Source organism: Streptomyces sp. NPDC101237, assembly GCF_044767465.1.
Taxonomy (GTDB): domain Bacteria; phylum Actinomycetota; class Actinomycetes; order Streptomycetales; family Streptomycetaceae; genus Streptomyces; species Streptomyces gramineus.
The window spans coordinates 1-51,818 of record NZ_JBIWNY010000044.1 but is presented as its reverse complement, the minus strand read 5'-3'; the positions used below and the strand labels follow the sequence as shown (position 1 = coordinate 51,818).

Sequence of the window (51,818 nt, the reverse complement as noted above, 5' to 3'; positions counted from 1 at the left end):
TTTTTGCCCGCGCGGGGGGGGGGGGGGGGCGGCGGCCGGCCGCGGTCCCCCCCGCCCCCCCGCCCCGCCTCCCCCCCGGGGGGGGGGGGGGGGGCCCCCCCCCCCCCTCCCGTTTCCCGATCTCCGGGGGTCACACCTTGGTCGGTTCCTCCGCGGGCAGGCTGTCCATGAAGGAGCTGACCGAGAAGACGGCGTTGCCGGGGCCGGGCGGGCCGTAGCCGGGGGGCGAGGCCAGGCCGAAGTCCTCCATCGTCTGCCGGTAGGCCTGGAGCAGACGGATGTGGTACTCCAGCGGGGCACCCTGCGGGTTGGCCTTGCCGAGCGGGGTCGTCGGCTCCGGGCACCAGGTGGTGAAGCGGGGCGTGATGCCCTGCGACATGAAGAAGCGCAGGCCTTCGGTGGTGGACGCGATCGCCTCGTCGACGGTCTTGAAGCCGAACGGCTCGGCCATCTCCACGCCCGCCACGAAGTTGGGGATCACGTTGCGGGGGCCGAAGATCTCGGCCGAGTCAAGGATCCGCTTGTGCCACTCGTCCCGGCCGACGTACCGCTCCTTGCCCGGGCAGTACATCTTGAACAGGTACTCGTCCCACACCTCGTAGTTGGGGTGGTAGATCTGGACGCCGTAGTCCTTGAAGCGCTGCACGTCGTCGCGCGGCAGGGCCTGGGCCACCACCTTGCCGATCCAGCGGCCGGGGAACCGCTCCTCGATGGCCTTGGCGTAGTGCCCGTAGAAGTCGGCCTCGTCGCGGCCGGAGACGGTCTTGGTGATCGCGCCGCCGGTCAGCGTGTAGGCGGTGGAGGTCTTCGCGGTGTCGTACCGGTCGATGATCTCCAGCGCCTCCAGGACCTCCTCCACGTCCTTGACGCCGGTGTACGGCCGCCCGGCCGCCTTGTGCTGGCGCCAGTTGTGGTTGATGTCGCAGTACTGGCACTCCTCCTTGGCGCCGAAGTACTGGCAGACCCGGAAGACGGTGAGGTAGATCAGGTAGCCCCACTGGATGGTCGGGGCGACCTCCATCACGGACTTCCCGTTGGCCAGCTTGTGCCGGTAGTACTCCGGCATCGGCGGCACGCCGACGTCGGCGATCCGCTTGCTGTCGAGGTAGAGGCCGAGCAGCCCGTCCTCGTCGGCGGCCACCCGGTACGGCGAGGCGGGGTTCACCCGCACGGACACCACGGTCCGGCGCAGGTCGTAGGGGCCGCCCGTGAGGATGATCTCCTCCGGGGGCCGGCGCAGCGCGGCCTCGCCCAGCTCCGGCAGGGTGCCGTGGTCGAAGGAGAAGATGAAGTACGACTTCGGCTTCACCTCGCCGTTCTCGTTGTCGCTCAGGGCCGACGGGTCGAAGGCGACACCGCCCCGGAGCAGGTCCTCCTTGAAGACGGCTTCCCTCGGTACGTGCGGGAACCTCTCCATCAGGTCCTCGACCAGCGCGGTACGGCTGCCCATCCCGTGTCTCCTTCCGACTCAGGCGTTCGACTCCTCACGGTATGCCCCCGCTCGTTCGCCGGCCGTGCCGGGTCCCCTCACGCGGTGCTGTTCGCACCGTTTCGGCCCGGTTCGACCACGTCTTCCGCCGCCGCGAGTGACACCGAGGGGCCTCCCGGACCACCCGAACGGCCTCCGGGCCACCGGGAGGGGCTTGCGGAACGGGCTTGCGGAAGCGACTTCCGGAACCGGCTCGCGGAGGGGGCTGCCGGACCGGCCGGCCGGGACGGCCTCCGGGCTACGGGCACGGTCGCGGGGGGCGGCGGGGGCCCGTCACGCGAGCCGTTCCAGCACCGAGGGGTCGACGGCGTGCCGCAGGCCCTCGCCGGCCGCCAGCCGCTCGGCCTCCGTGACCACGGTGAGCCCGAGCCGGGCCAGCTCGTTGCCCTGCGAGCCGGCCAGGTGCGGGGTCAGGAAGGCGTTGGGGAGGTCGAACAGCGGGGAGCCGGCCGGCAGCGGCTCGGGGTCGGTCACGTCGAGGATCGCGGTCAGGCGAGCGGCGCGCAGTTCCTCGACGAGGGCGTCGTGGTCCAGGAGCGAGCCGCGCGCGGTGTTGATCAGCACCGAGCCGTCCGGCATCAGGGCCAGCTCGCGGGCGCCGAGCAGACGGTGGGTCCGCGGGGTCTGCGGGGCGTGCACGGTCACGATGTCCGAGGTGCGCAGCAGCTCGTCCAGCGGAAGCAGCGGCACGCCGAGCCGGTCGGCCTCCGCCGCGTCCACGTACGGGTCGGCGAGGCTCACCAGCAGGTCGTGCGGGCGCAGCAGCTCGATGAGGCGGCGGCCGATCCGGGAGGCGCCGACGACGCCGACCCTGCGGTGGAAGTTGCCGACGCCGGGAACGAGGCCGTCGTCGGGGTGGGCGCGCCGGGCGCGCAGCCGGTCGCGGGAGGCGAAGACGTCCTTGCCGGCCAGCAGGATCATCGCGAGGGTGTACTCGGCGACGGGCAGCGCGTTGGCGGCCGCGGCCGAGGAGACCAGGATGCCGCGCTTCCAGACCTCGGGCGTGGTGAAGCCCTTGACGGAGCCGGCCGCGTGCAGGACCGCGCGCAGCGCGGGCATCGCGTCCAGGGCCGCGGTGTCCAGGACCGGGCAGCCCCAGCCGGTGACGAGGATCTCGGTGCGGGCGAGCGTCTCGCGGACCGCGGGATCGGTGAAGTCGTCGGCCACCGTGTCGGGATCGATCTCCACGCACGCGCGCAGCCGGGCGAGCACGTCCGGCGGGAAGACGTGCGGGACGTTCCGGGCTGTCATGGCGAACGCGGCCTTGGGACGGTCGGGCAAGGAAGGGGCCTTCCGGCTCGGTGACGCGCGGACAGCAACCGGTCTCCACCGTAGGTCCGGGCGAATGAGAGGGTCAACGCACACGCCCCCTCCGGCGGAGGAGGGGCGGGGCACGACAGGAATGGAACGACGGCGATGACGGATCCGGCGCAGACGGTCACCAACTGGGCGCGCAACATCACCTACACGGCCCGGGAGTTCCATCGCCCGGACTCGCTCGACGCGCTCCGGTCGCTGGTGGCGGACGCCGCTCGGGTGCGGGTGCTGGGCAGCGGCCACTCCTTCAACCGCGTCGCCGATCCGGGTCCGCGGGGCCTGCTGGTCTCGATCGCCGGGCTGCCGCCGGTGATCGAGGTGGACCCGGCGGCCCGCACGGTCCGGGTCGCGGGCGGAGTGCGGTACGCGGAACTGGCGCGCGCGGTCGACGCGTACGGACTGGCGCTGCCCAACATGGCCTCCCTGCCGCACATCTCGGTGGCCGGGTCGGTGGCCACCGGCACGCACGGCTCCGGCGTGGCCAACGGCTCGCTCGCGGCCCCCGTCCGGGAGGTGGAGCTGGTCCTCGCCGACGGTTCGACGACGACGATCGCCCGCGGCGACGCCCGTTTCGACGGCGCCGTGACCTCGCTGGGCGCGCTCGGCGTCGTCACCGCGCTCACCCTCGACCTGGAGCCGGCGTACGAGGTCGCGCAGACGGTGTACGTCGAACTTCCGCTCGCCGAACTGGACTTCGAGGCCGTGTCGGCGGCCGGGTACAGCGTGAGCCTGTTCACCGACTGGCGGGAGCCGGGCTTCCGGCAGGTGTGGGTGAAGCGGCGCACCGACCGGGACGCCGTGGACTTCGGCTGGGCCGCTCCGGCGACGCGGGCGATGCACCCGGTGCCGGGGATGCCGGCGGGCAACTGCACCGAGCAGTTCGGGGTGCCGGGGCCCTGGCACGAGCGGCTGCCGCACTTCCGGGCGGAGTTCACGCCGAGCAGCGGCGACGAGCTGCAGTCGGAGTACCTGCTGCCGAGGACGGCGGCGGCCGAGGCGCTGCACGCGGTCGACGCCGTCCGCGCGTCGGTCTCCCCTGCCCTGCTGACCTGCGAGGTGCGGACCATCGCGGCCGATCCGCAGTGGCTCGGCCCGGCCCACGGCCGGGACTCCGTCGCCCTGCACTTCACCTGGGTCGACGACCTGGCGGCCGTACTGCCGGCGGTGGGCCTGCTGGAGGAGGTGCTGGCGCCGTTCGCGCCGCGCCCGCACTGGGGCAAGGTGCACAGCGTCCCCGGCGAGGTGCTCTCCGAGCGGTACCCGCGGCTGGCCGACTTCCGGTCGCTGGCCCAAACCCTGGACCCTGGCGGGAAGTTCGCCAACGACTTCGTGCGCGAGGCGCTGGCGCTGTGACGGAACGCGACGTCACGGGCTTAATAAAGCCCTTTTCCTAATACCTTGTCGTAAGCGCGCGGCAGCCCATAGCCTTGCGCCGTGTGAAGCACACATCACGTGACATCCGCACCGCGAACCGCTACGAGGTGCTGCGGCACATCATCGCCGAGTCTCCCACCTCACGGCAGGAACTGGCGTCCGTCACCGGGCTGAGCCTGGCGACGGTCGCCACCCTCGTCGGTGAGCTGCTGGAGCTGCGGATGATCACCGAGGTGGGCTTCGAGGACTCGGCGGGCGGCCGGCCCCGCGGGCTCGTCGCCGTCCACGCCTCGGGCGGCGCGCTGATCGGCGTCGACATCGCGGAGACGTACGTCCACGTCGAGCTGTTCGATCTCGCGCTGAACGTGCTGGCCCGCGCCGAGGAGGAGATGCGCCCGGGCGAGCACCGGCCGGAGCAGGTGGTGAGCCATGTGGCCGCGGCCGTCGGCTCGGTGGTCGCCCGTGCCGGGGTGGCGGGCGAGCGGGTGCTCGGCGTCGGGGTGAGCGTGCCCGGACAGGTGGACCGGGACACCGGGATCGCCGAATACGCGCCCAACTGGGGCTGGCACGACGTGCCGTTGCTCGACCTGCTGTCCGCACACGTCACCCATCCCCTGCACCTGGACAATCCGCTGCGCGCCTGCGCGGTGGCCGAGCAGTGGTTCGGGGCGGCGCGCGGGCGCGGGGACACGGTGGTGGTGAACCTCGGCACCGGGGTGGGTGCCGGGCTCGCGCTCGGCGGCGGACTGCACCGCGGTGTCAGCAACAGCGCGGGCGAGTGGGGTCACACCACGCTCGTCCTGGACGGGCGGCCGTGCCACTGCGGCAACCGCGGCTGCGTGGAGACCTATGTCGGCGCGCCCGGCATCATGCTGAACCTGCGCGAGGCCTGCCCGGACAGCCCGCTGCTGCGTCCCGACGACCAGACCGCGACGATCGAGGCGCTGGCCCGGGGCGTGGCGGACGGCGACCCGGTCGCGGTCCGGGTGGTGCGGGACACGGCCCGATACATCGGCGCCGGGGTCGCCAACCTGGTCAACCTGCTCAACCCCGAACTGATCGTGCTCAGCAGCTGGGTGGCCCGCGGGCTCGGCGCGCCGCTGCTGGAGGAGGTCCGCGAGGCCGTCCGCCGGCACGCGCTCGGACGGCCGTTCGCCGCCACCGAGATCGTCCTCTCCCCGATCCCCAGCGACCCGGTCTGCCTGGGAGCGGCCACCTTCGCGCTGGAGGGGACGCTGCGGTCGGTGGGACAGCGCAACGGCGTCCGCACGGGCCGCGCCGCGTCGGGCTCGCGGTGACCGGCCGGTCCCGGCCCGGTCCGGTCGCGGGCATGCGACCGGCACCCCGCTCCTCACCTCGCGCGGTGGGCGGCCGGGCCGTCAGCCGAGCAGGCTCTCCCTGACCCGCTCCGCGAAGGCCGCCGGATGCTCCACCGGGCCGAGGTGTCCGTCGGGGAACTCGGTGAAGGCGCCGCCGGTGTGGCGGGCGACGGCCTCCGCGGTGGCGTGCAGGAGCCGGCCGCGGGAGTCCGTTCCCGCGGCCACCGTGAGGCGGGGCAGGCCGGTGCCCGGCCGGTAGGCGGTGAACGGGCGCAGGACGTGGTCGAGGAAGACGCCGAACGGCGTCGGTGGCCCGTCGGCCGGGCGGCCGCGCTCCACCTGCTCGATCAGCGCGGCCCGCTGTGCCGCGCCGTCGGGCAGCAGCGTCACGCACGGCGGTTCGTGGGCGATCACGCCGGCGAACCGTCCGGGGTGGCGGGCCAGCAGGTCGAGGGCGGCGATGCCGCCGGAGCTGGTCCCGAGGACGTACGCCGGCTCGTCCTCGCCCACCGCCTCGGCCAGCGCCCGGCGCGCGCCCTCGCTCCAGTCCGCCACCCGCTGGTCGGCGACCGGTTCGCCGAGGTGTCCGTGGGAGAGGCCCAACGGGTCGTACGTGACGACGGTGAAGTGCGCTGCCAGGTGCCCGGTCAGCGGTTCCAGACCCATGAGGTGGCCGGCGCCGCCGGGGAGGAGGAGCAGGACGGGTCCGCTGCCGGTGACGTCGTGGTGGGGTTCAGGCATGGCGGGCGGTCTCCTCGTGCGGCCCGTGTTCAAGGGCGATGTGCAGGGCGTCGACGGCCCGGTCCCAGGACGCGCGGACGTCCCTCGGGGCGTTGAAGCCGCCGGCCGCCTCCAGGGCGCAGTAGCCGTGGAAGGTGGCGCGCAGCAGGCGGACGGCGTCGGTGGCGTCGGGTTCGACGAGGCCGTAGCCGCGCAGCATGCCGTAGGTGATCTCGACGGTGCGGCGCATCGCCGGGTCGGCCGGGTCGGCCAGGGCGGGGTCGATGCGGATCTGGGTGCGGCACGGGCGGCCGGCCCACTCCCCCGCCCGCGCGCCGCGTCCCGCCGGTCGTGGCTCAGGCCCGCGCGGTGGGCTCCACCGTCACCGCGGACTCCTGCCAGCGGACCCGCAGTCCGGGACCGCCGCTCCACACGACCGTGATGTCCCGGTCCCCGTCCGCGGTCACGGTCACCGTCCGCGCGAGCGGTTCGGGGTCCGCCGTCCCGGTCAGCCGGCTCACCGCGACGAACAGGCCCGCCCGCTCCCCCGTGAGCCCGCTCGACTCGTCGTCGAGCCCGACGGCGGGCAGCAGTTCGGCCCGCAGCCCCTCTCCCGCGGCCCAGCCGGTCACCCGCACCGGTGTCCCCGGCGCCGCCCCTTCCACCAGGAAGGCCCGCACCTCCACGGCACCGCGCACCAGCACCGCACTCGTGACGCGGGCACCGGAGGCGGCGGTGTGCCGGGAGGCCGCCCAGCCCGCTCCGACGCCCAGCGGCACGATGTCCGTACGGCTCGGATCGCCGTCGACGAGCACGCTGTTGTCGTACGACGCGGAGGGCCGGGTCACGGTCGAGTAGCCGAGCCGGGTGTAGTACGGGTCCCAGCGGACGTCCTCGCTGCCGTGGTTGTGGAGGCGCACCACGCCGTCCGAACGCGTGGACTGCAACAGCCAGTTGGCGGGCACGATCGGCGTGACCGCGTCGGCGCGCTCGGCCGGGCCCGGTTCCTCCGTCGCCGTCCACACGTCGTGCTCCGCGGGAAGCAGCAGGCCGAGAAAGCCCTTGCTGGCCCAGTACGGGGACGCGGGCCCCGAGTAGCCCTGGAGGACGGCGGGATCGGGGCCGTGCCAGCCGAGGGTCAGCAGGCCTCGGTCGTCCAGGGCTCCCCGGTCAAGGAAGTACCGCAGCGCGCCGGAGGCCAGTCGCCGGGTCTCCCCCGGCGGCAGGGGCGTGCGCCCGATGAGCGCGCCCAGCCAGAGCGGAGCCGCGCTCGCGAACCGGTAGGTCAGCGAGCGGCCCTGGTGCAGCGGGGCGCCGTCCCCGCCGAACAGCCGGGCGTAGTCGGCGAGATGGCGTTCCAGTCGGCCGCCGTACAGGTCGAGCAGCTGCTCGTCGCCCGCCAGCCAGGCGTGCAGCACCGGGTAGAGGTGCATCGCCCAGCCGTTGTAGTAGTCGTACTTGCGGCCGTCGCCGTCGGTGTACCAGCCGTCTCCCTCGTACCACTCCTCGACGCGGGCCAGGCCGTGGTCGACCGCGCGGCGCGCGGCCTCCGGCTCATGGCCGACCTCGGCGAGGAACCCGCCGACCGTCACCGGGAACAACTCCCAGTTGGAGGGCCAGGGTTCGGCGGTGAGCGCGTCGGCGAGCCAGGCCGCGGCACGCTGCCGCACCCGGTCGTCCAGGCGGTCCCACAGGAGCGGGCGGGTCAGCCGCAGGGCGAGGGCGACGGACGCGGCCTCTACCAGCGGCTGGCTCCGGTCCTCGACGCGCGGCCACACTCCCGACACACCGGCCGCGAGTCCGTCCGCGTACCGCTGGAGCACCGTCTCGTCGCGGCGGAAGGCGGCGAGGAGCAGGGTGCGGGCGTAGCCCTCCAGTCCGTCGGAGAGCCGCCCCGACCAGCTCTGCCGGTCGCCGGGCAGGTGGTAGAGGGCACGGTCCGGGGTGGCGTGGGGCTCCACGGCGGCCAGCAGGGCGTCGGCCGCCGCCTCCCAGTGGGCGCGGGTGTATCCGGTGCGCGGACTGGCACCGCGGTCCTCGGGAGGCAGTCGCATCGGTGCCCTCTCTCGCTCGTACCGGACCCCGCACCGGACCGCACGCCGTACGGACCTGGGGCGCCCCGGTTCCGGTCGGGACGCCCCAGGGGCTCGATCCGCCCGCCACTGGCCGATCGGCGGAACGTCCGCGGCGGCGACGCCGAGCGGATCACCTCAGGATGAGTGACGCCGGGCCCGTTGGCCAGAAGCGCGATGAGGTTGCCGGGCGAGCCCGCCGGAATTGCACCAGCGACGCCCGACCCGTCCCCGGCCCCGTCCGACACGGCATCAGGGGCCGTGCCGTCAGAAGTGGTTCAGGCCGCCACCGCAGGTGGACGCGGTGGGGGGGCGGCCGGTACGGCGGCGGCGTGCGCCGTTCGGGTCCGGGCGCCCAGCGGACGCCCGGGCCTCGGCCACGCCGGGGGCGAGGGTCGGCCGCCGTTCGGTGGTGGCACCCGTGCGGTCGGGCCCGGTGCGGGGTCGGCCGCCGTTCGGTGGTGGCACCCGTGCGGTCGGGCCCGGTGCCACCGGTGGGCCGCCCGCTCCGCCGCGGGCGCCGGATCAGGCGCCCGCGGCGTGCCGGGCGTGGGCGTGGGCGTGCGTCCCGGTGGCCGCCGGGGCGGAAGGCCCGTCCCCGGCGGACGACGGCTGCCGGAGCGCCGCGGTGCCGGCGGCCGGTCCGCCGGGCCCCGCCGCCCCGCCCTCGCCGGGGACCGGGCGCCTGGCGAGGGGGTAGGTGTGGTGGCCGAACAGGACGGCCGTCAGCCCCAGCACGCTCCACAGGGCGAGGACGGCCACGTGGCCCGCGCTGCCGTTGCCGTCGAAGTAGGCCGTACCGCGCACGAGGCTCGCGCCGGCGCCCGGCGGCAGCCACTGGCCGATCTCGCGGACCGCCGTGGGCAGCAGTTCCGGTGCGGACGTACTGCCGGAGAACGGGTTGCCGACGAAGACCATGAGCGCCGCGCACGGCCCGAGCCCCCCGGAACCCACCAGCGTGATCGTCCCGGCGGTGGTGGCGCTGATCGCGAGAATGGTGAACGCCAGCGAGGCCCAGGTCGCCAGAGGGTCGTGCGGCAGCGCGCCGAGCCAGCCCTGGGCGACCAGGTAGACCCCGAGGGCCGCCGCCGCGCTGACCACGACCAGGGTCACGGCGCGCACCACGGGCCGCAGCCGCAGCGCCAGCGCGACCACCAGGGCGATGACGATGCTGCAGATGGTCATCGGCAGGAGCGACGAGCTGAAGACGGCGCCGCGCGGGTCGTCCGCCGAGATCCGGACGACGTCCACGGTCCGCACCCTGACCGGCGCCGGCCTCCCCGCGCCGCCCTTGCCGTCCTTGCCGTCCTTGCCGTCCTTGCCGTCCTTGCCGTCCTTGCCGTCCTTGCCGTCCTTGCCGCTTCCGGCCGAAGCGGACCGCGCACGGGGGGACTTGGCGTGGGTCGGCTCGGTCGCGTGCGCCGCCGATTCCCGCGCCGCCCCTTCGCGGGCCGACGCCGCACGTGCCGCCGCCTCGGACGCCCGGGCGGCCAGCCGCGCGCCCGTGGCGTCCAGCAGCTGGGCGACGGTCGGGCTCGCGGCGGTGGACTCCAGCACGGTGAGGCTGCCGGAGGTGACGGCGAAGGCGCCGTAGACGTCCCGCTCCCGGATGGCCGCGCGCGCCGAGGCGACGTCGGGGTAGAGACGGAAGTCGAAGGCGCCCGGCCTGCCGTGCGCCAGCCCCTCGACCGCGCCCTGGCTCGCCGCACTCGTGCCGACGATCCCCACCGGCAGATCACGCGGGGCCACGCGCGCCGCGGGCCACGCGTAGGCCAGCACGGCCACTGAGATCACCAGGGGCAGCGCCACTGCCATGATGGCCACCCGACGCCATGACTGGTGACCCGCGAACGGGGACTTCACGATCCCGCCTCCAAAAACGAATGATCATTCTTTGGGGGTCAGTCTGCTAGGGTCGCGGGACCTGGTCAAGATGAACATTCGTTTTTCTTTGGAGGATGCCCCCATGCCGAAGGTGTCCCAGGAGTACATGGACGCCCGCCGTGCCCAGATCCTGGACGCGGCCCGACGGTGCTTCCTGCGCGACGGATTCCACTCGACGTCGATGCAGGACCTGTTCGCGGAGTCCGGGCTCTCGGCGGGCGCCGTCTACCGGCACTTCGCGAGCAAGGACGACATGATCCTCGCCATCGCCGAGGAGAACATGCGCGACGTCCTGGCGCTGGTCCACACCGTCGCCACGACCAGGCCCGGCAGCTCCGTCGGGGCCGTCCTCGCCGAGGTCCTCGACCTCGTGACCGCCCGGCCGGCGGCGCAGGAGACCTCTCGGCTCGCCGTGCTGGCCTGGTCGGAGGCGCTGCGGAACCCCGCACTGGCCCAGCAGTTCAGCACCCTGCTGACCCAGATGCGCTCCGACCTCGCGGAGGTCGTGCGCGAGCACCAGGAGACCGGCGCGCTGCCCGGCGAGGTGACCGCCGACAAGATCGCCGGTGCGCTGGTCTGCCTGCTGCCCGGCTACCTCCTCCAGGTGGCCGTGCTCGACCCCGCCCTGGTGGCCGGGGTGAGCGAGGCGGTGCGGGCCCTGTGGCCGGACCCCGCCACTCCCCGACCCTGAAGATGAACATTCGTTTTTCTTGCTCGGGTCACCCCGTCCGGCCTTGTAAAAAATAACTGTTCGTTTTATTTTCGAGGGGCAGGCGTCAAGGGACGGCCGCCTGCGGCCCGCCCGGCGGAACGACGAGGGCGGGCGGCCCCGCCCTGCGAGCGGTCCTAGCGGACACCGCCGCAGGCGGGGCCCTTCCGCGTCGGCCCGCCCCCGCCATCCCCTCGCCGCCACGCATCTCCGCATACGACCTCACCGGACTTTCTGTCACATACGGGAGATCCGGTCTGTCTAGTCACCGAACACCGCAAACGGCACCAGAACGGCGTCCGCTTCTGCGTCCGATCCGGGGCCGGAGACCAGGCACGGAGTGCGTCTCCGCCCCCTTCACCTAGGGACTAGAGCTCGATGCGCAGCACTCACCACACCCACGAGACATCCGACTCGGCCATCGCGATGGTCGACGAGCAGGGCACGGTGCTCGGCTGGACGCAGGCCGCCGAGCGGCTCGTCGGCTACCCCGCCGGGGACGTGGTGGGCCGGTCCGCGGCACTGGTGGTGCCGTCCTTCGCGAAGGCGCCGACGATCTCCGCGTTCGTCGAGCGCTGCCGCGCCCGCAAGGGCTGGTCGGGCACCACGGCGGTACGCCACCGGGACGGCCGGCTGCTCACCGTCAGCCTGCGGATCTCGATGCTGTCGGGTCGCGACGAGACCGTCCGGTGGCTGGTGTCCGTGACCGACGTCCGCACCCTCTCCCGGGAGACGACGAACGGATCGGTGCGGGAGTCGCTCCTGACCCGCGCGCCGATCGGCATCGTCGTCCGCGACCCGCAGCTGCGCTGCACCTGGGTGAACGACACGATGGAGAGCCACGACGGCATCCCGCGTGACCAGCGGCTCGGCCGCCGGTCCGCCGAGTCGCTGCCCGCCACCAAGGCCGAGGCGTTCGAGGCGGCGCTGCGCCAGACCCTGCGCACCGGCACGCCCACCGTCCACGAGTTCCGCAGGCGGCTGCCGGCCGGTCCGCGCCGCGAACACATCCTCACGGCCTCCCTCTTCTGCCTCCAGGGTGCCGACGGCGAGGCGCTCGGGGTGTGCACCATCAGCGTCGACGTCACCGAGAGCCGCCGCGCCCAGGAGCGGCTCGCCATCCTCAGCGAGGCCGGAACGCGTCTGGGCGGCACCCTCGACGTGACGCGGACCGGCCAGGAACTGGCCGACCTCGCCGTGCCGCTGTTCGCCGACTACGCCGCCGTCGACCTGGAGCACTCGGTGACGACCGGGGAAGGCGCGGCGGTCCACATCGGCCCGACGGGCGAGCGGCTGCCCGTCTTCCGGCGGGCCGGGCTGGCCTCGATCAGGCGTGGAGCCCCGGAATCCCCGTGGCAGGTCGGTGAGCCGGTGCCGGTGCCGCCCGTCGCCCCCTTCATCGACGTCCTGCGCACCGGGAGGTCCCATCTGGAGCCGGTGCTGGACCTCACCGCGGACAGCTGGACCAACCGGGAACCGCTACGGACACGGAAGATCCGCGAGCACGGCATGCACTCGCTGATGGTCGTCCCCATCCGCGCGCGGGGCGTCCTGCTGGGCGTGGCGTTCTTCCTGCGCACCGAGGACCCGGCGCCCTTCCAGGAGGACGACCTGCTCCTCGCCGAGCAGCTCGTCAGCCGCGCCGCGCTCTCCCTGGACAACGCCCGCCTGTACGCCCGCGAACACGCCACAGCCCTCGCCCTCCAGTGCAACCTGCTCCCGCACCGCCTGCGGGGCGGCACGGCGGTCGACGCGGCCTCCCGCTATCTGCCCGCCGACCTGGACATCGGCGTGGGAGGCGACTGGTTCGACGTGATCCCGCTGTCCGGCGCCCGGGTGGCCCTCGTCGTCGGGGACGTCGTCGGGCACGGCATCAACGCCACCGCGGCCATGGGCCGGCTCCGCACCGCCGTGCACATGCTCGCCGAGATGGAGCTGCCGCCCGCCGAGCTGCTGGCCCGTCTCGACGCCACCCTGGAACGGCTGAGCGACGGGGTCGCCGACCGCCGGGACCAGCTGACCGCGGTGACCGGCGCGACCTGCCTGTACGCGGTCTACGACCCGGCCACCCGCAAGTGCACCATGGCCGGGGCCGGGCACCCGCCGCCCGCGATCGTGGACCCGCGGGGCCGGGTCACCTTCCCCGACCTGCCCACCGGGACCCCGCTCGGTGTCGGCCTGGGAACCCCCTTCGAGGCCGTGGAGCTGGAACTGCCCGAGGGAAGTCTGCTGGCCCTGTACACCGACGGCCTCGTCGAGACCCGCGACCACGACATCGAGGCGGGGATGGACCGCCTGGGCGCGGCCCTGACCGAGCCGGGGCGCTCGCTGGAGGACCTGTGCAGCCGCGTCATGGAGACCGTCCCGGGCCCGGCACCGTCCGACGACGTCACCCTGCTCCTGGTCCGCACCCGCTCGCTCGGTCCCGCCCAGGTCGCCTCCTGGACGCTGCCGGGCGACCGGAGCGCCGTCCGCAGCGCGCGCCGGCTGACCGCCGGCCGGCTGGCCGAGTGGGGTCTGGACGGTCTGGAGGACTCCACGGAACTGATCGTCAGCGAACTGGTCACCAACGCCGTCCGCCACAGCACCGGCCCGATCGGTCTGCGGCTGATCCGGCACCAGGTCCTGACCTGCGAGGTGTTCGACTCCAACGACTGCCTGCCGCGGGTGCACACCGCGCGCACCACCGACGAGAACGGCCGCGGCCTGTTCCTCGTCGAGCAGTTGTCGCGGCGCTGGGACGCCCGGCCGGAGGCCGGCGGCAAGGTCGTCTGGTCCGAACAGGACCTGGCGCCGTCCCCGGCCCGCGGTCCGGCGCCGGACCCTCCGCAGGCGCGCGGGGCCGCGGCGCGGGACACCGTGGGAGCCGCGCACCTGCCGGAGCGTCCGCCCGAACCGGCCGTCGCCTGTCCGTCCCTGCCGCGCTGACCAGGACCCGGACACGGCCCGTCGCGCGAAGCCGTTTCGACTAGCGTCGGGGACATGACCAGCGACAACTCCCCCGGCCTCGCCGGTGCCCTCGCCGCCGGGACGATCGTGCTCGACGGCGGCCTGTCCAACCAGCTGGCCGCCGCCGGACACGATCTGAGCGACGCGCTGTGGTCGGCCCGGCTGCTGGCCGACCGGCCCGACGCGATCGCCGACGCGCACTTCGCGTACTTCGAGGCGGGCGCGGACGTCGCGATCACCGCCAGCTACCAGGCCACGTTCGAGGGCTTCGCCGAGCGCGGGATCGACCGCGCGCGGGCCGCCCGGCTGCTGGCGCTCAGCGTGGAACTGGGCCGGGACGCGGTCCGGCGGGCGCGGGCGGCGGGCATCGGACGGCCGCTGTGGGTGGCCGCCTCGGCCGGGCCGTACGGGGCGATGCTCGCGGACGGCTCGGAGTACCGGGGACGGTACGGGCTGAGCGTCGCGGAGCTGGAACGGTTCCACCGGCCGCGCCTGGAGGTGCTGGCGGCGGCCGGTCCCGACGTGCTCGCGCTGGAGACGGTGCCGGACGCGGAGGAGGCGGCGGCGCTGCTGCGGGCCGTACGGGGCCTGGGCGTGCCGGCCTGGCTGTCGTACAGCGTGGCGGGCGGGCGGACGCGGGCCGGGCAGCCGCTGGCGGAGGCGTTCGCCCTGGCCGCCGACGTGGACGAGGTGATCGCGGTCGGCGTGAACTGCTGTGCCCCCGAGGACGCGGACTACGCGGTGGAGGTCGCGGCGCGGGTGACCGGGAAGCCGGTGGTCGTCTATCCCAACAGCGGGGAGGTGTGGGACGCGCGGGCGCGGACCTGGACGGGACGGCCGACGTTCACGCCGGAACAGGTGGCCCGCTGGCAGGCCGCCGGGGCCCGGCTGATCGGAGGCTGCTGCCGGGTCGGCCCGGAGGCCATCACCCGGATCGCCCGGACCGTCTGAAACCCGCCCGACCACGACGGACGACCACCCGAACGACAGGCGCTCCCCGCACGCTCATATCGCGCGGCCCACCACGGCCGGGCCTCCCGCCGGGCGGGGCCCGGGGCGATGGTGGGTGAGGAGCGGGTGGGGATCAGTGGCGGCGTACGGCGGCCACCGAGCGGCGTAGCCGGCGGACGGCCGTGGCCGGTTCGGCGGACGGCCCCGGCTGTGGCGCGGCCTGGTGTGTCCAGAGGGCGAACTCGCGGTCCCGGGGACCGGACACCGTGCGGGGTTCGCCGTCGCCGAGGACACGGACCGGGTGGGTGTCGTCCCAGGATCGCCAGCCGGGATCGCCGGTGGCGGCGAAGCGGACCCAGGCGCCGTGCATCTCGTCGGCCAGCGCCTGCGGGGCGCCCTCGCCGGCCAGCCGGGCCGCGTCGGGCCCGTCCCCGGTGTCGAAGACAAAGCCGAGTTCCAGGGCGTGGCAGGCGCCGAGCCGGGGCCGCCGGGAGGGCCAAGCGAACTCGTAGAGGTACGACGAACCCGGGCGGGACTCGGCCAGCCGCTGCAGCGGGCGGCGCAACAGGTGGTCGGTGACCATCTGGCCGACGATCTCGGCGGTACCGGCCTCGGGACGCAGGGCGCGGTAGCCGCGGGGCACCTCGTGACCGGCGTGGCAGCGGGCCCTGGCACCGGCGAGGGCGACCGGGCCGAGCCGGTCGACGTGGTCGAGCAGGCCGCCGGGGACGAGCCAGAGCCGGTACTCGTCCCGGGTCCAGCCCATGAGGAGGTCGACGCCGGTGGCCGCCTCGCCGTCGAGGAGAGCTTGCAGCGGGTCGCGCGGGACGAGGTCGCCGTCGACGACGATCCCGAAGGCGGGGCCGCCCAGGACCGGGCTGCTCAGCCGGCCGACCTCGGCCTGGGTGCGCAGCAGCAGCTCCCGGTCGACCTCGGCGAAGGCCTGGGCGGTGGCGGGGATCCGCAGCCGGTTGGCCATCCGGCGGACCATGCGCCGGACCTTGTCGCGGTCCGCGGCCTCCGGCGGGCCGCTCTGCAGCACGGCCCGGCGGACCAGCCCCTGGGCCTGGGGCGCGGCGAGCAGGGCACCGGCGCTGATGGCCCCGGCGGACTGGCCGCACAGGGTGATGCGGTCCGGGTCGCCGCCGAATCCGGCGACGGTCTCGTGCACCCAGCGCAGCGCGGCGAGCTGGTCGCGCAGGCCGGGGTTGTGCGGGGTGTCGGGGAACAGGCCGTACCCCTCCACGCCCAGGCGGTAGTTGACGGAGACGAAGACCACCCCGTCGCGGGCGAAGGCGTGTCCGTCGTACACCGGCACGGCGGACGATCCCCTGGTCAGGGCGCCGCCGTGCAGCCAGAGCAGGACCGGCAGCCGGGCGCCGGGGCCCGGTTCCGGGGTCCACACGTTGAGGTTGAGGCAGTCGTCGCCGGGGATCACCGGATCGGACAGGTACTCGGCGAAGGCCTCGCTGTAGGGCGGTTTGGGCGCGGTGGGCCCGAACGCGCCGGCGTCCCTGACGCCCTCCCAGGGTGCGGGCGGTACGGGCGGACGGAACCGGTGCGGTCCGAAGGGCGGTGCCGCGTAGGGGACGCCGCGAAACACCGCGACCCCGTGTTCCCACCTGCCGCGGACCGCCCCGTACGGGGTGTCGGCCACAGGGTCCGTCCGGTCCGCCGTCATCCGCCCACCAGCTCCTCCCGCCGCGCGCCGGTCCGCCGGTAGCAAAAGAGCACCGCATCCCACTCCCAGTATTCCGCCGCGTGCGGCGGCGGGCCGGTCACGCTCGCCTGCTCGGCGTACCCCCAGGCTGCCCGCCCCCTGCCGGCTTCACCCACGCGCACGGCGGCGGGCGGCCGGACGGGTGTCCGGCCGCCCGCTCGCACACGGAGGCTCAGTCGTCGGCCCGGACCGGCTCCCCGCGCATCGCCTGGATCGCGTCCACGGCGCTTCCGTCGTGGTCGCTGCCCGCCGTGCCCTTCCCGGCCTGGAGGTTCGCCGTGCGGTCCACCTCGAGGATGGAGTCGGCGTGCGAGTTGTCGATCACCGTGATCAGGCTGTCGGACGCGTACGCGGGGGCCACGGCCGCGCCGAGCAGCGCCGCCGCGACCGCCATCGCCTTCGGCAACCGCGTCACACGCCCACGCCTTCGGGCACGGACACGGGCGCGTCGAGCCGTTCCCGCGCGAGGTTGCGTTCCAGCAGGGAGGTGGAGGCCCGGACCCCGACGCCGCCGGCCGCGTCCACCTCGGGCAGCCGGCCGTCCGCGGCCCTGAGTTCGCCGAGCGCGTTCTCCATGGCCTCGTGCGCGGCGAACAGGCAGGGGGTGGAGTAGATGGCGACGTCGACCCCGAGCTCGGCCAGTTCGGTGAGCGAGAGCCGGGGCGACTTGCCGCCGCCGATCTGGTTGAAGAGCAGCGGCTTGTCGCCGACCACCGTGCGGATCCGGCGGATCCACTCCTCGCTGCGGACCCCGTCGACGAGGATCACGTCGGCGGCGGTGGCGGCCAGCCGCTCCGCGCGGTGCAGGATGTCGTTCTCGTCGGTGGCGTCCGTACGGGCCACGACGAGCAGGTCCTTGCGGGTCTCCAGGACCTTCTCCAGCTTGTCCAGGTACTCCTCCAGGGGAAGGACCTGCTTGCCGTCGGCGTGACCGCAGCGGCGCGGCCGCTTCTGGTCCTCCAGGATCACTCCGGAGGCACCGATCCGCTCCAGCCCCTCCACCACGTGGCAGGCGACCTCGGGGTCGACGTACCCGTCGTCGATGTCGACGAGGAGGTGGTGGTGCGGGAACGCGCCCCGCAGCCGCTGGACGAAGGCCACCATGTCGGGCCAGGCGATGAATCCGATGTCCGGCAGCCCGTAGTACGACGCGGCGAAGCCGAAGCCGGAGACGAACATCCCGTCGTAGTGCTTGGCCGCGATCGACGCCGAGTACATGTCGTACACGCCGATCAGCGGGGTCGTTCCCGGCCCGGCGATCTGCTCGCGCAGCTTCTTCCCGTAAGTCAAGGTCCGGCTCCTCCTGTGGGTGGGTGGCGCGGTGGTTCGGTGACCTCCGCGTCTCGACAGCCCTTTGCCAAGACAAAAGCATCTCTAGATACGCATGTGACCAACTACATGCGCGAGCTTTACTCACCCCAACGGCGGATCGGGTTCACCGGAGAAACGTCACTTGGCGAGCCGGGCGGCCCAGGCCAGACCCCCGTGCAGATGGGCCAGGAAGTCGGGATCACGGTAGGCCTCGGGGGCGTGGCCGAGTGCCGTGAAGAACACCCGTCCGGCCCCCTGCTCGCGGCACCAGGCCAGCGGATGGTCCTCCCCCATGGCCCCGCCCTCGTACGACGCCTCGTCGGCGCGCAGCAGCACCCGCACCCGGCCGCGCGGACCGTCCCGGAAGTCGTACCACTCGTCGGTGAAGTCCCACACGGACGGCAGCCGCCGGGTCGCCGGGTGGTCGTGGTCCTCGACGAGCACCCGGCCCGGCTGGTATTCGGGGTGGCGGTCGAAGCGGGCGCCGAGGAGTTCGCCGTAGTACGGCCAGTCGTCCTCGGTGCAGGCCGCCGCGTGCACGCCCGCGAAGCCGCCGCCGGCCTCGACGTGGGCGGCCAGCTGGGCGCGGCCCCGCGGGGTCAGGATCTCGCCGCTGGTGGAGAGGAAGACGACGGCCGCGTACCGGTCCAGCGGCTGTTCCAGCGCGGCCGGGTCCTCGGTGGCGTCGACGTCGAAATCGGTGAACTCCCGTACGGCGGCGACGGCGTCGGGGATCGAGTCGTGGCGGTAGCCGGTGGTCCGGGTGTGCAGGAGCAGTCGAGGGGCCATGGCCGCATGGTCGCCGATGGCCGTCGGCGGTTCAAAGGCCGGGCGTCGGCACGCTGTTGTCGGGGACGCCGTCGCCGGCGGGCGACAGGTCGCCGCGCTGCAGCGGCTTGCCGTCGGTGAAGGCCGGGTCGGGCGTGGGCAGCAGGGCGTCCAGTTCACCGGCGGTGGGGCGGTGGATCGCGCGGACCGCCTTGGCCAGCACGGCGCCGGAGACCCCGCCCTCGCCTTCGAGCCACACCACGCAGTCCTTCTCCTTCGCCTCGTAGGGGTGCTGCCCGGCGTAGCGCAGGTGGTCGGTGTAGAGGTGGATGACCGCGCCGGTCTCGTCCGCGTACGAGGCGGAGAAGCCGTCGTCGCCCTGCAGGCCCACGGACTGCTGGGCGAGCGTGAAGCCGGGCGCCTCGGTGACGTAGACCAGGTCCGGGTTCATGCCCAACGCCTTGGCCTTCGTGGCGAGTTCGGCCGGGTCCGCGGGCGAGGCGGCGGCTCCGGGAGCCGCCTTCTCGGTGCCGCAGCCGGTGAGCAGGGCGGCGGCGAGGAGCAGGGGCGGCAGGACGCGCGCGGCACGGATCATGCGCCCATCGTGCCGCACGGGTGTTCCACGGACATGGGGTTTTCCGGTCACCCGCGGCTTGCCCGCCCTCCGCCGCCCCGCCTAGCCTCATCAGGGTGAGCGCCGTCCCGCCCCTCCTCGACCATCTGGTGCTGGCGACCCCCGATCTCGCCGCGACCGTCGCCGACTTCGCCCGGCGGACCGGGGTGACGCCGGCGCCCGGCGGCGCCCACCCGGACCTCGGCACCCGCAACCACCTGGTGTCCCTGGGCGGTTCCGGCTACCTGGAGATCATCGGGCCGGACCCGGAGCAGTCCGTACCGCCCGGCGCCCGCCCGTTCGGCGTCGACGATCTCGCCGCCGCCCGCACGGTGACCTGGGCGATCAGCCCGCCGGACCTGGACGCGGCGGTCGCCGACGCGCGGTCCCTGGGCTACGACCCCGGCGCCCCGCACCCGATGAGCCGCAGGCGCCCCGACGGCACGCTCCTGTCGTGGCGGCTGACCGACAGCGCCGGCGCGCATCCCTCGGGCCTGGTGCCGTTCCTGATCGACTGGGGTTCCTCGCTCCACCCGACGGCCTCCGGACTGCCGGTCACCCCGCTGCTCGCGGTGTCCGCGACCGTCCCCGACCCGGCGGCGGTCCGCCCGCTGCTGAGGGCCCTAGGCACCGACCTTGACCTGGCCGAGGGGCCGGTGGGCCTCTCCTTCACCGTCGACACCCCGCGGGGTGCGGTCACCTTCCGCTGAGTGTCCGATTCCTTCAAGACCGGCACCCGGCCCGCTGCCTACGGTGCCGTCATGACCCCACGATTCGCCGTGATCGGCCTGGTCGTCTCCGACCTGACCGCGTCCCTCGCCTTCTACCGCCGCCTGGGCCTGGACTTCCCGTCCGGCGCCGAGGAACTGCCGCACGTCGAGGCCGAACTGCCCGGCGGGCTGGTCCTCGCCCTGGACACCGAGGCGACGGTCCGCTCCTTCCACCCGGCCTGGCGCGCGCCGGCAGGCGGCGGCCGGGTGGGGCTCGCCTTCCGCTGCGGCTCGCCCGCCGAGGTCGACGCCGTCCACGCGGACCTGACGGACGCCGGGTACCACGGCGAACTGAAACCGTGGGACGCCTTCTGGGGCCAGCGGTACGCCACCGTGCACGACCCCGACGGCAACGGCGTCGACCTGTTCGCGCCGCTACCCGCCGAGTAGTCCGGTCAGCGGCAGCCCGGCCAGCTCCCGCACCTCGCGGGAGAGGTGCGGCTGGTCCGCGTAGCCGGCCCGGACGGCCGTCTCGGCGAGCGGCACCCCGTTCCGGGCGAGCGCGAGGGCGCGCTGCATCCGGAGCACCCGGGCCAGCGTCTTGGGCCCGTAGCCGAACGCCGCACGGCTGCGCCGCAGCAACTGACGTGCCCCGAGTCCGAGTTCGTCGGCCACTCCGGCCACGGGCCGGCCGGCGTCGAGGGCTTCGACGAGCCGCCTGAGGGACGGGTCGGCCGGCGCCTCCCGTTCCAGGGCGATCCGCTCCAGCGCGGCGGCGGGATCGGCGGCGGCTCCGGTCCGGCCGCGCAGCCGTCGTACCACCGCGGGCGGCCAGAGGTCGGCCAGGTCCACGCGCCGGTCGAGCAGTTCGTGCGCCGGGACACCGAGGACGGCGGGCGCGGTACCCGGGTGGAAGCGAAGGCCCACCCACGTCCCTGGGTCGCCCGCGGTGACGTACGCGCGGGTGTCGGGCCCGGCGACCAGCAGCCGCCCCTCGTGCCACAGCAGGTCCATGCACCCGTCGGGCAGCACCCGCCCGGCTCCGTCCGCGCCGGTGGTCTTCACCCAGACGACGGCGCCAGGGACCCGGGACGCGCGTTCCTCGTACACGTGGGCCAGCCTAGACGGGGCCGCTCACGGGCCGTGCGGAAGCGGTTCGGGCCGGGCGCTCACGCCTCCGGCTTGCGCGGCGGATGGCTGCTCTTCACGTGCGTGCGCAGCCGTGCCGTGACGTCCTCCGGCGGCAGGAACCGGGACCAGCGCTCGGGGAACTCCGACGGCATGTCGGGATCGTCCGGGTCTGCCGGGTCCGCCTCGCGGGCCGCGGCGGCGCGGGCCACGTACTCGGCGACCTGCACCTCGCGCAGCCGCTCGTTGGCGGCGCGCGCCGCGGCCGTGGCGGCGGCCGGCCAGACGCGGTCGATGGCGGCGTTCACCGCCGCGCCGACCAGTACGGCGAACGCGGACACACCGATCCACAGGAGCACGGCGACGGACGCGGCGAGCGAGCCGTAGATCGTCGCGCCCTCGATGGTGCTGGTCAGGTAGATGCGCAGCAGGAAGCTGCCGAGGACCCACATGGCGAGGGCCACCAGGGCGCCCGGCACGTCCTCGATCCACGGCGAGCGGACCGGCACGGAGACGTGGTAGAGCGTGGTCAGGAAGACGATGGACAGGACGATCACGACCGGCCAGTACAGGACCTGGACGACCGTCTCCGACCACGGCACGATCCGGACCACCGCGTCGGGTCCCGCCACCATCAGCGGCAGCGCCACCGAGCCGATCAGCAGGCCCGCGATGAAGAGCAGGAAGGACACCACCCGCGTCTTCACGATGCCCCGGACGCCGTCGAGGCCGTACATCACGGTGATCGTGTCGATGAAGACGTTGACCGCGCGGGAGCCCGACCACAGGGCGAACAGGAAGCCGATGGAGATCACGTCGGGGCGTCCGCCGCGCATCACGTCGTGCAGGATCGGCTCGGCGATCTCCCTGACGCCCTTGTCGGACAGGACGGTCCGGGAGGCGTCCAGGAGATTGGCCTCCAGGCTCGCGATGGTGTCGGCGCCGGTCCAGTCGTCGACGTAGCCGAGCAGGCCGATGAGGCTGAGCAGCAGCGGCGGCACGGAGAGCAGGGTGAAGAAGGCGGCCTCGGCGGCGAGGCCGAGGATGCGGTACTCCATGCAGGAATTGACGGTGTCCTTGAGCAGCAGCCAAGCCGTCCGGCGCTTGGAGACGTTCCGGTACAGGGCCCTGGCCCGGTGGAGCCGGCCTGAGGGCCGCTCGGGGGTATCGCTTGCTGGCTGCACGCCCTAAAGGTATCCGCCGCCCGGGGCAGTACTCATCTTCCGGGGTCCCGAAGCGATCTTCCGGGTCCCGAAGCGATCTTCCGGGGTCCGGTGGGATCTTGCCCGGCGACCGGGGGTACCCCTGTGTCACGCTGGAGACCACCGACTCCGTCCCGGGCAGGTTCGCAGACATGGCAGGCACGACCACGCACACCGTGACCCATCAGCCGCCGCCGCTGGTCGGCCACGACCTCTTCGCCGCCGACCGGGCCCTCGTCGAGGCCGTCGAACGGCACACCGCCCCGGAGCTGCTGGAGGAGGTGCGGGCGGAGCTGTCGTCGATCGGCGTCTCGGCCGGTTCGGCGCAGGTGCAGGAGTGGGCGGCGCAGGCCGACGAGAACCCGCCGCGGCTGCGCACCCACGACCGCTACGGGCACCGGATCGACGAGGTGGAGTTCCACCCCGCCTGGCACCGGCTGCTCGGCAAGGGCGTCGGCGCGGGTCTGACCACCGGCTGGGTACGGCCCGGCGGGCACGTCCGGCGCGCGGCCGCCTTCCTGGTCTGGACCCAGGCCGAGGCCGGGACCTGCTGCCCGCTGTCGATGACGAACGCGGCGGTGCCCGCCCTGCGCACCGAGCCGGAGCTGGCCGCCGCGTGGGAGCCGCTGCTGACCTCCATGATCTACGACCGCGGGCTGCGGCCCGCCGCCGGGAAGGCCGGCGCCCTGTTCGGCGCGGCCATGACGGAGAAGCAGGGCGGCAGCGACGTCCGCGCCCACACGACCGCCGCCGTCCCGCTCGCCGAGTCCGGGACCTACACCCTCACCGGGCACAAGTGGTTCTGCTCGGCGCCCATGTCGGACGGCTTCCTGGTGCTGGCGCGGGCGCCGGGCGGGCCGACCTGCTTTCTGGTGCCGCGCGTCCTGCCGGACGGCACCCGCAACGTCTTCCTCCTCCAGCGCCTGAAGGACAAGCTCGGCAACCGCTCCAACGCGTCCGGCGAGGTGGAGTTCGACGGCACCTGGGCTCGGCGGGTGGGCGAGGAGGGCCGCGGGGTGCGGACCATCATCGCGATGGTCGCCTCGACCCGGCTCGACTGCGTGCTGGGCTCGGCGGGGCTGATGCGCCAGGCGGTCACGCAGGCGGTGCACCACTGCTCCCACCGCGAGGCGTTCGGCGGGAAGCTCGCCGACAAGCCGCTGATGCGCAACGTGCTGGCCGACCTGGCGATCGAGTCGGAGGCCGCGACGGCGCTCGCGCTCCGGCTGGCCGCCGCCCACGACGACGGCGGTGAGGCCGAACGGGCCCTGCTGCGGCTGGCGTTGCCCGCCGCCAAGTACTGGGTGACCAAGCGCTGCGCGCCGGTCGCCGTGGAGGCCGCCGAGTGCCTGGGCGGCAACGGCTACGTGACCGAGTCGGGGCTGCCCCGCCTGGTGCGCGAGTCGCCGCTGAACTCGCTCTGGGAGGGCGCGGGGAACATCCAGGCGCTGGACGCGCTGCGGGCGTTGCAGCGCGAGCCGGGAGCGCTGGACGCCTACCTCCAGGAGATCGGCCGCGCGCACGGCGCCGACCACCGCCTGGACCGCGCGGTCAAGGACCTCTTCTCCGAACTGGCCGACCTGGAGGGCATGGAGGCCCGGGCCAGACGCCTCGTGGAACGCCTGGCGACGGTCCTCCAGGGCTCCCTGCTGGTCCGCTTCGCGCCCGCGGAGGTGGCGGACGCCTTCTGCGCGTCCCGGCTCACCGACGACCGGGGCGCGTCCTTCGGCACCCTGCCGCGCGGCCTGGACCTCACGGCGGTGGTGGACCGGGCCCGGGTGCACCTCCCGGCCTGAGGTGCGCGAGGGCGCCGGGAACGTGCGGCTGGTGCCCGGGCGCGCGCCACGGCGGCGGCCGACGCGGGGGTGGTGCTGCGCCGACACGGCACCACCCCCGCTTCTTCGGCCCATGTCAGGCCTGCGACGCCGAGGCGCCGGCTCAATTTTCGGCCACTGCCGGTCCGTCCACCAGGGTTGCAAGGGGTTGCAACATCTCGGTGACTGTGTGCGGACTGTGGGCCTCCGACCCCGGAGAACGGCAGTATGAGACGCGCAGTCGGACCGGAAACCGCCGCCCGGACGGCTTGACAACGCACTTCCATGCCTTTTCCGAGGACTGCCCGGGAGGACGTCAGTGGGGAACCCGCCGATGGACGTGGCGCGACTGGCCGCGGTGGACGCGGCACAGGGGGCGCGGTTGCTGAGCGAACTGCGCGAGGCGCGACTGGCCGGCCGGCGTGGGCGGATCGCGCCGCGGCCGGTGATCGAGCAGTCCTGGGGACGCACGCTGCGCAGCGGCGTCGACCCCGACCACGACTTCGGTGCGGGGCTGCTGTCCCGCGACGAGGTGCGGCGCAGGCGCGAGCGGTCACCGCTGCGGGACGTACTGCCGGTGCTGCGCGAGGGGTTGCTTTCGGTCGCGGACGCGGCCCAGCACATCATGGTGGTGGCCGACGCCGACGGCCGGGTGCTGTGGCGCGAGGGTTCCCCACCGGTGCTGCGCAAGGCCGACGGCCTCGGCTTCGCACCCGGCGCCGACTGGCGCGAAGACGTCGTCGGCACCAACGGCGTCGGCACCCCCGCGGTGGTGCGCCACCCCGTGCAGGTCTTCGCCGCCGAGCACTTCGCCCGCTCGCTCACCTCCTGGACGTGTTCCGGCGCCCCCATCACCGACCCGCGGGACGGCACGCTGCTCGGCGTGGTCGACGTCAGCGGCCCGCTGGAGACCATGCATCCGGCGACCCTGGCCCTGGTCGACTCGGTGGCGAAGCTGGCCGAGGCCCGGCTGCGGGAACTGCACCTGGACGCGCTGGAGCGGCTGCGCGCGGTCGCGGCGCCGATGCTGGCCCGGCTGGGCGGCCGGGCGCTGGTGGTGGACGCCGACGGCTGGACGGCGGCGGTCGTCGGCATGCCGTACCCGCGGCGGCTCGCGCTGCCGGGGTCCCTGTCGCCGGGCCGCCACCGGCTGCCGGCGCTCGGGCTGTGCTCGGTGGAGCCGCTGACCGGCGGCTGGCTGCTGCGCGCGGTGGACGAGCCGACGCCGGCGGAGGGCGGACGGCTGGTGCTCGACCTGGCCCGGCCGCGCCGGCCCTCGGTGACGGTGGGCGGCGACTCCTGCTCCTGGTCCAGGGAACTGAGCCCGCGACACGCCGAGTTGCTGTACCTGCTGGCGGTCCGGCGCACCGGGCGCAGCGCGGCCGGCCTCGCCGAGGACGTGTTCGGGGACGCCTCGCGGACGGTCACCGTGCGCGCCGAGATGTCCCGGATCCGGCGCTATCTGGGGTCGCTGCTCGAACACCGGCCCTACCGGTTCCGGGAGGACGCGGAGATCGAGGTGCTGCTCCCGGCCGACCCGCTCGACCTGCTGCCGTGCTCGAACGCCCCGGCGGTGGCCGCGGACAGAGGTCCGGGCCCACGGTCCTGACGCCGGGCGCGCCAAGGCCGGCGGGGCCGGCGTCAGGACTGGCACACGGGCCCCGCAACCCGGCCCCCGTTACGCGCATCAGGGACATCGAGGGACGTATCTTCCGCATATTTGCTGCGTCTTCGCGGTACGGCGGCCCCGACTGCCGTAGCATCCCGGTGCGGGCACCCTCAACTGCTCCTCGGTCAACGTAACGACCATGGGGCGCAGTTGGTCCGCCTCGGGAGGAGACATGAAGCATCGCGGCAGACACCGGCGGCGCAGGCGGGGCGCGGCACTGCGCGCCGCCCTGGCCGGGGCCGCGCTGGCCCTCACCGCGACCGCCACGATCGTCAGCGCCTCGCAGGCCACGGTCGCCGAGGACCCGGGCGCGCTGAAGCCGCTGACCTCCGCCGCCGACACCGCGCGGCTCCAGCTCCAGGAGAACCTGGTGCCGCGCCGCTCGCTGGACCGGCTCGCCGAGGCGATGGGCGGCACGGTCGGCGTCGCCGACGTCCTGGCGGACACCGACCACGTCCTGCGTCCGGCGGCCGCCTGCGGCTCCGGGGACCGGGACTCGCTGCCGGTCGTCCCGGCGACCACCGAGGCCTACTGCTGGGACCCCACCGACACCCTCACCGACGACTGGCGGCCGGCCTCGGTGACGACCTCCTCCGACGCGGACGACGACGGCCTGTGGGGCGCCAACCGGGTCGTGCTGGCCGGCTGGACGCACAGCGCCGGCGGCCCGGCCGCCTCCCGGGGCCTGGCCAGGGTCGCCGTCGTGGACGACAACGACCCCGCGCACCCCTCGTACTCCTGGGTCCTGCTGACCGTGCCGAGCGTGGACGGCCGCACCTACCGGGGCCTGACCTCGCAGATCGCCGGCATGGCCTGGTACGAGAACAAGCTGCTGGTGACCACCGCGCCGGGCAGCGCCGAAGCGCTCTACGTGTACGACCTCAACCGCATCCAGCGCACGTCCGTGCTGTCCGCCCGGATCGGCCGGGTGCCCGGCGGCTGGTCCGCCGACGGCTTCCGCTACGTGATGCCCGCCGTGGGCTCCTACCGGTTCACGTCGGGGGCCTGCTCCGAGAGCGGCGCGCCCTGTCCGAGCGCGCTCGCCGTGGACCGCGGGACGGCCCCGGACAGCCTGGTCCTCGGCGAGTGGACACCCGCGGGCGGCGACCGGCGGGCCCGCCTGTGGCGGTACGCGTTCGACGAGGACCCGCGGCACGCCGGGGCGCTCGCCACCGACGCCGCCGGCCGGGCGGACGCGGTCGAGGCCTACCGGACGGAGGCCTCGGAGATCCGGGGCGTCCTGTCGTACCGCCCGCCGGGCGCGACCGCCTCCCAGTGGTACGTCGGACACCTGCCCGGCGCCATGGACGGGCACGGCAGCCTGTGGCGGCAGGACCGCAGGGGCGCGCGGGCGGCCCGCTGCGGCTCGGACGCCTCGCACCGCTGCTGGGCCGAGAACACCGGCTCGCTGTCCTACGCCCCCGACACCGGAGAGGTCTGGTCGGTCTCCGGCCGCATGCTGTTCTCGGTGCCGCTGCGCTCGATAGACGCCTCGCTCGGCTGACGGGCACCGGCGGACGGCCGTCGACACGGCCGGGGCCCGGATGATTGCCTGGTCCTCATGAGCAGCGTCGTCGTGACCACCTGGTCCCTTGAGCAGACCTCCCCGGCCGACCTCCTCCCGGCCGCCGCGCCGGAAGGCGGCGGCATCGAGGTCGTCCGCTCGCAGGTCCCCTCCCCCGAGTTCAGCCGGTTCCTGTACGCGTCCGTCGGCGGCGACATCCGCTGGACCGACCGGCTGGGCTGGACGTACGACCGGTGGCGGGAGCACCTGGAGCGGCCCGGTGTGGAGACCTGGGTCGGCTACGACAGAGGCACCCCGGCGGGCTACGTCGAGCTGGCGCCGCAGGACGACGGGGTCGTGGAGATCGTCTACTTCGGCCTGCTCCCGGCCTTCCGGGGCCGCCGGATCGGCGGTCACCTGCTGTCGTACGGCGCGGCGCGCGCCTGGGACCTGGCGGAGCGCTGGCCGGACCTGCCGCCGACGAAGCGGGTGTGGCTGCACACCTGCAGCCTGGACGGCGAGCACGCGATGGCCAACTACCAGCGGCGCGGTTTCCGGCTCTTCGACACCAAGGTCGAGGAGGAACCGGACGTCGCGAACCCGGGGCCCTGGCCGGGCGCCCGCACTCCGGCGCACCCCGGAGCCTGACCCTCCGCATCGCGTCTCACCATTCAGAATAGATCCGTCCGAATCGCGGACGATGGTGGACTGGCCCGAGATCCGCGTGACACGCTTCCGTCATGTCTGGAACTGGAATCGCCTTGGTGAGTCGGCGGCACGTCGACCTCGGCCGCATGTCCAGCGCCATCTGTCCGGCGGGCTGAGAGCACAGCACCACCGCCGTCTCCTGTCCAGACCTTCCCTCGCGCAGTGTCGCGCAGACACGCCCGCGTGCGCCCGTACGCGCAGGTAAGAGCCGCTTCCCCGCCTGTCCCGAAGGACGTATTCGCCATGGCCGCCACTCCGCAGAACCCTGCCTCCGCGCCCCGCCGCAAGGTGAGCCGTCACCGTGGTGAGGGTCAGTGGGCCATGGGGCACTTCACCCCGCTCAACGGCAACGAACAGTTCAAGAAGGACGACGACGGTCTCAATGTGCGGACACGCATTGAGACGATCTACTCCAAGCGCGGCTTCGACTCGATCGACCCCAACGACCTGCGCGGACGGATGCGCTGGTGGGGCCTGTACACGCAGCGCAAGCCGGGCATCGACGGCGGCAAGACGGCCATCCTCGAACCCGAGGAGCTGGACGACAAGTACTTCATGCTGCGGGTGCGGATCGACGGCGGCCGCCTCACCACCGCGCAGCTGCGGGTGATCGGCGAGATCTCGCAGGAGTTCGCGCGCGGCAGCGCGGACATCACCGACCGGCAGAACATCCAGCTGCACTGGATCCGCATCGAGGACGTGCCCGAGATCTGGAACCGGCTGGAGGCCGTCGGGCTGTCCACCACCGAGGCGTGCGGCGACACCCCGCGCGTGGTCATCGGCTCGCCGGTGGCCGGCATCGCCGAGGACGAGATCATCGACGGCAGCTGGGCGATCGACGAGATCAACAAGCGGTACATCGGCAGCAAGGAGTTCTCCAACCTGCCCCGCAAGTTCAAGTCCGCGATCTCCGGTTCGCCGCTGCTCGACGTGGTCCACGAGATCAACGACATCGCCTTCGTGGGTGTCGACCACCCCGAGCACGGCCCCGGCTTCGACCTGTGGGTGGGCGGTGGCCTGTCCACCAACCCGAAGATCGGCGTCCGGCTCGGCGCCTGGGTGCCGCTGGCGGAGGTCCCGGACGTGTGGGCCGGCGTCATCGGCATCTTCCGTGACTACGGCTACCGGCGGCTGCGCACCCGCGCCCGCCTGAAGTTCCTGGTCGCCGACTGGGGCGCCGAGAAGTTCCGGCGGATCCTGGAGGACGAGTACCTCGGGCGCGCGCTCGTCGACGGGCCGGCGCCCGCCGAGCCCGTCTCCCGCTGGCGCGACCACGTCGGCGTGCACCGGCAGCGGGACGGCAACTTCTACGTCGGGTTCGCCCCGCGCGTCGGACGCGTCGACGGCGCGACCCTGGCGAAGGTCGCCGACCTCGCGGAGGCGCACGGCTCGGGCCGGGTGCGGACCACCGTCGAGCAGAAGATGATCGTCCTGGACGTCACCGAGGACCAGGTCGACTCGCTGGTGGCCGCCCTCGAAGCGCTCGACCTGACCGCCCGGCCGTCCTCGTTCCGGCGCGGCACGATGGCCTGCACCGGCATCGAGTACTGCAAGCTCGCCATCGTCGAGACCAAGCAGCGCGGCTCCTCCCTGATCGACGAGCTGGAGCGGCGGCTGCCCGAGTTCGACGAGCCGATCACCATCAACCTCAACGGCTGCCCGAACGCCTGCGCCCGTATCCAGGTGGCGGACATCGGTCTCAAGGGCCAGCTGGTCCTGAACGACGCGGGCGAGCAGGTCGAGGGATTCCAGGTGCACCTGGGCGGCGCGCTCGGCCTGGAGGCCGGGTTCGGCCGCAAGGTCCGCGGGCTCAAGGTGACCTCCGAGGAACTGCCGGACTACGTCGAGCGGGTGCTCAGGCGGTTCCAGGCGGAGCGCGAGGACGGCGAGCGGTTCGCCACCTGGGCCTCCCGCGCCGGCGAGGAGGCGCTCTCATGAGCGAGCGGGCCGCGCCCTTCTACTGCCCCTACTGCGGTGACGAGGACCTGCGTCCCAGCGAGCAGGGCCACGGCGCCTGGGAATGCGCGTCCTGCAACCGCGCATTCCAGCTGAAGTTCCTCGGGCTGCTCGCCCGCGGACTGAAGCACTCCGAAGCCGGAGGGGAACAGATATGACCACAGCTCAGGAAGACCGCGGCACCGACGAGTTGAAGGACCTGGCCGAACGGGCCGGCCGCGACCTGGAGGACGCCACCGCCCTGGAGATCCTCCAGTGGGCGGTGGACACCTTCGGCAGGGGCTTCTGCGTGACCTCCTCCATGGAGGACGCGGTGGTGGCCCACCTCGCGTCCCGTGCCCAGAAGGGCGTGGACGTCGTCTTCCTCGACACCGGCTACCACTTCCCGGAGACCATCGGCACCCGGGACGCCGTCGAGGCCGTCATGGACGTCAACGTCATCACCCTCACCCCGCGCCGGACGGTGGCCGAGCAGGACGCGGAGCACGGGCCCCGGCTGCACGACCGCGACCCCGACCTGTGCTGCCGGCTCCGCAAGGTCGAGCCGCTGGAGCGGGGCCTCGCGAACTACACGGCCTGGGCGACCGGGCTGCGTCGCGACGAGTCCCCGACCCGGGCGAACACCCCGGTCGTCGGCTGGGACAAGAAGCGCCGGAAGGTCAAGATCTCCCCGATCGCCCGGTGGACCCAGGACGACGTGGACGCCTACGTCGCCGAACACGGCGTACTGACCAACCCGCTGCTGATGGACGGCTACGCCTCCGTCGGCTGCGCGCCCTGCACCCGGCGGGTGCTGGAGGGCGAGGACGCGCGGGCCGGCCGCTGGGCGGGACGCGCCAAGACCGAGTGCGGTCTGCACGGATGACGGCCACCACGCCTTCGACGAAGACGGCTTTCCCGCTTCCGACGAACCAGGAGAACAACGTGACGACCGGAGCCACCGTCTGGCTCACGGGTCTGCCGAGCGCCGGCAAGACCACTATCGCGTACGAGTTGGCGGAGCGGCTGCGCGACGAGGGCCACCGCGTCGAGGTGCTCGACGGGGACGAGATCCGCGAGTTCATCTCGGCGGGCCTCGGCTTCAGCCGCGAGGACCGGCACACCAACGTGCAGCGCATCGGCTTCGTCGCCGAACTGCTGGCCCGCAACGGCGTCACGGCGCTGGTCCCGGTGATCGCCCCGTACGCGGACAGCCGGGACGCGGTGCGCAAGCGCCACGAGGAGAACGGCACCGCCTACGTCGAGGTGCACGTGGCGACCCCGGTCGAGGTGTGTTCCGTACGCGACGTGAAGGGGCTGTACGCCAAGCAGGCCGCGGGCGAACTGTCCGGGCTGACCGGCGTCGACGACCCGTACGAGGAGCCCGAGGCGCCCGATCTGCGGATCGAGTCGCAGCACCAGACCGTGCAGGAGTCCGCGGCGTCCGTGTACGCCGTGCTCGCCGAGAGGGGACTGGCATGACGACCGTGGCGACCCACGGAGAGGGCACCGGCACGCCGTACGCCCTGTCGCATCTGGACGCGCTGGAGTCCGAGGCGGTGCACATCTTCCGCGAGGTGGCGGGCGAGTTCGAACGACCGGTGATCCTCTTCTCCGGCGGCAAGGACTCCATCGTCATGCTCCACCTCGCCCTCAAGGCCTTCGCCCCCGCGGCGATCCCCTTCTCCCTCCTCCACGTCGACACCGGCCACAACTTCCCCGAAGTCCTCGCCTACCGCGACCGCGTCGTCACCGCACACGGACTGCGCCTGCACGTCGCCTCCGTCCAGGACTACATCGACCGCGGAGTACTGCGCGAACGCCCCGACGGCACCCGCAACCCTCTCCAGACCCTCCCCCTCACCGAAAAGATCCAGCAGGAGAAGTTCGACGCCGTCTTCGGCGGCGGCCGCCGCGACGAGGAAAAGGCCCGCGCCAAAGAACGCGTCTTCTCCCTGCGCGACGAATTCTCCCAGTGGGACCCCCGCCGCCAGCGCCCCGAACTGTGGAACCTCTACAACGGACGCCACGCCCCCGGCGAACACGTCCGCGTCTTCCCCCTCTCCAACTGGACCGAACTCGACGTCTGGCAGTACATCGCCCGCGAAGCCATCGACCTCCCCCAGATCTACTTCGCCCACGAACGCGAAGTGTTCCGCCGCGGCGGCATGTGGCTGACCGCCGGCGACTGGGGCGGCCCCACGGACGACGAGACGGTGGAGAAGCGGCAGGTGCGCTACCGCACCGTCGGAGACATGTCCTGCACCGGCGCCGTCGACTCCGACGCCGGCACGCTGGACGCCGTCATCGCCGAGATCGCCGCGTCCCGGCTCACCGAGCGCGGCGCCACCCGCGCCGACGACAAGCTCTCCGAGGCCGCGATGGAAGACCGCAAGCGCGAGGGGTACTTCTAGAGATGAGCACCACCACCACGGAACTCGGCCTGACCGAGACCACCCTGCTGCGGTTCGCGACCGCCGGATCCGTCGACGACGGCAAGTCCACCCTCGTCGGACGCCTGCTCCACGACTCCAAATCCGTCCTCACCGACCAGCTCGAAGCCGTCGCACGCGCCTCCGCCTCCCGCGGACAGGACACCCCCGACCTCGCCCTCCTCACCGACGGACTCCGCGCCGAACGCGAACAGGGCATCACCATCGACGTCGCCTACCGCTACTTCGCCACCCCCAGACGCCGCTTCATCCTGGCCGACACACCCGGCCACGTGCAGTACACCCGCAACATGGTCACCGGCGCCTCCACCGCCGAGCTCACCGTCGTCCTCGTCGACGCCCGCAACGGCGTCGTCGAGCAGACCCGCCGCCACGCCGCCATCGCCGCCCTCCTCCGCGTCCCCCACGTCGTCCTCGCCGTCAACAAAATGGACCTGGTCGGATACGAGGAGCGGGTCTTCGCCGCGATCGCCGAGGAGTTCACGGCGTACGCGACCGAGCTGGGTGTCCCCGAGGTCACCGCGATCCCGATCTCCGCGCTGGTCGGCGACAACGTCGTGGAGCCGTCCGCCACGATGGACTGGTACGGCGGCCCGACCGTCCTGGAGCACCTGGAGACCGTCCCGGTCAGCCACGACCTGGCGCACTGCCACGCCCGGCTGCCCGTGCAGTACGTGATCCGCCCGCAGACCGCCGAGCACCCCGACTACCGCGGCTACGCCGGTCAGATCGCCGCCGGCACCTTCCACGTCGGCGAGCAGGTCACGGTCCTGCCGTCCGGCCGTACGACGACGATCTCGGGCATCGACCTGCTGGGCAGGCCGGTCGGATCGGCGTGGACCACCCAGTCGGTGACCCTGCTGCTCGCCGACGACATCGACGTCTCGCGCGGCGACCTGATCGTGCCGACCCAGGACGCGCCGGAGACCACCCAGGAGGTCGAGGCGACCGTCTGCCACGTCGCGGACCAGGCGCTGACCGTCGGGCACCGGGTGCTGCTCAAGCACGGCACCCGCACGGTCAAGGCGATCGTCAAGGACATCCCGTCCCGGCTCACCCTCGACGACCTGTCCCTGCACCCGCACCCCGGCCAGCTCGTCGCCAACGACATCGGCCGGGTGAAGATCCGTACCGCCGAGCCGCTGCCGGTCGACTCCTACGCCGACTCGCGCCGCACCGGCTCCTTCATCCTGATCGACCCCGCCGACGGCACCACGCTCACCGCCGGCATGGTCGGCGAGTCGTTCGCCTCCCCCGAGCCCGTCAACGACGAGGCCGAGGACGACGGGTGGGACTTCTGACGTGACCTCCACCGACATCTACTCCACGTTCGCCAAGGAGGGCGGCCGCGTCGGCAGCGGCACTCTCGGCAGCGGACAGGGCGGAGTGGCGCGATGTGTGCGTTGACGTACGCGCACTGCTCGCGCGCCCTCACCCCCCACCGCCGTGAACGAAGACCTGCCGACCTCCCGGCCACGACCTGAGAGACCGTGACCGCCGGGCCTCCGAGAGGAACACCTCCCGTGCCTGCTACAAATGCCTTCCGCCGCCGCAGTCTCGCGGTGATAGCCGCGCTTCCCCTGCTCGCCCTCGCCGCCTGCGGTTACGGGTCGGACTCCGACAAGACCGACACGGCCAAGGTCGCCGCCGGGGCCAAGAAGATCGACGGCCTCGACACCGTCAAGATCGGCTACTTCGGCAACCTGACCCACGCGACGGCGCTGGTGGGCAACCAGAAGGGCTTCTTCCAGAAGGAGCTCGGCGCCACCCAGGCCAAGTACGCGATCTTCAACGCGGGTCCCTCGGAGATCGAGGCGCTCAACTCCGGCTCCATCGACATCGGCTGGATCGGCCCCTCGCCGGCCATCAACGGCTACACCAAGTCCGGCGGCACCGACCTGAAGATCATCGGCGGTTCCGCGTCGGGCGGCGTCAAGCTGGTCGTGAACCCGAAGAAGATCACGTCCCTGAAGGACGTCAAGGGCAAGAAGATCGCGACGCCGCAGCTCGGCAACACGCAGGACGTGGCGTTCCTCAACTGGGCCGCCGACCAGGGCTGGAAGGTCGACGCGCAGAGCGGCAAGGGCGACGTCACGGTCGTCCGCACGGACAACAAGATCACCCCGGACGCCTTCAAGGCCGGTTCCATCGACGGCGCCTGGGTGCCGGAGCCGACCGCGTCCAAGCTGGTCGCCGAAGGCGGCAAGGTGCTCCTCGACGAGTCCACGCTGTGGCCCGACAAGAAGTTCGTGATCACGAACATCATCGTGTCGCAGAAGTTCCTCAAGGCGCACCCGAAGGTCGTCGAGGCCGTGCTGAAGGGCTCGGTCGCCACCAACAAGTGGATCAACGCCAACCCGGACCAGGCGAAGGCCGCCGCGAACAAGCAGCTGGAGGTCGACTCCGGCAAGGCGCTGCCCGACGGCGTCCTGGACCCGGCCTGGAAGTCGATCCAGTTCACCGACGACCCGCTGGCCTCCACCCTCAACACCGAGGCCGAGCACGCCGTCAAGGCCGGTCTGCTCTCCGACCCGCTCCTGAAGAACATCTACGACCTGTCGATCCTCAACAAGGTCCTCAAGGCCGAGGGCGCGAGCACGGTCGACGCCGCCGGTCTCGGCAGCAGCTGACCGGTCCCGACGCGTTCCCAGGAGGTGACGACCATGGCCACGACCACGACACTCGCCAAGGCCGGCGAGTCGGTGGAGCACGCGGCACGCCTTGAGCACGTCTCGAAGTCCTTCGCGACTCCCGGCGGACAGCAGCTCGTCCTGGACGACATCACGCTCGATGTCGCGCCGGGCGAGTTCGTCACCCTCCTGGGCGCGTCGGGGTGCGGCAAGTCCACGCTGCTGAACCTGGTGGCGGGCCTGGACCGGCCCACCGCGGGCTCCATCGCGACGGACGGGCGGCCCGCCCTGATGTTCCAGGAGCACGCCCTGTTCCCGTGGCTGACCGCGGGCAAGAACATCGAACTCGCCCTGAAGCTCGGCGGGGTCCCGAAGAACGACCGCCGCGACCGCGCCGAGCGGCTGCTCGAACTGGTCCGGCTGAAGGGCGCGTACGGCAAGCGCGTCCACGAGCTGTCGGGCGGCATGCGCCAGCGTGCGGCGCTGGCCCGCGCGCTCGCCCAGGAGAGCAACCTGCTGCTGATGGACGAGCCGTTCTCGGCCCTGGACGCCATCACCCGGGACGTCCTGCACGACGAGCTGACCCGGATCTGGGAGGAGACCGGCGTCTCCGTCCTGTTCGTCACGCACAACGTGCGCGAGGCGGTGCGGCTCGCCCAGCGGGTGGTCCTGCTGTCCTCGCGGCCGGGCCGGATAGCGCGCGAGTGGACGGTCGGCATCCCGCAGCCGCGCCGGATCGAGGACGCGCCGGTGGCCGAACTGTCCCTAGAGATCACCGATGTACTGCGTGGGGAGATCCGCCGTCATGGCCAGCACTGAGACGACCGCGGCCAAGGACGCCGGAAGCGTCGAGGCGGGCCTCGACGCGCTGGAGACGTCGACGGCCGGCCGCCCGACCTTCCGGCAGGTCTTCACCGCCAAGATCCTGCCGCCGGTCATCGCGCTCGCCGTGGTCCTGGTGGCCTGGACGCTCCTCGTCCCGGTCGTCGACGACCCGTCCAAGCTGCCCTCGCCGTCGGCGGTGGGCTCCGCGTTCAAGGACGCCTGGATCAAGGGCGACCTGCTCGGGTACATCTGGACCAGTGTCAGCCGCGGCCTGCTCGGGTTCCTCTTCGCCCTGGTGCTCGGGACCCCGCTGGGGCTCCTGGTGGCCCGGGTGAAATTCGTGCGCGCCGCCATCGGCCCGATCCTGTCCGGCCTCCAGTCCCTGCCGTCGGTGGCGTGGGTGCCGCCGGCCGTGATCTGGCTGGGCCTGAACAACTCGATGATGTACGCGGTGATCCTGCTCGGCGCGGTCCCGTCCATCGCCAACGGGCTGGTCTCCGGCGTCGACCAGGTGCCGCCGCTGTTCCTGCGCGCCGGACGGACCATGGGCGCGACGGGTGTGAGGGGCATCTGGCACGTGGTGCTCCCGGCGGCGCTGCCCGGCTACGTGGCGGGCCTGAAGCAGGGCTGGGCGTTCTCCTGGCGGTCGCTGATGGCCGCCGAGATCATCGCGAGCTTCCCGGACCTCGGCGTGGGCCTGGGCCAGCTGCTGGAGAACGCGCGCACCGCGAGCGACATGGCCATGGTGTTCGAGGCCATCATCCTGATCCTGTTCGTCGGCATCGCGATCGACCTGCTGATCTTCAGTCCGCTGGAGCGGTGGGTGCTGCGCAGCCGAGGTCTGCTGGTGAAGAGCTGAGGTCCATGCGTACGAAGCCCGTTCTCCTCGTCATCGCCCACGGCAGCCGTGATGCGCGGCACGCGGCGACCGTGCACGCCCTGGTGCGGCGGGTACGGTCGCTGCGGCCCGGGCTGCGCGTGGAGACCGGCTTCCTCGACTTCAACGTCCCCTCGGCACACGGGGTGCTGGAGTCCCTGGCGGCGGAGGGCGTCCGTGACGTCGTGGCCCTGCCGCTGCTGCTGACCCGCGCCTTCCACGCGAAGGCGGACATCCCCGCCGTCCTGCGGGACGCGCCCGCCCGGCTGCGGATCCGGCAGGCGGAGGTGCTCGGACCGTCCCCGCTGCTCCTGGCGGCCCTGGAACGGCGGCTGCACGAGGCGGGGCTCACCCCCGCCGACAAGCCCTCGACCGGGGTCGTCCTGGCCTCGGCGGGGTCCAGCGACCCGGAGGCGATCGCGGTGATCGCGGACATCGCGCGGAAGTGGCGGAGCACCGGCTGGTGCGCCGTGCGGCCCGCGTTCGCCTCCGCTTCGCTCCCGCGCACCGAGGACGCGGTGCGGGAGCTGCGCGAACTGGGCTGCGCCCGGGTGGCGGTGGCCCCCTACGTCCTCGCACCCGGCTTCCTGCCCGACCGGATCGCGCGGGGCGCGGCCCAGGCGGACGTGCTGGCCGACGTCCTCGGTCCGGCGCCGGAGGTGGCCCGGGTCCTGCTGGAGCGGTACGACGCGGCCCGCACCCCGGCCCTGACGGCCCTGGGGGCCTGAGCCGGGCGGCCCTGGCCGTGGGCGCCCGGCGGCGGCGCTTTCGGGGTTCGCGGTCCGGCGCTCCCCTGTGACGTCGGACCGCGAACGGCCGGCCGGCGTGCGCTCCTGCGAGCGGCGGCGCCGGGCCGGCTCTTACTTCTGCGCCGTGACGCGCGAACGTGTCACACCTGCGCCTTTACCGTTCAGCCGTCAACCACTTGTCCGCGCGGGGCAGTTGGCCGGCCGGTCCCGGCGGCCGCGGGTCCTCAGGGCGCCGGGGCGGTGAGCTGGACCAGTTTGACGACCGTGTTCCAGTTGCGGGTGGTGGCGATCAGCCCCTTGTTGGTGCGCGGCCGGGACAGCGCCTCCGCCAGTTTGGAGCGGCCGAGGCCGTCCGGCGCGTACAGGTACAGCGCGCGGTCGCCCAGGCGGAACTCCTCGGGGAGGTGGGCGGCGGCGTCCAGGTCCGCGAACCGCTCGGGCGCGACCGGCGCGGAGAAGTAGGTGACGTGCAGCTGCCTGGCCTCCAGCTCGGCGGCCGGGAACGGGCAGGCCTCGGCGATCGCCCTGAGATAGGCGTGGTCGCGGACGAGCACGTCGACCGGGAATCCGAACCGCTCCTGGATCGCGGCGGACAGCTCCGCGGCCAGCGACCCGCCGTCCCCGTGGTCGGTGGCGAAGACGGCCTGCCCGCTCTGCAGGTAGGTCTGCACGGATCCGTACCCGAGGCCGGTCATGAGCGTCCGCAGCTCGGCCATCGGGAGCTTCTTCCTGCCGCCCACGTTGATCCCGCGCAGCAGTGCCGCATACATCGTCATTCGAACACCTTAGAACGGCCGTCGTGCCCCGTGGGGGTGGGCACGACGGCCGTGCCGGGCATGCCGGGCTGCCCGAAACTCTGGCCGATCGGACCGCTCCGGATCAACTCCTACACGCACCTGTGACTTGTTCAACAAGGTTTTGTCATCACACAGCGGATCCCCGTCGCCGGAACGGACAGCCCTGATCATCACCCCCGAGACGGGTCGATAGATGTAAGGGCCCGACATACTCCCAGGCGACGAGAGCCGTCCGCCCCACTTCACCAGAGAGCACGAGGAGTCGGTCTTGTCCGGCCCCTAGCTTCGAATGGAACGCAGGAAGTCGTGAAGAGACCGTGGCGGCCGAGGCCGTCACCGCACACGAGGGGGGCGATCCCGTCATGGATCCCGTCAGAGGAAGCGGAGAGACGCGGGTGCGGGGCCTGGCCGCCCGGGCCGGCGGCTGGAGCGCCCGGCACCGCTGGGCCGCCGTCGGCATATGGGTGCTGTTCGTCGTCCTGGCCATGGGGCTCGGCTCGGCGGCCGGCCGGGTCGACGTCGACGAGAGCGACCAGCTCAAGGGCGAGACCCACACCGCGGCGCGGATCATCGACGACGCGGGCATCAAGGAACCGGCGAGCGAGACGGTGCTGATCCAGTCCGACGACCCGTCGGTCAGGGCCACGGACGCCGGGTTCAGGTCCGCCGTCCAGGACGTCGTCAAGGCGGTCCGCGGCACCGGCGAGGCCACCGGCATCACCTCGCCGTACACCTCCGGAACCGTCTCGAAGGACGGCCGCAGCGCCCTGGTCCGGTTCGACATGCGGGGCGACGCGGAGACCGCCGCCGACCGGGTCGGGCCGGTGCTGGACGCGGTGGCGGGGGTGCAGAAGGCGCACGGCTCGCTGCGGATCGCGGAGATCGGCGGCGCCAGCATGAACAAGCAGTACGACGACGCCTTCGGCAAGGACTTCCAGCGGGCCGAGTACTCCGCCGTGCCGGTGGCCTTCGGTATCCTGCTGATCGCCTTCGGCGCCCTGGTGGCCGCGCTGCTGCCGGTGGGCCTGGCGGTCACCGCGATCATGGCGACCATGGGCCTGATGGGCCTGGTGAGCCATCTGCAGCCGATGAGCGACACCGCCAACTCCGTGATGCTGCTGGTCGGCATGGCCGTCGGCGTCGACTACTGCCTGTTCTACCTGCGCCGGGAGCGCGAGGAGCGGCAGGCGGGCCGGGACGCGGGCGCGGCACTGCGGATCGCCGCCGCCACCAGCGGCCGGGCGATCATCGTCTCCGGGGTCACGGTCTGCGTGGCGATGGCGGGCATGCTGTTCACCGGGCTCGCCGAGTTCGAGGCGATGGGCCTGGCGTCCCTGATGGTCGTGGCGGTCGCCATGGTCGGTTCGGTGACCGTCCTGCCCGCGCTGCTGTCGCTGCTGGGCGAACGGGTGGAGAAGGGCCGGATCCCGTTCCTGCGCCGCCGGACGCGGACGGGCGGGCCGTCCGAGAGCCGCTTCTGGACGGCCGTGCTGCGCGGCGTGCTGGCCAGGCCGCTGGTCTCCGCGCTCGTCGCGGCCGGGGCCCTGCTAGCGGTCGCCGCGCCCGCCCTCGGCATGAAGACCTCCCAGCTCACCCTGGACCAGGAGTTCGGCGGCTCGCTGCCGATCGTGCAGACCTACGACCGCGTCAACCAGGCCTTCCCCGGCGGCTCGGAGCCCGCCGAGGTGGTCGTCGGGGCGAAGGACATCAACGCCCCCGAGGTCCGCCGGGCGCTCACCGACTTCCGCGAGCGTGCGATCAGTTCGGGTGCCTCGCGCGGACCGGTCGACATCAGGGTGCACGACGCCCAGAACGTCGCCCTGATCTCCGTCCCGCTGGTCGGCGGCTCGGACATGGACAAGGCCGGACAGAGCCTGGAGAAGCTGCGCGACGAGGTACGCCCCGCCACCCTCGGCAAGGTCGCCGGAGTGCGGGCGCCGGTGACCGGGAACGTCGCCGGCAACGAGGACTTCAACGACCAGCTGATGGGTTCGGTCGTCCCGGTCTTCGCCTTCGTGGTCGTCTTCGCCTTCCTCCTCATGCTGCTGTCGTTCCGCTCGCTGACGGTGGCGATCACCTCGATCCTGCTCAACCTGCTCTCGGTCGGCGCCGCCTACGGCATCCTCGTCGCCGTCTTCCAGCACGGCTGGGGTGCCTCGCTGGTGGGCGCTCAGGGCGTCGGGGCGATCGTCAGCTGGCTGCCGCTGTTCCTCTTCGTGATCCTGTTCGGCCTGTCGATGGACTACCACGTGTTCGTGGTCTCCCGGATCCGCGAGGCGCGGCTGCGCGGCCGGTCCACCAGGGACGCGATCCGGCACGGCGTGGTCACCACGGCCGGGGTCGTCACCAGCGCGGCCGTGATCATGGTGGCGGTGTTCGCGATCTTCGGCACGCTGTCCATGCAGTCCATGAAGCAGATGGGTGTCGGCCTGGCGGCCGCGGTCCTCATCGACGCGACGGTCATCCGGGGCGTGCTGCTCCCGGCGGTGATGGCGCTGCTCGGCGAGCGCAACTGGTACCTGCCCCGCTGGCTGCACCGGCTGCCCGACCTGACCCACGACGAGTCCCCGCAGCCGCCGGGCCGCCCGGTGACCCGGGACGAGCCGGACCGGCTGCCGGTCTGACCCGGGGGCACGCGCCGCGGCACGGGGCCAGCCGCTCTCCGCGGGGAGCCGGCGGGCCCCGTGCCGCGGTGCGTGCTCAGCGCTGATAGCGGGCCAGGACCAGGTTGCCGTCCCGCTCAAGGCGACGGCGCAGCTCCCCGAGGCCGATGGCGCCGCTGTAGTACGACTGGAGGGCGGGGGTGGCCACCTTGTCCTTCCACTCCGGGTAGCCGCGCACCGTCTGGGCGGGGGCCGGGTTGAGCCCGGCGGCCAGGGCGGTGCCGGTGGCCCAGCCGTACCGGGCGGTGTGCAGGGCCGGGTCCTTCAGGGCCTGGGTGCCGGTGGGCAGCATCCAGTCGCCGAGGGCGAGGCGGACCATGTTCTTCGGCCGCAGCAGGAAGTCGATGAACGCGGCCGCCTCCTTCTTGTGGTGGCTGTCCTCGGCGACGGAGAGCGTCTGCGGGCTGACGCCCTGGGCCGTTCCGTCGGCGCCGGCCGGGGCCGGCAGCACCTCCCAGTCGAAGCCCTTCGGCGCCTGCTGGACGATCTGCTGGCGGTAGGAGAAGCCGAGCGGGACCATCGCGTACCTGCCGCCGAAGAAGCCCGGCAGGGTGTCCGAGCCACCGCTGCCCAGGGTGGAGCCGGGTGCGCTGTGGTCGACGACGACCTGGTCGTGGACGGTGCGCGGCACGACCTGGTCGGCGGCGTCGAAGCGCACCGTCACCCTGCCGTCCGCGCCCCGGTGGAAGAGCTGCCCGCCCGTCGACAGCGAGAGGTTGAGGGTGGCGGAGACGGGCTCCTTGAGCGGCCAGGCGACGCCGTACCTGCCCTCGCCGCTCAGCTCCTTGGTGACCGTCCTGAACTCCGCCCAGCTCCACGGGTGTCCGGGGGTCGGGCGGCGCACGCCCGCCGTCGCGAGCCAGGCGGTGTTGGCGATCAGCACCCGCGGTTCCTGGAGGAAGGGCACCCCGTAGACGCCGTCGCCGAAGGCCGCCGTCCGCCAGCTCCTCGGGGGTATGTCGCGTGTGAGCCGGTCGGACAGCAGCCCGGTCAGGTCGGCGAGGTAGCCGCCGTAGGCGAAGTCGGCGAGGTCGTCGGAGGCGTCGTGGATGATGTCCGGCGCCTCACCGCCCTCGAAGGAGGTGAGCAGCTGGTCGTGGACGCTGTCCCAGCTGCCCTGCACGTACTCGACCTTGACGTCCGGATGGGTGGCGTTCCACTCCTTCACCAGTTCCCTGTTGGCGGCGACCGAGTCCTCCTGCCAGGCCAGGGACTGGAAGCGGAGGGTGACCTGACCGTCCTTCCGGGCGGCTGACCCGCATCCCGCGAGCAGCAGGAACGCGGCGACGACCGCCGTGCCGGCTCTGGTCCGCATCAGCTCTTCACCGCCCCGGTGAGCATTCCGCCGGTGATCCGGCGCTGGACGAGTGCGAAGACCACCAGCGAGGGCAGGGTGGCCAGGAAGGCGGCCGCGGCGAGCGGACCCAGGTCGGCCACGCCCTCCGCGCCGATGAAGTGGGTGAGGACGACCGGCAGGGTCTGCTTCTGCGGGGTCTTCAGCAGCACCAGCGCGAAGAAGAACTCGTTCCACGCGGTGACGAAGGCGAACAGCCCGGTCGCCACGATCCCCGGTGCCAGCAGCGGTGCCGTCACCGACACCAGCGTCCGCAGCCGCCCGGCCCCGTCCACGGCCGCGGCCTCCTCCAACTCGACCGGAACCGCACGGACATGGCCGACCAGCATCCACAGCGCGAACGGCAGCGCCCACACCACGTACACCAGCACCAGCCCGGACAGGGAGTCGATGAGCCGCAGGTGTTTCAGGACCAGGAACAGCGGGATGATCACCAGCACGAACGGGAAGGCCTGGCTGACCACCACCCAGCCGCTGACCGCCCGGGACAGCGCGCCGCGCCGCCGGGCCATGACGTAGGCCATCGGGGTCGCGAGGAGGACGGCGACCAGGGCGGCGCCGAGCGCGGCGACCAGCGAGTTGAGGCCCGCGCGCAGCAGCGGCTGTTCGTCGAAGGCCTGCCGGAAGTTGGCCGGTGTCGGGTGCCGGGGGATCCAGGTCGGATGCGGACTGCCCAGCTCGGCCGGTGACTTGAAGGCCGTGGAGAGCAGCCACAGCAACGGGAAGGCCAGGAAGACCAGGTAGCACAGGAGGGCCGCGTACTGGGCGGCGCGGGCGCCGGGTCGGGTCCTCACGCGTCCTCGCCTCCCCGCAGCCGGCCGGCCAGGAAGACGGCCAGCAGGACGGCGATCACCGCGACCATCACGCAGCCCATCGCCGCCGCGTAGCCGAACTGGCCGTAGCGGAAGGCCTCCTCGTAGGCGAACAGCATCGGCAGCCGGGTCTTGCCGCCGGGTCCCCCGCTGGTCAGGACGTAGACCAGGGCGAAGGAATTGAAGTTCCAGACGAGGTTGAGCGCGGTGACGGCCAGCGCGACGGGTCTGAGGGCCGGCCAGGTGACCGTGCGGAAGCGGCGCCAGGCGCCCGCGCCGTCCACGGCCGCCGCCTCGTGCAGCTCGCGCGGGGTGTTCTGCATCCCGGCGAGCAGGGCGACCGTGGTCTGCGGCAGGCCGGCCCAGACGCCGACGACGACCACGGCGGGCAGGGCGGTGCCGAGGCCGCTGAGCCAGTCCCGGCCGTCGCCGAGGCCGAGGCCGCGCAGGGTCTCGTTGAGGATCCCCGCGTCCGGGTTGTAGACCAGCCGCCACATGATGCCGACGACGACCTCGGGCATCGCCCAGGGCACGATGGCCAGGGCACGGGCGAACCGGCGCAGCCGCAACTCCTGGTTGAGGAGGAGCGCGAGGCCGAGGGCGAGCAGGAACTGCGGCACGGTCACCCCGGCGGCCCACACCAGCCCGATCCGGAACGACTCCCAGAAGAGCGTGTCGTGCAGGAGGTCCTGGAAGTTGAGGCCGCCGGTCCACCGGGTGGCCGCCGTGCGGCCGGACTGGGCGTCGGTGAAGGCCAGCAGGATCCCGTAGAGCAGCGGGCCGACGCTCAGGACCAGGATCGGAACGAGCGCGGGCAGCACCAGGAACCAGGCGCCGTGCCCGGTCAGGCGTGCGGCGGCCGGCCGCCGCACGGTGGCCGTGTTCGTCGCCAGTGCCACGTCGTCCCCCTTCGCGCGGCCCGCTCGGGCCCCGTCATGGTCGTGAAGGCAGCGTGTCCCGTCAAGGCACCGCGTACCCGCCACGACCTTCACGGATGCGAGACTGGCCGGCGGACGGCCGGCGGACCGTGCCGTGTGCATCCGCACAGCGGCGGGTGCGAGGGCCACGGGAACGGACACGGAGGCGGACGATGGACGAGGCAAGGGCGCGGGACGTACTGGCCGCGGCGGGTGTGCTGCCCGGTGCGGCGGCGGACGCCTCGCTCCTGGCCCTCGGCGAGAACGCGGTGTTCGCCGCCGGGGACCTGGTGGTGAAGGTCGGCCGCGACGCCGAACTCCTCGGCCGGGCCCGGCGTGAGCTGGAGATCGCGGGATGGCTCGCCGAGGCGGGCGTCCCGGCCGTGCGGGCCGCCGAGCCGGAGGCGCGGCTCGTGGAGGGCCATCCGGTGACCGTGTGGCACCGGCTGGCGGAGCCGGTGCGGCCGGCCGGGCCGCGCGATCTGGCGGCACTCCTGCGGATCGTGCACGCGCTGCCCTCTCCTGCCGTCGCGCTGCCGCCCCGCGAGCTGCTCGGCGGTGTGGAGCGCTGGCTGCGGCTCGCCGGGGAGGCGATCGACCCGGCGGACGCGGCCTATCTGCGGGAGCGCCGGGACGGCTTCGCCGCGGCCGCCGCCGCGCTGACGCCACGGCTGGCTCCGGGACCGATCCACGGCGACGCGCTGCCCCGCAACGTGCACGTCGGCCCGGACGGCCCGGTCCTGGTCGACCTGGAGACCTTCTCGTCCGACCTGCGCGAGCACGACCTGGTGGTCATGGCGCTGTCCCGGGACCGGTACGGCCTGCCGGCCGAGGCCTACGACGCGTTCGTCGAGGCCTACGGGTGGGACGTGCGGGAGTGGGAGGGGTGCTCGGTGCTCCGGGGCGCGCGGGAGACGGCGAGTTGCGCGTGGGTGGCGCAGCACGCGCCGAGCAGTCCGAAGGCGCTGGCGGAGTTCGGCCGGCGGGTGGCGTCGCTCCGGGACGGCGACGAGTCGGTGCGCTGGTACCCCTTCTGAACCTGTGCCGCCGGCGTGGTGTCAGACGGCTTCGGCGAGCTCCCGCAGCGGCCACGTGCCGTCCACCACGGCGTCGGCCTCTCCCTTGCGCCGCAGGAACTCCTGGAAGTCCGCGGCCCATTCCGCGTACCACTCCACCTGGCACCGGTGGAGTTCGGCCGGGCCCAGCGCGGCGATCTTCGGGTGGCGGCCGGCTATGGCCCCGGCCAGCCGGGCCGCGGCCAGGGCGTCCGCCGACGCGTTGTGGGCGGCGGTGAGGGTGATGCCGTACTCGGCGCAGACCGCTTCGAGGTTGCGTTTGCCGCGGCGGTAGCGGTCGACCCGGCGGTCGATGGTGTACGGGTCGATGACCGGCGCGGGTTCGAGGCCGCCGAGGCGGTCGGCGAGGGACGGCAGGCCGTGCCGGCGCAGCTCCGCGGAGAGCAGGGTGAGGTCGAACGCCGCGTTGTAGGCGACGACCGGGACGCCCGTCTTCCAGTACCCGGTGAGGACGTCCGCGAGGGCGTCGGCGACCTGGTCGGCGGGGCGGCCCTCGGCCGCCGCCCGCTCGCTGCTGATGCCGTGCACGGCGACGGCGTCGGCCGGGATCTCCACGCCCGGGTCCGCCAGCCACTCGCGGCGGCCCAGCTCCTGCCCGGCCCTGACCTCGATCACGGCGCCCGTGACGATCCGCGCCTCGCGCGGATCCGTACCCGTAGTCTCCAGATCGAAGCCGATCAGGAGTTCCTGGTGCCAGCCCATGGCCGGTCCCCCTTCTTGGTGGTGCTTTCCCCCAGTGGTCTCCACCCTCGCATGCGCCACTGACAATCGGGGGACCGCGTTCCGCTTGCCGTCACGCCCGTCTCAGGACACAGGGCGCGAATCCACCCAAGCCGTTTCGAACTCCTCACGGTAGGTCGGGAAGAGCCCCGACTCCATGACGTCGTCGGACTTGACCACCTTGTCGCCGTTGCGCAGGACCAGCACCGGCGACTCCATGCCCCGCGCCCCGCGCAGGTAGGACTGGACGATCGCGACACCGTCGGCGCCGTCGCCGTCCACCAGGTAGGCGGAGAAGCGCGGGGTGTCGTCGTACACCTGGATCTCGAAGGCACCCGGGTCGCGCAGCCGGGAGCGGACCCGGCGCATGTGCAGGATGTTCATCTCGACCGAGCGGGAGAGTTCGCCGCGCTTCATCCCCAGCTCGCGCTCGCGGCGCTTGATCGCGCTGGAGGCGGGGTTGAGGAAGAGCAGCCGGATCCGGCAGCCGGTCTCGGCGAGCCGGACCAGGCGGCGGCCGGAGAAGTTCTGCACGAGCAGGTTCAGCCCGATGCCGATGGCGTCCAGCCGGCGGGCGCCGCCGAAGAGGTCCTCGGCCGGGAACTGGCGCATGAGCCGCACCCGGTCGGGATGGACCGCGACGACGTCCGCGTAGCGGTCGCCCACCAGATCCTCCACCGCGTCCACCGGCAGCCGGCGCGCGGAGGGCACGTCACCGCCCGCGCCGAGCATCTCGAGGAGCCGGGCCGAGGCCCGTTCGGCCTGGCCGAGGACGGCTTCGGAGAGCGCCCGGTTGCGGGAGACGACGTTGCGGGTCACCTCCAGCTCGTCGAGGGCGAGTTCGACGTCCCGGCGTTCGTCGAAGTACGGCTCGAAGCACGGCCAGTGCTGCACCATCAGCTCACGCAGCTGCGGCAGCGTCAGGAAGCTGATCACGTTGTCGTCGGCCGGATCCAGCAGGTAGCCCTTGCGGCGGCTGACCTCGCGGACCGCGACCGCGCGCTGCACCCACTCCTGGCCGGCCGGTCCGGCCGCGGCCACCACCCACTCGTCGCCGTGGACGGGTTCGTAGATGGGCCTCAGCACGGCGGCCACGACGGTCCGCAGCCGCTGCTCGACCAGGTTCAGCCAGATGTAGGCGCGGCCCGCCCGCTGGGCGCGCGTACGCACCTCCAGCCAGGCGTCGGCGTCCCAGTCCAGCTCCGGACCGATGGAGCCCGAGGCATCCATCGGCCGGGCCAGGGACACCGCGCCGGGCGGGACGTCTGTGGAGTTCCCCTCGTGACCCTCGTCACCAGGGGGCAGCTCCAGGCCTCCCGAGCCCACCCGTGCACCGCCTTCCGCTCCCCCGCACCTTCCCCGTGCCAACGATCAAGGAAGGGTACTCCGGGAGCGGTCGGCGGTGCAGCAGGATGGACAGGTCGTTTCTCAACTACCGTTTCCGGGCTGACCGTTCTGATCGGCGAGAGCGGCCGGAGTGAGCGGATTCATAGCGGTGACATCGCGCGGCGCGATGGAGAAGCCCTGCCAGTGGACCGGCATCGGCTGCTGGTCCTCGTCGCGCGCGATGTGGTGGAAACCGACGTTCACCCAGACCACGGGGTTGGTGAGGGTCTGGCCGTTCACCCACTGGTCGACCGACTTCGGATGGCCGTTCGCACAGCCCGGGTTGTGGCTGGCGAACAGCTCGCACTTGTCGTACTGGGTGAAGTAGACGTCGTGCTTGGTGAAACCGTGACCCAGGTACTTGTTGCTGGCGCCCGGCACGATCTCGTACGAACGGGCGTGCCCGTCCTTGTTCTTGCCGGCCGTGCTGACCACCCGCCACCACCGCATGTTCTGGTAGTCACCGGCGAGTTCCTTGGTGACGTTGGTGCGGGTGGTCTTGTTGCTGGGTGCCTCCTGGCCGTGCGCGGGCGCGCTGACCTTCGAGTCGTACTGCTCGATGCGGCTCTTGGAGGAGCCGTCGAGGTCGAAGTCCAGCTTCCAGAAGACGTTGTGGCTGTGGCTGGTGGCGTACGCGTGGGCACCCTTGCCGATGGGCCAGCCGCGGCCGTCCCCGGCGTCGTAGTCGCCCGGCGAAAGACTGCCGGTGGCACCGATGTTCATGTTGACCGTGCCGTCGTCCTGGAACCGCCACTCGGTCATGTACTCGTACCAGCCGACCTTGTTGACGGTGTAGACGAGCAGATCCTTGCCCTGCGCCTGGTACACCCTGTTGCCGGTGTCGGCCTGCATGCGGTACGCGTGTCCGCGCGAACGGGTCGTGGTGCACAGGCCGTTGACGTTCGGGTGCGCCGGGTCCCAGGCGTCGGGGACCTTGACGGTCTTGATGGTGCCGCCGGGGCACTCGGCCGAGGCGAGCGGCACCAGGCCCTGGGCGAAGCCGAAGCCGGTGAGGTCGTCGTACTCCACGCTGCCGTCGTCGTAGGGGACGTCGATCTGGCCGAGGCGGGCGCTGGAGAGGACCTTGATCGGGGCCGCCTCGCCCTTGGGCTGGTAGGAGATGTGCTCCAGGACCAGCCCGGCCTTGCTGTCGTAGCGCCAGCACATCCGCCAGGTGGTACCGGTGGAGAGCTTCTGCTCGATCCGGTAGGCGGCGGAGCAGTCGGCGGCGGGCGCGGCGGCCTGCCTGGGCTGTGCGGCGGCGGGTCCGGCCGCGGTGGTGGCACCGGCGGCCAGCGCCGCCACGGACAGGCCCACGGCGGCCGTCCGGCGGGCGCGGCGGATTCTGTTCGGATGCATGACGAAGTGACTCCTCGTACGGGAGATGCTCGGAAGGGAGCTGGGAGGTGCGGACGGGACCGGCTCAGCGGCCGAGCTTCACGACCTTGCGCGCGCTGAGGTCGACGATCAGCGAACGGGCGTCGATCCAGGGCCCGTTCTTGACCTTCGGGAAGAGCCGCACGCAGCGGTGTTCGCCGCACTTGTCGAGCGCGGACGGCTGGGCGCCCGGCGTCGCGCGGTAGACCGCGCTGTTGAGCAGCAGCTGCTGCTCCGGGGAGGTGAGGTCCTCGCCGGTGGCGTCCTTGAAGTCCGCCTTCAGGCCCGCGCCGAGCGGGTCGGCGACGAGCAGCCGGAGCGCCTCGACGTTCTCGTCGTGGCTGAGCGGCGGTTGGACGCCCTGCCGGGTGGTGGTCTGCTCGACCTTGCCGGTGTCGAGGTTGACGGTCCGGGTGACGAGGCTGTCGTCCCGGTAGTCGTAGAACGTCACGTCCGCGCGCCGCGGCGCGTTCGTGGCGTCCAGCTCGTCCGCGTTCGGTTCGGCCAGGTCGACGCTGATCCGCTGCGGGCCGCGCCGCCCCTCGACGTTCTCCCCGGCGCTGAACATCTGCTTGGTCAGAGCGAGTTGTTCGACGCGCTTGGTCTCGTCGTCGGTCAGCGGGTCGCTGCCCTTGCCCTTCTTCCCCTCGGCCGGCGCCTGTTCCACCACGCCCGGCCGGACGGTGCCGGAGTCCTGCCCCGCCTGCCCCGCCTGCTGCGCGGCGACTGCGCCGGTCGCGTCACCGCCTCCCGAGTCGTCCGCCCCCGCCGTACCCGGCAGGGTGATCCCGACCATCACGGCGGTTCCCGCCACCGCCAGGCCCGCACCGGCCACCACTTTGCCCAGATGGCGGTGCACTATCCTGCGCACATCTTCCCCCTACTCCCCCTTGGTCACAGGGAGTACGTGTCTGCCCCACTGGTTCGGCACACGGCGCCACTTGAGGCGCTGTGTGCACTGGTCGCCGGGTAAGAGGGGCGTAAGTCAGATGGGGTTCCATTACTTTCGGGCAGACTCATGACCAAGGCGCCTCCGCGCGCGATGCACACCTGGAAGAGTCGACTTCATGCAGGTCTGGCCTGGAGAGGCATATCCGCTCGGCGCCACGTACGACGGCGCCGGGACCAACTTCGCGGTGTTCACGGAAACCGCGGACCGAGTCGAGCTGTGTCTGCTGCACGACGACGGCTCCGAGACGGCGGTGGAACTGCGCGAGAGCGATGCTTTCGTGCGGCACGCGTACCTGCCGGGGGTGATGCCCGGACAGCGCTACGGCTTCCGTGTGCACGGCCCCTACGACCCCGGACGCGGGCTGCGCTGCAACTCGGCGAAGCTGCTGCTCGACCCCTACGCGAAGGCCGTCAGCGGGTCGGTGCGCTGGGGCGAGGAGGTGTACGGCTACCACTTCGGCGATCCCGACAAGCGCAACGACCTCGACTCCGCCCCGCACACCATGACATCGGTGGTGGTCAACCCCTACTTCGACTGGGGCGACGACCGGCGGCCGCGCACCGAGTACCACCACACGGTGATCTACGAGGCCCACGTCAAGGGCATGACCATGCGCCATCCGGGCCTGCCCGACGAACTGCGCGGCACCTACGCGGGCCTGGCGCACCCGGCCGTCATCGAGCACCTGACGGAGCTGGGCGTCACGGCGCTGGAGCTGATGCCGGTCCACCAGTTCGTCAACGACCACCGCCTGGTCGACATGGGCCTGAACAACTACTGGGGCTACAACACGATCGGCTTCTTCGCCCCGCACAACGCGTACGCCTCCTGGGGCGACCGCGGGCAGCAGGTCCTGGAGTTCAAGTCGGCGGTCCGGGCGCTGCACGAGGCCGGGATCGAGGTGATCCTCGACGTGGTCTACAACCACACCGCCGAGGGCAACCACCTGGGCCCGACGCTGTCCTTCCGGGGCCTGGACAACCCGTCGTACTACCGGCTGACCGACGATCCCCGCTACTACATGGACACGACCGGCACCGGGAACTCGCTGCTGATGCGGTCCCCGCACGTCCTCCAGATGATCATGGACTCGCTGCGGTACTGGGTCACCGAGATGCATGTCGACGGCTTCCGCTTCGACCTCGCGGCGACCCTGGCCCGGCAGTTCCACGAGGTGGACCGGCTGTCGTCGTTCTTCGACCTGGTGCAGCAGGACCCGGTGGTCTCCCAGGTGAAGCTGATCGCCGAGCCGTGGGACGTGGGCGAGGGCGGCTACCAGGTGGGCAACTTCCCCCCGCTGTGGACCGAGTGGAACGGCAAGTACCGGGACACCGTGCGCGACCTGTGGCGCGGCGAGCCGCGCGCGCTCGCGGAGTTCGCCTCCCGGCTGACCGGCTCCTCCGACCTGTACCAGGACGACGGCCGCCGCCCGCTCGCCTCCATCAACTTCGTGACCTGCCACGACGGTTTCACGCTGCACGACCTCGTCGCGTACAACGACAAGCACAACGACGCCAACGGCGAGGACAACCGGGACGGCGAGAGCCACAACCGGTCGTGGAACTGCGGGGTCGAGGGACACACCGACGACCCGGCGGTCCTCGAACTGCGCGAGCGGCAGATGCGCAACTTCGTCGCCACCCTGATGCTGTCCCAGGGCGTGCCGATGATCGGCCACGGCGACGAGTTCGCGCGCACCCAGCAGGGCAACAACAACGCCTACTGCCAGGACAACGAGCTCTCCTGGGTGGAGTGGCCGGACACCGAGGAGGACAGCGGCCTGCTGGCCTTCACGCGGGCCATGGCACGGCTGCGCAAGGAGCACCCGGTGTTCCGGCGCCGGCGCTTCTTCCACGGCCGGCCGGTGGAGGGCACCCACGACGAGCTGTCCGACATCGCCTGGTTCACCCCGGAGGGCCACGAGATGGCCCCGCAGGACTGGGGGTCGGCGCAGGCCTCGGCGCTGACGGTGTTCCTCAACGGCAACGCGATCTCGGAACCGGGCACCCGCGGGGAGCGGATCGCCGACGACTCCTTCCTGCTGATGTTCAACGCGTCACCGGAGCCGCTGGAGTTCCTGGTGCCGGTCAACCACGGCCGGCAGTGGGAGGTGGTGGTGGACACGGCACGGGCCGACGGGGTGTCGCCGGGGCCGAAGGTGGACGGCGGGTCGCGCCTGACCCTGGTCGGCCGGAGCATGACGGTCCTGAAGCGGCCGGCTTAGGGCGGGCGCGCCCGGACGGACCGCCGTACGGGCGCGCCCGCCGGGGTGGCCGCGGCGGGGGGGGGGGGGCCCCCCCGCCCCCCCCCCCCCCCCCCCCCCCCGGCCCCCCACGGGACACAATAAACCCCCCGGGCGGGTAC

Annotated in this window: 45 protein-coding genes and 3 pseudogenes; 27 read left to right on the top strand and 21 right to left on the bottom strand. The window is 72.8% G+C overall.

Going from position 1 to position 51,818, the window contains the following annotated elements; all coding sequences use genetic code 11:
* Positions 1 to 130: 130 nt before the first annotated feature.
* Positions 131 to 1,450, bottom strand: coding sequence for a radical SAM protein (locus tag ACIRQ9_RS38390; RefSeq protein WP_404184811.1), 1,320 nt, complete (start codon positions 1,448 to 1,450; stop codon positions 131 to 133).
* Positions 1,451 to 1,762: 312 nt separating this feature from the next.
* Entirely contained in the window at positions 1,763 to 2,770 is a 1,008-nt protein-coding gene (locus ACIRQ9_RS38385; protein ID WP_404184808.1) for a hydroxyacid dehydrogenase, read from the bottom strand.
* A 135-nt stretch (positions 2,771 to 2,905) separates the two neighbouring features.
* On the opposite strand from ACIRQ9_RS38385, the gene ACIRQ9_RS38380 reads away from it, so the two are divergent.
* A complete protein-coding gene (locus ACIRQ9_RS38380) occupies positions 2,906 to 4,159 on the top strand; it encodes an FAD-binding protein (protein ID WP_404184805.1) in 1,254 nt (417 codons plus the stop codon).
* 83 nt (positions 4,160 to 4,242) lie between these two features.
* Positions 4,243 to 5,478 carry an ROK family transcriptional regulator gene (locus ACIRQ9_RS38375; protein WP_404184802.1) on the top strand — a complete coding sequence of 412 codons (1,236 nt, stop codon included), beginning with the start codon at positions 4,243 to 4,245 and terminating at the stop codon, positions 5,476 to 5,478.
* Between the two features lie 81 nt (positions 5,479 to 5,559).
* On the opposite strand, the gene ACIRQ9_RS38370 is transcribed toward ACIRQ9_RS38375, so the two are convergent.
* The 4 genes and pseudogenes from ACIRQ9_RS38370 to ACIRQ9_RS38355 all read right to left on the bottom strand — a co-directional run bounded on the left by ACIRQ9_RS38370 (position 5,560) and on the right by ACIRQ9_RS38355 (position 10,106).
* On the bottom strand, positions 5,560 to 6,240 hold the full coding sequence (locus tag ACIRQ9_RS38370) for an alpha/beta fold hydrolase (RefSeq protein ID WP_404184799.1): 681 nt from the start codon (positions 6,238 to 6,240) through the stop codon (positions 5,560 to 5,562).
* Positions 6,233 to 6,532 (bottom strand): annotated as a pseudogene (locus ACIRQ9_RS38365) (TetR-like C-terminal domain-containing protein); the annotation flags it as partial. The pseudogene ACIRQ9_RS38365 and the gene ACIRQ9_RS38370, both read right to left, overlap by 8 nt.
* Positions 6,533 to 6,575: 43 nt before the next feature.
* Positions 6,576 to 8,273 (bottom strand): DUF2264 domain-containing protein, encoded by a 1,698-nt coding sequence (locus ACIRQ9_RS38360; protein ID WP_404184796.1) that lies wholly within the window; start codon positions 8,271 to 8,273, stop codon positions 6,576 to 6,578.
* A 543-nt stretch (positions 8,274 to 8,816) separates the two neighbouring features.
* Entirely contained in the window at positions 8,817 to 10,106 is a 1,290-nt protein-coding gene (locus ACIRQ9_RS38355; RefSeq protein ID WP_404184793.1) for a hypothetical protein, read from the bottom strand.
* Between the two features lie 151 nt (positions 10,107 to 10,257).
* Between ACIRQ9_RS38355 and ACIRQ9_RS38350 the strand changes: the two genes are divergently transcribed.
* From ACIRQ9_RS38350 to mmuM, 5 genes and pseudogenes are all read left to right on the top strand, one after another.
* Complete coding sequence (locus ACIRQ9_RS38350) at positions 10,258 to 10,866, top strand: TetR/AcrR family transcriptional regulator (protein ID WP_404184790.1); 609 nt, start codon at positions 10,258 to 10,260, stop codon at positions 10,864 to 10,866.
* A 396-nt stretch (positions 10,867 to 11,262) separates the two neighbouring features.
* Positions 11,263 to 12,528 (top strand): annotated as a pseudogene (locus ACIRQ9_RS38345) (PAS domain-containing protein); the annotation flags it as partial.
* Positions 12,529 to 12,675: 147 nt separating this feature from the next.
* Positions 12,676 to 13,284: pseudogene (locus ACIRQ9_RS38340) on the top strand (PP2C family protein-serine/threonine phosphatase); the annotation flags it as partial.
* Complete coding sequence (locus ACIRQ9_RS38335; protein WP_404184817.1) at positions 13,279 to 13,812, top strand: ATP-binding protein; 534 nt, start codon at positions 13,279 to 13,281, stop codon at positions 13,810 to 13,812. The pseudogene ACIRQ9_RS38340 and the gene ACIRQ9_RS38335, both read left to right, overlap by 6 nt.
* A gap of 54 nt (positions 13,813 to 13,866) precedes the next feature.
* Complete coding sequence (gene mmuM, locus ACIRQ9_RS38330; RefSeq protein WP_404184787.1) at positions 13,867 to 14,784, top strand: homocysteine S-methyltransferase; 918 nt, start codon at positions 13,867 to 13,869, stop codon at positions 14,782 to 14,784.
* 133 nt (positions 14,785 to 14,917) lie between these two features.
* On the opposite strand, the gene ACIRQ9_RS38325 is transcribed toward mmuM, so the two are convergent.
* From ACIRQ9_RS38325 to ACIRQ9_RS38305, 5 genes are all read right to left on the bottom strand, one after another.
* Positions 14,918 to 16,465 carry a carboxylesterase/lipase family protein gene (locus tag ACIRQ9_RS38325; protein ID WP_404184784.1) on the bottom strand — a complete coding sequence of 516 codons (1,548 nt, stop codon included), beginning with the start codon at positions 16,463 to 16,465 and terminating at the stop codon, positions 14,918 to 14,920.
* 211 nt (positions 16,466 to 16,676) lie between these two features.
* A complete protein-coding gene (locus ACIRQ9_RS38320) occupies positions 16,677 to 16,919 on the bottom strand; it encodes a hypothetical protein (protein ID WP_351328626.1) in 243 nt (80 codons plus the stop codon).
* Positions 16,916 to 17,794, bottom strand: a complete 879-nt coding sequence (locus tag ACIRQ9_RS38315; RefSeq protein WP_404184780.1) for an oxaloacetate decarboxylase — start codon at positions 17,792 to 17,794, stop codon at positions 16,916 to 16,918. Before ACIRQ9_RS38315 ends, ACIRQ9_RS38320 begins: the two co-directional genes overlap by 4 nt.
* A gap of 159 nt (positions 17,795 to 17,953) precedes the next feature.
* Entirely contained in the window at positions 17,954 to 18,604 is a 651-nt protein-coding gene (locus ACIRQ9_RS38310; protein ID WP_404184777.1) for a ThuA domain-containing protein, read from the bottom strand.
* A gap of 31 nt (positions 18,605 to 18,635) precedes the next feature.
* Complete coding sequence (locus tag ACIRQ9_RS38305) at positions 18,636 to 19,178, bottom strand: membrane lipoprotein (protein ID WP_404184774.1); 543 nt, start codon at positions 19,176 to 19,178, stop codon at positions 18,636 to 18,638.
* A gap of 95 nt (positions 19,179 to 19,273) precedes the next feature.
* Here ACIRQ9_RS38305 and ACIRQ9_RS38300 point away from each other — a divergent pair, with 95 nt between their 5' ends.
* Entirely contained in the window at positions 19,274 to 19,906 is a 633-nt protein-coding gene (locus ACIRQ9_RS38300; protein WP_404184771.1) for a VOC family protein, read from the top strand.
* 51 nt (positions 19,907 to 19,957) lie between these two features.
* On the top strand, positions 19,958 to 20,356 hold the full coding sequence (locus ACIRQ9_RS38295; RefSeq protein ID WP_404184768.1) for a VOC family protein: 399 nt from the start codon (positions 19,958 to 19,960) through the stop codon (positions 20,354 to 20,356).
* Here ACIRQ9_RS38295 and ACIRQ9_RS38290 read toward each other — a convergent pair.
* Both ACIRQ9_RS38290 and ACIRQ9_RS38285 read right to left on the bottom strand, forming a co-directional pair.
* Positions 20,342 to 21,016 carry a helix-turn-helix domain-containing protein gene (locus ACIRQ9_RS38290; RefSeq protein WP_404184765.1) on the bottom strand — a complete coding sequence of 225 codons (675 nt, stop codon included), beginning with the start codon at positions 21,014 to 21,016 and terminating at the stop codon, positions 20,342 to 20,344. The genes ACIRQ9_RS38295 and ACIRQ9_RS38290 overlap by 15 nt on opposite strands.
* Positions 21,017 to 21,075: 59 nt before the next feature.
* Entirely contained in the window at positions 21,076 to 22,218 is a 1,143-nt protein-coding gene (locus tag ACIRQ9_RS38285; protein WP_404184763.1) for a YihY/virulence factor BrkB family protein, read from the bottom strand.
* Positions 22,219 to 22,388: 170 nt separating this feature from the next.
* Here ACIRQ9_RS38285 and ACIRQ9_RS38280 point away from each other — a divergent pair, with 170 nt between their 5' ends.
* The 15 genes from ACIRQ9_RS38280 (at position 22,389) to ACIRQ9_RS38210 (ending at position 37,379) form a co-directional block, all read left to right on the top strand.
* Entirely contained in the window at positions 22,389 to 24,032 is a 1,644-nt protein-coding gene (locus ACIRQ9_RS38280) for an acyl-CoA dehydrogenase family protein (protein WP_404184760.1), read from the top strand.
* A gap of 352 nt (positions 24,033 to 24,384) precedes the next feature.
* Positions 24,385 to 25,659: a GAF domain-containing protein gene (locus tag ACIRQ9_RS38275; protein ID WP_404184757.1), complete on the top strand. Its 1,275-nt coding sequence runs from the start codon at positions 24,385 to 24,387 to the stop codon at positions 25,657 to 25,659.
* A gap of 232 nt (positions 25,660 to 25,891) precedes the next feature.
* Entirely contained in the window at positions 25,892 to 27,223 is a 1,332-nt protein-coding gene (locus ACIRQ9_RS38270) for a hypothetical protein (RefSeq protein ID WP_404184754.1), read from the top strand.
* A 57-nt stretch (positions 27,224 to 27,280) separates the two neighbouring features.
* The gene (locus ACIRQ9_RS38265) at positions 27,281 to 27,871 is read left to right on the top strand and encodes a GNAT family N-acetyltransferase (RefSeq protein WP_404184751.1); all 591 of its coding nucleotides are present in this window, start codon (positions 27,281 to 27,283) and stop codon (positions 27,869 to 27,871) included.
* A 92-nt stretch (positions 27,872 to 27,963) separates the two neighbouring features.
* Entirely contained in the window at positions 27,964 to 28,047 is an 84-nt protein-coding gene (locus ACIRQ9_RS38260) for a putative leader peptide (RefSeq protein ID WP_309500612.1), read from the top strand.
* Positions 28,048 to 28,174: 127 nt separating this feature from the next.
* Positions 28,175 to 29,869: a nitrite/sulfite reductase gene (locus tag ACIRQ9_RS38255; protein ID WP_404184748.1), complete on the top strand. Its 1,695-nt coding sequence runs from the start codon at positions 28,175 to 28,177 to the stop codon at positions 29,867 to 29,869.
* On the top strand, positions 29,866 to 30,045 hold the full coding sequence (locus tag ACIRQ9_RS38250; protein WP_362181175.1) for a hypothetical protein: 180 nt from the start codon (positions 29,866 to 29,868) through the stop codon (positions 30,043 to 30,045). The genes ACIRQ9_RS38255 and ACIRQ9_RS38250 overlap by 4 nt, the downstream gene beginning before the upstream one ends.
* Positions 30,042 to 30,752 carry a phosphoadenylyl-sulfate reductase gene (locus tag ACIRQ9_RS38245; protein ID WP_404184745.1) on the top strand — a complete coding sequence of 237 codons (711 nt, stop codon included), beginning with the start codon at positions 30,042 to 30,044 and terminating at the stop codon, positions 30,750 to 30,752. Before ACIRQ9_RS38250 ends, ACIRQ9_RS38245 begins: the two co-directional genes overlap by 4 nt.
* Before the next feature lie 59 nt (positions 30,753 to 30,811).
* Complete coding sequence (gene cysC / locus ACIRQ9_RS38240) at positions 30,812 to 31,348, top strand: adenylyl-sulfate kinase (protein WP_404184742.1); 537 nt, start codon at positions 30,812 to 30,814, stop codon at positions 31,346 to 31,348.
* On the top strand, positions 31,345 to 32,280 hold the full coding sequence (gene cysD, locus ACIRQ9_RS38235; protein WP_404184739.1) for a sulfate adenylyltransferase subunit CysD: 936 nt from the start codon (positions 31,345 to 31,347) through the stop codon (positions 32,278 to 32,280). The genes cysC and cysD overlap by 4 nt, the downstream gene beginning before the upstream one ends.
* A gap of 2 nt (positions 32,281 to 32,282) precedes the next feature.
* The gene (locus ACIRQ9_RS38230; RefSeq protein WP_404184736.1) at positions 32,283 to 33,620 is read left to right on the top strand and encodes a sulfate adenylyltransferase subunit 1; all 1,338 of its coding nucleotides are present in this window, start codon (positions 32,283 to 32,285) and stop codon (positions 33,618 to 33,620) included.
* A 222-nt stretch (positions 33,621 to 33,842) separates the two neighbouring features.
* On the top strand, positions 33,843 to 34,949 hold the full coding sequence (locus ACIRQ9_RS38225) for an aliphatic sulfonate ABC transporter substrate-binding protein (RefSeq protein ID WP_404184733.1): 1,107 nt from the start codon (positions 33,843 to 33,845) through the stop codon (positions 34,947 to 34,949).
* Between the two features lie 33 nt (positions 34,950 to 34,982).
* Positions 34,983 to 35,768 carry an ABC transporter ATP-binding protein gene (locus tag ACIRQ9_RS38220; RefSeq protein ID WP_404184730.1) on the top strand — a complete coding sequence of 262 codons (786 nt, stop codon included), beginning with the start codon at positions 34,983 to 34,985 and terminating at the stop codon, positions 35,766 to 35,768.
* Positions 35,755 to 36,633 carry an ABC transporter permease gene (locus ACIRQ9_RS38215; RefSeq protein WP_404184727.1) on the top strand — a complete coding sequence of 293 codons (879 nt, stop codon included), beginning with the start codon at positions 35,755 to 35,757 and terminating at the stop codon, positions 36,631 to 36,633. The genes ACIRQ9_RS38220 and ACIRQ9_RS38215 overlap by 14 nt, the downstream gene beginning before the upstream one ends.
* Positions 36,634 to 36,638: 5 nt before the next feature.
* Positions 36,639 to 37,379 carry a sirohydrochlorin chelatase gene (locus ACIRQ9_RS38210; protein ID WP_404184724.1) on the top strand — a complete coding sequence of 247 codons (741 nt, stop codon included), beginning with the start codon at positions 36,639 to 36,641 and terminating at the stop codon, positions 37,377 to 37,379.
* Positions 37,380 to 37,624: 245 nt separating this feature from the next.
* Here ACIRQ9_RS38210 and ACIRQ9_RS38205 read toward each other — a convergent pair whose 3' ends face one another.
* Positions 37,625 to 38,176, bottom strand: a complete 552-nt coding sequence (locus ACIRQ9_RS38205) for a DUF1697 domain-containing protein (protein WP_404184721.1) — start codon at positions 38,174 to 38,176, stop codon at positions 37,625 to 37,627.
* A 383-nt stretch (positions 38,177 to 38,559) separates the two neighbouring features.
* On the opposite strand from ACIRQ9_RS38205, the gene ACIRQ9_RS38200 reads away from it, so the two are divergent.
* The gene (locus ACIRQ9_RS38200; RefSeq protein WP_404184718.1) at positions 38,560 to 40,821 is read left to right on the top strand and encodes an MMPL family transporter; all 2,262 of its coding nucleotides are present in this window, start codon (positions 38,560 to 38,562) and stop codon (positions 40,819 to 40,821) included.
* A gap of 76 nt (positions 40,822 to 40,897) precedes the next feature.
* Here ACIRQ9_RS38200 and ACIRQ9_RS38195 read toward each other — a convergent pair whose 3' ends face one another.
* Genes ACIRQ9_RS38195 through ACIRQ9_RS38185 form a run of 3 tightly spaced genes read right to left on the bottom strand, consistent with a single transcriptional unit; the run spans position 40,898 to position 43,919 of the window.
* Positions 40,898 to 42,175 (bottom strand): ABC transporter substrate-binding protein, encoded by a 1,278-nt coding sequence (locus ACIRQ9_RS38195; RefSeq protein ID WP_404184715.1) that lies wholly within the window; start codon positions 42,173 to 42,175, stop codon positions 40,898 to 40,900.
* Complete coding sequence (locus ACIRQ9_RS38190) at positions 42,175 to 43,008, bottom strand: carbohydrate ABC transporter permease (RefSeq protein WP_404184712.1); 834 nt, start codon at positions 43,006 to 43,008, stop codon at positions 42,175 to 42,177. The genes ACIRQ9_RS38195 and ACIRQ9_RS38190 overlap by 1 nt, the downstream gene beginning before the upstream one ends.
* Positions 43,005 to 43,919: a carbohydrate ABC transporter permease gene (locus tag ACIRQ9_RS38185; protein WP_404184814.1), complete on the bottom strand. Its 915-nt coding sequence runs from the start codon at positions 43,917 to 43,919 to the stop codon at positions 43,005 to 43,007. The genes ACIRQ9_RS38190 and ACIRQ9_RS38185 overlap by 4 nt, the downstream gene beginning before the upstream one ends.
* A gap of 197 nt (positions 43,920 to 44,116) precedes the next feature.
* Between ACIRQ9_RS38185 and ACIRQ9_RS38180 the strand changes: the two genes are divergently transcribed.
* The gene (locus ACIRQ9_RS38180; protein WP_404184709.1) at positions 44,117 to 44,980 is read left to right on the top strand and encodes a phosphotransferase enzyme family protein; all 864 of its coding nucleotides are present in this window, start codon (positions 44,117 to 44,119) and stop codon (positions 44,978 to 44,980) included.
* Between the two features lie 21 nt (positions 44,981 to 45,001).
* On the opposite strand, the gene ACIRQ9_RS38175 is transcribed toward ACIRQ9_RS38180, so the two are convergent.
* The 4 genes from ACIRQ9_RS38175 to ACIRQ9_RS38160 form a co-directional block, all read right to left on the bottom strand.
* A complete protein-coding gene (locus ACIRQ9_RS38175; RefSeq protein WP_404184706.1) occupies positions 45,002 to 45,721 on the bottom strand; it encodes a 3'-5' exonuclease in 720 nt (239 codons plus the stop codon).
* Between the two features lie 102 nt (positions 45,722 to 45,823).
* Entirely contained in the window at positions 45,824 to 47,065 is a 1,242-nt protein-coding gene (locus tag ACIRQ9_RS38170; RefSeq protein ID WP_404184703.1) for an SAV2148 family HEPN domain-containing protein, read from the bottom strand.
* Positions 47,066 to 47,167: 102 nt separating this feature from the next.
* Positions 47,168 to 48,484 (bottom strand): copper amine oxidase, encoded by a 1,317-nt coding sequence (locus ACIRQ9_RS38165; RefSeq protein ID WP_404184700.1) that lies wholly within the window; start codon positions 48,482 to 48,484, stop codon positions 47,168 to 47,170.
* 64 nt (positions 48,485 to 48,548) lie between these two features.
* Entirely contained in the window at positions 48,549 to 49,373 is an 825-nt protein-coding gene (locus ACIRQ9_RS38160; protein WP_404184697.1) for a Tat pathway signal sequence domain protein, read from the bottom strand.
* Positions 49,374 to 49,569: 196 nt separating this feature from the next.
* Between ACIRQ9_RS38160 and glgX the strand changes: the two genes are divergently transcribed.
* Positions 49,570 to 51,678, top strand: a complete 2,109-nt coding sequence (glgX, locus tag ACIRQ9_RS38155) for a glycogen debranching protein GlgX (RefSeq protein WP_404184694.1) — start codon at positions 49,570 to 49,572, stop codon at positions 51,676 to 51,678.
* The last annotated feature ends 140 nt before the right edge of the window (positions 51,679 to 51,818 follow it).

Bases quoted from the DNA above. Each gene is read 5' to 3' on its own strand.
- ACIRQ9_RS38390 (WP_404184811.1), bottom strand. From the start codon at position 1,450: ATGGGCAGCCGTACCGCGCTGGTCGAGGACCTGATGGAGAGGTTCCCG.
- ACIRQ9_RS38380 (WP_404184805.1), top strand. From the start codon at position 2,906: ATGACGGATCCGGCGCAGACGGTCACCAACTGGGCGCGCAACATCACC.
- ACIRQ9_RS38370 (WP_404184799.1), bottom strand. From the start codon at position 6,240: ATGCCTGAACCCCACCACGACGTCACCGGCAGCGGACCCGTCCTGCTC.
- ACIRQ9_RS38360 (WP_404184796.1), bottom strand. From the start codon at position 8,273: ATGCGACTGCCTCCCGAGGACCGCGGTGCCAGTCCGCGCACCGGATAC.
- ACIRQ9_RS38355 (WP_404184793.1), bottom strand. From the start codon at position 10,106: ATGGCAGTGGCGCTGCCCCTGGTGATCTCAGTGGCCGTGCTGGCCTAC.
- ACIRQ9_RS38350 (WP_404184790.1), top strand. From the start codon at position 10,258: ATGCCGAAGGTGTCCCAGGAGTACATGGACGCCCGCCGTGCCCAGATC.
- mmuM (WP_404184787.1), top strand. From the start codon at position 13,867: ATGACCAGCGACAACTCCCCCGGCCTCGCCGGTGCCCTCGCCGCCGGG.
- ACIRQ9_RS38325 (WP_404184784.1), bottom strand. From the start codon at position 16,465: ATGACGGCGGACCGGACGGACCCTGTGGCCGACACCCCGTACGGGGCG.
- ACIRQ9_RS38310 (WP_404184777.1), bottom strand. From the start codon at position 18,604: ATGGCCCCTCGACTGCTCCTGCACACCCGGACCACCGGCTACCGCCAC.
- ACIRQ9_RS38305 (WP_404184774.1), bottom strand. From the start codon at position 19,178: ATGATCCGTGCCGCGCGCGTCCTGCCGCCCCTGCTCCTCGCCGCCGCC.
- ACIRQ9_RS38295 (WP_404184768.1), top strand. From the start codon at position 19,958: ATGACCCCACGATTCGCCGTGATCGGCCTGGTCGTCTCCGACCTGACC.
- ACIRQ9_RS38280 (WP_404184760.1), top strand. From the start codon at position 22,389: ATGGCAGGCACGACCACGCACACCGTGACCCATCAGCCGCCGCCGCTG.
- ACIRQ9_RS38275 (WP_404184757.1), top strand. From the start codon at position 24,385: ATGGACGTGGCGCGACTGGCCGCGGTGGACGCGGCACAGGGGGCGCGG.
- ACIRQ9_RS38270 (WP_404184754.1), top strand. From the start codon at position 25,892: ATGAAGCATCGCGGCAGACACCGGCGGCGCAGGCGGGGCGCGGCACTG.
- ACIRQ9_RS38265 (WP_404184751.1), top strand. From the start codon at position 27,281: ATGAGCAGCGTCGTCGTGACCACCTGGTCCCTTGAGCAGACCTCCCCG.
- ACIRQ9_RS38260 (WP_309500612.1), top strand. From the start codon at position 27,964: ATGTCTGGAACTGGAATCGCCTTGGTGAGTCGGCGGCACGTCGACCTC.
- ACIRQ9_RS38255 (WP_404184748.1), top strand. From the start codon at position 28,175: ATGGCCGCCACTCCGCAGAACCCTGCCTCCGCGCCCCGCCGCAAGGTG.
- ACIRQ9_RS38250 (WP_362181175.1), top strand. From the start codon at position 29,866: ATGAGCGAGCGGGCCGCGCCCTTCTACTGCCCCTACTGCGGTGACGAG.
- ACIRQ9_RS38245 (WP_404184745.1), top strand. From the start codon at position 30,042: ATGACCACAGCTCAGGAAGACCGCGGCACCGACGAGTTGAAGGACCTG.
- cysD (WP_404184739.1), top strand. From the start codon at position 31,345: ATGACGACCGTGGCGACCCACGGAGAGGGCACCGGCACGCCGTACGCC.
- ACIRQ9_RS38230 (WP_404184736.1), top strand. From the start codon at position 32,283: ATGAGCACCACCACCACGGAACTCGGCCTGACCGAGACCACCCTGCTG.
- ACIRQ9_RS38220 (WP_404184730.1), top strand. From the start codon at position 34,983: ATGGCCACGACCACGACACTCGCCAAGGCCGGCGAGTCGGTGGAGCAC.
- ACIRQ9_RS38215 (WP_404184727.1), top strand. From the start codon at position 35,755: ATGGCCAGCACTGAGACGACCGCGGCCAAGGACGCCGGAAGCGTCGAG.
- ACIRQ9_RS38210 (WP_404184724.1), top strand. From the start codon at position 36,639: ATGCGTACGAAGCCCGTTCTCCTCGTCATCGCCCACGGCAGCCGTGAT.
- ACIRQ9_RS38205 (WP_404184721.1), bottom strand. From the start codon at position 38,176: ATGACGATGTATGCGGCACTGCTGCGCGGGATCAACGTGGGCGGCAGG.
- ACIRQ9_RS38200 (WP_404184718.1), top strand. From the start codon at position 38,560: ATGGATCCCGTCAGAGGAAGCGGAGAGACGCGGGTGCGGGGCCTGGCC.
- ACIRQ9_RS38195 (WP_404184715.1), bottom strand. From the start codon at position 42,175: ATGCGGACCAGAGCCGGCACGGCGGTCGTCGCCGCGTTCCTGCTGCTC.
- ACIRQ9_RS38180 (WP_404184709.1), top strand. From the start codon at position 44,117: ATGGACGAGGCAAGGGCGCGGGACGTACTGGCCGCGGCGGGTGTGCTG.
- ACIRQ9_RS38175 (WP_404184706.1), bottom strand. From the start codon at position 45,721: ATGGGCTGGCACCAGGAACTCCTGATCGGCTTCGATCTGGAGACTACG.
- ACIRQ9_RS38165 (WP_404184700.1), bottom strand. From the start codon at position 48,484: ATGCATCCGAACAGAATCCGCCGCGCCCGCCGGACGGCCGCCGTGGGC.
- glgX (WP_404184694.1), top strand. From the start codon at position 49,570: ATGCAGGTCTGGCCTGGAGAGGCATATCCGCTCGGCGCCACGTACGAC.